This is a genomic window from Flavobacterium sp., assembly GCF_046153165.1.
In the GTDB taxonomy this organism is placed as follows: Bacteria; Bacteroidota; Bacteroidia; order Flavobacteriales; family Flavobacteriaceae; genus Flavobacterium.
The window spans coordinates 1-57671 of the sequence record NZ_JBJXEN010000051.1; the positions used below are offsets into that span (position 1 = coordinate 1).

General features: G+C 32.1%; 52 protein-coding genes, 1 tRNA gene and 1 pseudogene (1 of these 54 running past the window's edge). 20 read left to right on the top strand and 34 right to left on the bottom strand.

The window, feature by feature from the left end; translation table 11 throughout:
• Positions 1-119 precede the first annotated feature (119 nt).
• From gldM to topA, 5 genes are all read right to left on the bottom strand, one after another.
• Positions 120-1655, bottom strand: a complete 1536-nt coding sequence (gene gldM / locus ACKVOV_RS06070; protein WP_409205868.1) for a gliding motility protein GldM — start codon at positions 1653-1655, stop codon at positions 120-122.
• Positions 1656-1703: 48 nt separating this feature from the next.
• Entirely contained in the window at positions 1704-2345 is a 642-nt protein-coding gene (gldL, locus tag ACKVOV_RS06075) for a gliding motility protein GldL (RefSeq protein WP_409205869.1), read from the bottom strand.
• Between the two features lie 52 nt (positions 2346-2397).
• Positions 2398-3792, bottom strand: a complete 1395-nt coding sequence (gene gldK, locus ACKVOV_RS06080; protein ID WP_409205870.1) for a gliding motility lipoprotein GldK — start codon at positions 3790-3792, stop codon at positions 2398-2400.
• A 143-nt stretch (positions 3793-3935) separates the two neighbouring features.
• The gene (locus ACKVOV_RS06085; RefSeq protein ID WP_409205871.1) at positions 3936-5081 is read right to left on the bottom strand and encodes a formimidoylglutamase; all 1146 of its coding nucleotides are present in this window, start codon (positions 5079-5081) and stop codon (positions 3936-3938) included.
• Between the two features lie 3 nt (positions 5082-5084).
• The gene (gene topA / locus ACKVOV_RS06090; RefSeq protein WP_409205872.1) at positions 5085-7604 is read right to left on the bottom strand and encodes a type I DNA topoisomerase; all 2520 of its coding nucleotides are present in this window, start codon (positions 7602-7604) and stop codon (positions 5085-5087) included.
• Positions 7605-7857: 253 nt separating this feature from the next.
• On the opposite strand from topA, the gene miaB reads away from it, so the two are divergent.
• The 9 genes from miaB (at position 7858) to groL (ending at position 15300) form a co-directional block, all read left to right on the top strand.
• Positions 7858-9303 (top strand): tRNA (N6-isopentenyl adenosine(37)-C2)-methylthiotransferase MiaB, encoded by a 1446-nt coding sequence (gene miaB, locus ACKVOV_RS06095; protein WP_409205873.1) that lies wholly within the window; start codon positions 7858-7860, stop codon positions 9301-9303.
• Between the two features lie 12 nt (positions 9304-9315).
• The gene (locus tag ACKVOV_RS06100) at positions 9316-9819 is read left to right on the top strand and encodes a YcxB family protein (RefSeq protein ID WP_409205874.1); all 504 of its coding nucleotides are present in this window, start codon (positions 9316-9318) and stop codon (positions 9817-9819) included.
• Between the two features lies 1 nt (position 9820).
• Complete coding sequence (locus ACKVOV_RS06105) at positions 9821-9943, top strand: hypothetical protein (RefSeq protein WP_409205875.1); 123 nt, start codon at positions 9821-9823, stop codon at positions 9941-9943.
• A gap of 65 nt (positions 9944-10008) precedes the next feature.
• Entirely contained in the window at positions 10009-11265 is a 1257-nt protein-coding gene (locus ACKVOV_RS06110) for a sigma 54-interacting transcriptional regulator (protein ID WP_409205876.1), read from the top strand.
• Between the two features lie 80 nt (positions 11266-11345).
• Positions 11346-11849: an LptE family protein gene (locus ACKVOV_RS06115; RefSeq protein ID WP_409205877.1), complete on the top strand. Its 504-nt coding sequence runs from the start codon at positions 11346-11348 to the stop codon at positions 11847-11849.
• 56 nt (positions 11850-11905) lie between these two features.
• Positions 11906-12754: a tetratricopeptide repeat protein gene (locus ACKVOV_RS06120; protein WP_409205878.1), complete on the top strand. Its 849-nt coding sequence runs from the start codon at positions 11906-11908 to the stop codon at positions 12752-12754.
• 3 nt (positions 12755-12757) lie between these two features.
• On the top strand, positions 12758-13156 hold the full coding sequence (gene secG, locus ACKVOV_RS06125; protein WP_409205879.1) for a preprotein translocase subunit SecG: 399 nt from the start codon (positions 12758-12760) through the stop codon (positions 13154-13156).
• A 137-nt stretch (positions 13157-13293) separates the two neighbouring features.
• A complete protein-coding gene (gene groES, locus ACKVOV_RS06130; RefSeq protein WP_409205880.1) occupies positions 13294-13569 on the top strand; it encodes a co-chaperone GroES in 276 nt (91 codons plus the stop codon).
• A 99-nt stretch (positions 13570-13668) separates the two neighbouring features.
• Positions 13669-15300, top strand: a complete 1632-nt coding sequence (groL, locus tag ACKVOV_RS06135) for a chaperonin GroEL (protein WP_409205881.1) — start codon at positions 13669-13671, stop codon at positions 15298-15300.
• A gap of 76 nt (positions 15301-15376) precedes the next feature.
• Here the strand turns inward: groL and ACKVOV_RS06140 are convergent.
• The 10 genes and pseudogenes from ACKVOV_RS06140 to xrtF all read right to left on the bottom strand — a co-directional run.
• Positions 15377-15724, bottom strand: a pseudogene (locus tag ACKVOV_RS06140) (tail fiber domain-containing protein); the annotation flags it as partial.
• Between the two features lie 24 nt (positions 15725-15748).
• Complete coding sequence (locus ACKVOV_RS06145; RefSeq protein ID WP_409205882.1) at positions 15749-15886, bottom strand: hypothetical protein; 138 nt, start codon at positions 15884-15886, stop codon at positions 15749-15751.
• Positions 15887-15924: 38 nt separating this feature from the next.
• Positions 15925-16179, bottom strand: a complete 255-nt coding sequence (locus ACKVOV_RS06150; protein WP_409205883.1) for a hypothetical protein — start codon at positions 16177-16179, stop codon at positions 15925-15927.
• 66 nt (positions 16180-16245) lie between these two features.
• Positions 16246-16926, bottom strand: coding sequence for a DedA family protein (locus tag ACKVOV_RS06155; protein WP_409205884.1), 681 nt, complete (start codon positions 16924-16926; stop codon positions 16246-16248).
• 84 nt (positions 16927-17010) lie between these two features.
• Positions 17011-17649, bottom strand: coding sequence for a carbonate dehydratase (gene can / locus ACKVOV_RS06160; protein ID WP_409205885.1), 639 nt, complete (start codon positions 17647-17649; stop codon positions 17011-17013).
• A 69-nt stretch (positions 17650-17718) separates the two neighbouring features.
• The gene (locus tag ACKVOV_RS06165; RefSeq protein WP_409205886.1) at positions 17719-18060 is read right to left on the bottom strand and encodes a heavy-metal-associated domain-containing protein; all 342 of its coding nucleotides are present in this window, start codon (positions 18058-18060) and stop codon (positions 17719-17721) included.
• Between the two features lie 44 nt (positions 18061-18104).
• Complete coding sequence (locus ACKVOV_RS06170) at positions 18105-20111, bottom strand: TonB-dependent receptor plug domain-containing protein (protein WP_409205887.1); 2007 nt, start codon at positions 20109-20111, stop codon at positions 18105-18107.
• Positions 20112-20162: 51 nt separating this feature from the next.
• Positions 20163-20564 carry an HYC_CC_PP family protein gene (locus ACKVOV_RS06175; protein WP_409205888.1) on the bottom strand — a complete coding sequence of 134 codons (402 nt, stop codon included), beginning with the start codon at positions 20562-20564 and terminating at the stop codon, positions 20163-20165.
• A gap of 53 nt (positions 20565-20617) precedes the next feature.
• Positions 20618-21058, bottom strand: a complete 441-nt coding sequence (locus ACKVOV_RS06180; RefSeq protein WP_409205889.1) for an exosortase F system-associated membrane protein — start codon at positions 21056-21058, stop codon at positions 20618-20620.
• On the bottom strand, positions 21036-21578 hold the full coding sequence (xrtF, locus tag ACKVOV_RS06185; RefSeq protein WP_409205890.1) for an exosortase family protein XrtF: 543 nt from the start codon (positions 21576-21578) through the stop codon (positions 21036-21038). The genes ACKVOV_RS06180 and xrtF overlap by 23 nt, the downstream gene beginning before the upstream one ends.
• Positions 21579-21650: 72 nt before the next feature.
• Here xrtF and ACKVOV_RS06190 point away from each other — a divergent pair, with 72 nt between their 5' ends.
• The 9 genes from ACKVOV_RS06190 to rpe all read left to right on the top strand — a co-directional run bounded on the left by ACKVOV_RS06190 (position 21651) and on the right by rpe (position 33251).
• Positions 21651-22118 (top strand): GAF domain-containing protein, encoded by a 468-nt coding sequence (locus ACKVOV_RS06190; RefSeq protein ID WP_409205891.1) that lies wholly within the window; start codon positions 21651-21653, stop codon positions 22116-22118.
• A gap of 99 nt (positions 22119-22217) precedes the next feature.
• A complete protein-coding gene (gene rpsO, locus ACKVOV_RS06195) occupies positions 22218-22484 on the top strand; it encodes a 30S ribosomal protein S15 (protein WP_348076984.1) in 267 nt (88 codons plus the stop codon).
• 141 nt (positions 22485-22625) lie between these two features.
• Positions 22626-24761, top strand: a complete 2136-nt coding sequence (locus ACKVOV_RS06200; RefSeq protein ID WP_409205892.1) for a polyribonucleotide nucleotidyltransferase — start codon at positions 22626-22628, stop codon at positions 24759-24761.
• A gap of 142 nt (positions 24762-24903) precedes the next feature.
• On the top strand, positions 24904-25635 hold the full coding sequence (locus tag ACKVOV_RS06205) for a hypothetical protein (RefSeq protein WP_409205893.1): 732 nt from the start codon (positions 24904-24906) through the stop codon (positions 25633-25635).
• Positions 25635-28409 carry a TonB-dependent receptor domain-containing protein gene (locus ACKVOV_RS06210; protein ID WP_409205894.1) on the top strand — a complete coding sequence of 925 codons (2775 nt, stop codon included), beginning with the start codon at positions 25635-25637 and terminating at the stop codon, positions 28407-28409. Before ACKVOV_RS06205 ends, ACKVOV_RS06210 begins: the two co-directional genes overlap by 1 nt.
• A gap of 6 nt (positions 28410-28415) precedes the next feature.
• Entirely contained in the window at positions 28416-29639 is a 1224-nt protein-coding gene (locus ACKVOV_RS06215) for a DUF4249 domain-containing protein (RefSeq protein WP_409205895.1), read from the top strand.
• Complete coding sequence (locus tag ACKVOV_RS06220; RefSeq protein ID WP_409205896.1) at positions 29627-31378, top strand: hypothetical protein; 1752 nt, start codon at positions 29627-29629, stop codon at positions 31376-31378. Before ACKVOV_RS06215 ends, ACKVOV_RS06220 begins: the two co-directional genes overlap by 13 nt.
• 128 nt (positions 31379-31506) lie before the next feature.
• Positions 31507-32370, top strand: coding sequence for an RNA polymerase sigma factor RpoD/SigA (locus tag ACKVOV_RS06225; RefSeq protein WP_409205897.1), 864 nt, complete (start codon positions 31507-31509; stop codon positions 32368-32370).
• Between the two features lie 218 nt (positions 32371-32588).
• On the top strand, positions 32589-33251 hold the full coding sequence (gene rpe / locus ACKVOV_RS06230) for a ribulose-phosphate 3-epimerase (RefSeq protein ID WP_409205898.1): 663 nt from the start codon (positions 32589-32591) through the stop codon (positions 33249-33251).
• 82 nt (positions 33252-33333) lie between these two features.
• Here the strand turns inward: rpe and ACKVOV_RS06235 are convergent, their stop codons facing one another.
• From ACKVOV_RS06235 to mraZ, 18 genes are all read right to left on the bottom strand, one after another.
• A complete protein-coding gene (locus ACKVOV_RS06235; protein WP_409205899.1) occupies positions 33334-34641 on the bottom strand; it encodes a TolC family protein in 1308 nt (435 codons plus the stop codon).
• An 8-nt stretch (positions 34642-34649) separates the two neighbouring features.
• The gene (locus ACKVOV_RS06240; protein ID WP_409205900.1) at positions 34650-37736 is read right to left on the bottom strand and encodes an efflux RND transporter permease subunit; all 3087 of its coding nucleotides are present in this window, start codon (positions 37734-37736) and stop codon (positions 34650-34652) included.
• A 25-nt stretch (positions 37737-37761) separates the two neighbouring features.
• Positions 37762-38826, bottom strand: a complete 1065-nt coding sequence (locus tag ACKVOV_RS06245) for an efflux RND transporter periplasmic adaptor subunit (RefSeq protein WP_409205901.1) — start codon at positions 38824-38826, stop codon at positions 37762-37764.
• A gap of 274 nt (positions 38827-39100) precedes the next feature.
• Positions 39101-39174 (bottom strand) — tRNA-Arg (locus ACKVOV_RS06250).
• A 93-nt stretch (positions 39175-39267) separates the two neighbouring features.
• A complete protein-coding gene (locus tag ACKVOV_RS06255; protein ID WP_409205902.1) occupies positions 39268-39717 on the bottom strand; it encodes a GatB/YqeY domain-containing protein in 450 nt (149 codons plus the stop codon).
• A gap of 315 nt (positions 39718-40032) precedes the next feature.
• Entirely contained in the window at positions 40033-41988 is a 1956-nt protein-coding gene (gene ftsZ, locus ACKVOV_RS06260; RefSeq protein ID WP_409205903.1) for a cell division protein FtsZ, read from the bottom strand.
• 45 nt (positions 41989-42033) lie between these two features.
• Positions 42034-43407: a cell division protein FtsA gene (gene ftsA / locus ACKVOV_RS06265; protein WP_409205904.1), complete on the bottom strand. Its 1374-nt coding sequence runs from the start codon at positions 43405-43407 to the stop codon at positions 42034-42036.
• Positions 43408-43415: 8 nt separating this feature from the next.
• Complete coding sequence (locus ACKVOV_RS06270; protein ID WP_409205905.1) at positions 43416-44138, bottom strand: cell division protein FtsQ/DivIB; 723 nt, start codon at positions 44136-44138, stop codon at positions 43416-43418.
• On the bottom strand, positions 44128-45474 hold the full coding sequence (gene murC / locus ACKVOV_RS06275; RefSeq protein ID WP_409205906.1) for a UDP-N-acetylmuramate--L-alanine ligase: 1347 nt from the start codon (positions 45472-45474) through the stop codon (positions 44128-44130). The genes ACKVOV_RS06270 and murC overlap by 11 nt, the downstream gene beginning before the upstream one ends.
• A 54-nt stretch (positions 45475-45528) precedes the next feature.
• Positions 45529-46635, bottom strand: a complete 1107-nt coding sequence (gene murG, locus ACKVOV_RS06280; RefSeq protein WP_409205907.1) for an undecaprenyldiphospho-muramoylpentapeptide beta-N-acetylglucosaminyltransferase — start codon at positions 46633-46635, stop codon at positions 45529-45531.
• A gap of 8 nt (positions 46636-46643) precedes the next feature.
• A complete protein-coding gene (locus ACKVOV_RS06285) occupies positions 46644-47927 on the bottom strand; it encodes an FtsW/RodA/SpoVE family cell cycle protein (protein WP_409205908.1) in 1284 nt (427 codons plus the stop codon).
• Between the two features lie 50 nt (positions 47928-47977).
• Positions 47978-49309 carry a UDP-N-acetylmuramoyl-L-alanine--D-glutamate ligase gene (gene murD / locus ACKVOV_RS06290; protein ID WP_409205909.1) on the bottom strand — a complete coding sequence of 444 codons (1332 nt, stop codon included), beginning with the start codon at positions 49307-49309 and terminating at the stop codon, positions 47978-47980.
• A gap of 1 nt (position 49310) precedes the next feature.
• Positions 49311-50540: a phospho-N-acetylmuramoyl-pentapeptide-transferase gene (gene mraY, locus ACKVOV_RS06295; protein WP_409205910.1), complete on the bottom strand. Its 1230-nt coding sequence runs from the start codon at positions 50538-50540 to the stop codon at positions 49311-49313.
• Positions 50541-50544: 4 nt separating this feature from the next.
• Positions 50545-52005 carry a UDP-N-acetylmuramoyl-L-alanyl-D-glutamate--2,6-diaminopimelate ligase gene (locus ACKVOV_RS06300; RefSeq protein ID WP_409205911.1) on the bottom strand — a complete coding sequence of 487 codons (1461 nt, stop codon included), beginning with the start codon at positions 52003-52005 and terminating at the stop codon, positions 50545-50547.
• A gap of 2 nt (positions 52006-52007) precedes the next feature.
• A complete protein-coding gene (locus tag ACKVOV_RS06305) occupies positions 52008-54011 on the bottom strand; it encodes a penicillin-binding protein (protein WP_409205912.1) in 2004 nt (667 codons plus the stop codon).
• Entirely contained in the window at positions 54002-54343 is a 342-nt protein-coding gene (locus ACKVOV_RS06310; protein WP_409205913.1) for an FtsL-like putative cell division protein, read from the bottom strand. Before ACKVOV_RS06310 ends, ACKVOV_RS06305 begins: the two co-directional genes overlap by 10 nt.
• A gap of 17 nt (positions 54344-54360) precedes the next feature.
• A complete protein-coding gene (rsmH, locus tag ACKVOV_RS06315) occupies positions 54361-55269 on the bottom strand; it encodes a 16S rRNA (cytosine(1402)-N(4))-methyltransferase RsmH (RefSeq protein WP_409205914.1) in 909 nt (302 codons plus the stop codon).
• Complete coding sequence (gene mraZ / locus ACKVOV_RS06320) at positions 55244-55717, bottom strand: division/cell wall cluster transcriptional repressor MraZ (protein ID WP_409205915.1); 474 nt, start codon at positions 55715-55717, stop codon at positions 55244-55246. The genes rsmH and mraZ overlap by 26 nt, the downstream gene beginning before the upstream one ends.
• Positions 55718-55954: 237 nt before the next feature.
• On the opposite strand from mraZ, the gene ACKVOV_RS06325 reads away from it, so the two are divergent.
• Positions 55955-56719 (top strand): alpha/beta fold hydrolase, encoded by a 765-nt coding sequence (locus ACKVOV_RS06325; protein ID WP_409205916.1) that lies wholly within the window; start codon positions 55955-55957, stop codon positions 56717-56719.
• Positions 56720-56775: 56 nt separating this feature from the next.
• Positions 56776-57393, top strand: coding sequence for a ribosome biogenesis GTP-binding protein YihA/YsxC (yihA, locus tag ACKVOV_RS06330; protein WP_409205917.1), 618 nt, complete (start codon positions 56776-56778; stop codon positions 57391-57393).
• A 60-nt stretch (positions 57394-57453) separates the two neighbouring features.
• Here yihA and gldC read toward each other — a convergent pair whose 3' ends face one another.
• On the bottom strand, positions 57454-57671 hold the 3' portion of the coding sequence (gldC, locus tag ACKVOV_RS06335) for a gliding motility protein GldC (RefSeq protein ID WP_409205918.1). The gene runs 106 nt beyond the window's last position; 218 of the gene's 324 nt are visible here — the last part of the coding sequence; its start codon lies beyond the right edge, outside the window; the stop codon is at positions 57454-57456.

Here is a 57671-nt window from a genome sequence, read left to right on the forward strand (position 1 = left end):
TAGACTGTGCAAAAGAAGTTGAACTTCCTGCAATAAAAATAATAACTAATAATAAATTTCTCCAATTCATAATTTTATAATTGTAAAGTTTATAGAACTAAAACGAAATTCTTAAACTATTATTGTACTTCGTATGTACAAGTTGAAACTCTTTTTGCAACTTGGTCTATACCTGAGAAGCTAGCTTTAATTTCAGAAATAACAACCACATCTCCTCTAGTTGCTCTATCAATTGCAGATCTTGCTCTAGCATCCATTTTATTTCCAGAAACTACTATTGTAGGTTGTCCAGGTACTTTAATATTAAATTGTGTTACGTTTACAGTTACTGGGAAATCGAAATCTTCCATAACAGCAGATATTGTACAAGACCCTAAGTTTCCTTTTTGTCTTTTTGCAGCAACCTCACCACGAATTTTTCCAGTAGGAGCAGGTAACCCTTTGATACGGAATTCTTTTTTATCAGAAACTACTTTACCATCAGGTAATTTAGCTGAAACATTAATCATTACTGAAGTTCCAGTACCAGCTTTTAAAACATATTTACCGTTACCTGTTTTAGACATTCCAGGAGCAGAAGCGTTTACATTGTTATCACCAACACCAGCAAATGAGATTGACATTGGGTTAGGAACACCACGATAAACCACATTCATTTTGTCTGCAGAGATAGTAGCTGAGTTAGGACGAGGTACTACTACATAAGTACCATCGAAAGGAAGTTCTATCTTTTTACCGTCTTCAGTAAAAGTAAATTTACCACCTAATTTTTGTTCACCAACAGCACCTGCAGTTTGATTAATCATTGCTTGTCCTGTTGCCTTATCTAAAATTGCACCAGTAACACCATCTGGTTTAGTATTTTCGTCATAACGACCTAAAACTACTTTACCTTTTACAGCTTCACCTTGAAAATAAGCACTTTTTTCTAAAACTACAATTGCTTTATAGTTGCTATAAGAAGCTGCAGCAACTGCCGCTTTTCCTAAAGCAGCACTATAAATGTCAGATTCTGCTTTTTTAACATCACTTTGCCAAGCAGATAATTTTGCTAATGAAGCAACTGCAGGGAATTTATCAAAATGATATTCAAGGTATTTAATTTTAATACCTTCTTTATTAGAAACGTCAGCTAAATCAAATTTATTAGTAATTTCAGATATAATATTTGAATATTTTTTATCTGAACAAGCTGCTTTCATATCAGCTTTATACTTTTCGATAGTAGCAACAATTTCTTTTCCTTTAGGAGAATATCCTTCACCTGTAAACCAAGCGTTGTCGATATTATCACCTTTATCCATTGCTTCGTAAGGCAATTTTCCAGTTTCTTTATCTTTTTCAACACCTGTAAGAACTGTTCCTTTAAGAGTTCCTATGTAATCATAAAACTTTTTAGTAATAGCTTCTACTTTATGAGCAGTTTGTGAAGCAACTAAGAATTCACCTTTAGCCTCAGCTGCTTTTGTATCCAATGAAGTTAGCATTTGCGCATTCATTGCATCAGAAGAAGTATTTGCACCTTCAAATTTTTCATTCATTAATCCAAAAGCTGATAATACTTCTTTGGACATATTCATTGCCAACATTGCGATAAAAACCAGATACATCAGGTTAATCATCTTCTGTCTAGGGGTTAATTTTCCTCCTGCCATTTTATTTTAAATTAGTTTTGTTAGTAAATAAATTTAGTTAAAAACTAATTATCCTTTGTTACTCATTGCAGAAAGCATACCACCATAAACATTGTTCAAAGAAGCAATATTAGATGTCATAGATTGCATTTGTTCTTTAAGTTTAGAAGCGTTATCAGCAATTTCGCTATTTGCTTGAGCATTACGAGTAGCACTTTCTAATTGAACTTTATATAAGCTATTTAATGATTCCATTTGAGCAGCTGCCATAGTCATTTCTTCAGCATATTTCTTTTGAGAAGATATAGAATCTACTGTTGGAGAAATTGCTTTTGCAGCTCCTTCAAAGTTTTTGATACTATTTCCTAAACTTGACATTAATTCTCCGTCAATTTTAGCTTCTTTTAACATTGCATCTAATTTTTGAGATAACAATCCTTGAGCATCTTCTTTCACTTCTTTTTTCTTATCAGAAGCCTGACCTCCAGCTAATTCAGGATAAACTAATGACCAATCTAAATCATGCTCAACAGGTTCAAATGCTGATAATGCGAAAATAAATGCTTCTGTTAATAATCCGATTGAAAGCATTAAAGTTCCTGTTAAAGGTCCTAATTCGAAGTGAGTAATTTTGAATAACGCTCCAACAATTACAACTGCTGCTCCCATACCGTAAGCGAAATTCATCGCTTTTTTGCTTAAAATTGCCATAATAATAAAATTTAGTTAAGTTAAATATAAAAAATAAAGTTTGGTTAATTAATTATTTTCCTGCATTTCCTGTTGCATCAGTTCCCATGTAATCTTGCAATGTACGGAAACCAATATAACTTCTTGCTGAATCTGCATATTCGAAATCACGAGTACCTACTTGTAAGTAATACGCAACATCTTTCCAAGAACCGCCACGGGTTACTTTACGCATGTTTTTAAGATCATTTACATTTGGATTCATTGTAGAAACATATTCATAAGCAGATGGATCATAAGATGAATCCGTCCATTCAGCTACATTTCCAGACATATTATATAAGTTGTAATCATTTGGCTCATAAGACTGAGCTTCAACAGTATACAAAGCTTGATCTGCCGCATAATCCCCACGACATGGCTTGAAGTTAGCTAAATAACAACCTCTATCATTTCTAGCATAAGGACCACCCCAAGGATAAGTTCCTGATTCTATACCTCCACGAGCCGCATATTCCCATTCTGCTTCTGTAGGCAAACGGAAAGTATTTACTTGATTTCTTCCTCTTTGTTTTTTAACAAATGAATTTTTATATAAAGTTCTCCAAGCACAGAATGCTTTAGCTTGTTTCCAACTAACCCCTACTACAGGATATTCGCTGTAAGCTTGGTGCCAGAAATAATCATTATGCATTGGCTCATTGTAAGAGTATGCGAAATCTTTAATCCAAACTGTTGTATCTGGATAGATTTTAACTTCTTCTTTACGAATAAATTCTTTACGTTTTCCTTTTTTTGCTTTTGCTGCCGCTTGAATATCCATCCATGAGTAACGGAATTTCAATTTTTCTACATCAAGAGTTCTTAGACCATTATACGCCTCTTCTGAAGGAATATACATAGAATCCATAACCTCTGTATATTTATCATCTGGATATTGACCAGTTTGCCATTTCAAAGCAACCTTATGATTTAACTTTCTTCCCGCATACGGATCATCTCCTGAACCAACACTATAATAGTTATCATACATATACTTATCATATACGCTCATATTTGTCGTGTCAGCATCAACAAATGCATAATCCGCAATACTACCACCTTTTTTAGAAGATTTAGATTTAGGATCATTTTTTTCACCTAACTCATCTGCTAAAATAGCTAAACGCGTTCTAACAATTGAGTCTCTTACCCAGTAAACATACTGTCTGTACTCGCTATTTGTTATTTCTGTTTCATCCATGTAAAACGAACGAACAGTCACTGTTTTAGTTGGAGCATCTTGGACATTTGCTAAATCATCATCAGATTTCCCCATGATAAAAGCACCACCTGGCACTAATGTCATTCCGAAGGGCTTTTCTGTATGCCAAGCTTTACCTTTAACTCCTACAAGCTCTCCTTTGTCTCCTGAACCGCAGCTGTATAAAAATGAAACCAGTACTGCTAATAAAATGAACTTCTTCATATAAATTTGGGTTAAGTATATATTCATAACTTTTAAGGGCGTAAACCTATTTATTTATTTTCAAAAAAACAATTTTTTTATTAAAAAAACCTTAAAAAAATGAAAAATAGTTCGTTTTACGCTTATTTTGTAATATTATAAAATTAAATTATATTTTTTCTTTGAGCTTTCCACCATCTTTCGGGCACATCTCCTGAACAAGCAGCTAAATAATCTTCATGCATACATGGCAATAACGTCGTTTTTTTTAACTTATTGTTTTGTAATGACAGGAAAGGAATTTCAATCCACCATCTCTCTGTAATATTGCTCTTGTAAAAAACAAGCTCGTCTTCCAGAGTTACTATATATTTAATATAATTCTCTTTTGTTCCAAATGGGTATTCGTTAGATCGGAAATGAAATCCTTCAACAAAATACCATATTATTTGTGCTATTAAAATTGATTCTTGTCTAGTATTTTTATGATTAAAAATACCAAAAGAACTTACTTTATCACTAATTCCAGCATATCTTGATAAAGAGCAAATTTCTTTGCCTGAAAAACCATTAGGCACAAATGTAGCAAAATTCCCTGAATCTGAAGATTTCACTGATAATAAATCAACACTCACCAAATCTGCATCACGAAAAACAGGTTCTGCAATCGATGGATTACTACAAACCTCACCTAAACGATAAGCATCAAAATATAATTTCTCTATTAAATCTATTTCCTCTTGTGCGTTAAAATAAGTTTGAAAACCTATATTACTATAATTAAATAGATTGTTTGGCTCATCGACAATCATTTTTGTTAAATAAGATTCAGATTTCAAACCATTATCTCTAGAAAAATCAAATGTACTATCTATTGAAACCACATTAACCATTTGTTCTAACAAATCATAAGCTCGATACATTGCGTAAGTCAAATCTTGAGAGCCTCCTATAACAATTGGGACCACTTTATTCTTAATAAGATAAGCTACAGCAGTTTTTAGAACGTAATAAGTATCGTCTAATGATTCCCCAGCCACAATATTCCCTAAATCGACGATTTGTTTTTGCCAATTACCCTGAAATAAACTATAAAATTCCTTTCTTATGTGAGATACATCAACAATTTCGTTTGTATCGCCCAATCCTCGATTTTCTAAAACTCCAATTATTGCAATTGATGCGTTTTCAATATTTGGAAATTCAGTATTAGTATGAAATACAACTTTCTTACCCAAAGTTTGTGGTGACAATCCTTGAATAAATTCTAAAAAACTTTCGTCTAATGGTTGTAAAAAATCGAATGCCATATCTTATTTCTTTTTAGCAACTGTTTTCTTTGCTGCAGGTTTTTTAGCTGTTGCTGCTTTTTTAACTGGCGCTTTTTTTACAGGAGTTTTCTTAGCAATCATTTCTTGCACTTCTTCCAATGTTAATTTTGTAGCATCAACATCTTTGCTCAATTCGATTTTTATTTTTCCTTTGGTAATTTCAGATCTTCCCCAACGTGCTTTTTGAACCAAAATTCCTTCAGCTTCCCAATTATGAATTACCTTATCTATATTTTTTTGGATTTTATCTTCAATAATTGTTTCAATATCCTGTTGTGACAAATTATTAAAATCGTATTTTGTACTTACATTGATAAAAATACCATTCCATTTTAAGAATGGACCAAAACGACCCGTTCCTTTTTGAACACCTTCTCCTTTATAAACTGCCACTGGCGCATCAGCCAATAATTTTTCATCTATTAATTCTTGCGCACGTGCCAAATCTACATTTAAAGGTTCTTCTCCTTTTGGTAATGATACAAACGTGGTTCCGAAACGAATAAAAGGACCATAACGTCCGTTTGAAACCTCGACTTCTTCTCCTTTGTATGTACCTAAGTTTTTCGGAAGTAAAAATAAATTTAAAACCTCTTCTAAAGTTACATTGCCTATATTTTGCTCTTTCAATAAACTTGCAAATGTTTTTTCTTCGTCATCAGCGGCACCAATTTGAGCCATGGGTCCAAATTTACCCAAACGAACAGAAACTGGTTTTCCAGATTTTGGATCTATTCCAAGAATTCTTTCGCCCGATTCTCTATCGGCATTTGCTTCAACATCTTTCACCGTTGGGTGAAATTTATCATAAAAATCTTGCATCATTTTTGCCCATTGAATATTTCCTTCGGCAATTTCGTCGAAATCTTGTTCAACTTTGGCAGTGAAATTATAATCTAAAATATTATCAAAATTCTTAACTAAGAAATCGGTCACAATTGTTCCAATATCTGTAGGAACTAATTTTCCTTTATCAGACCCTGTATTTTCTTTGAGCAACTTCTCTCCTACTTTACCAGATTGAAGTGTCAATTGCGTGTAATTTCTTTCTTGACCTTCTAAATTCCCTTTTTCAACATAATTTCTATTTATAATTGTAGAAATTGTTGGCGCATAAGTAGATGGTCTACCAATACCTAATTCTTCTAGTTTTTTTACCAAAGAAGCTTCGGTATATCTTGCTGCAGCACGAGAATATCTTTCGGTAGCTGTAATATAATTATTAATTAATTTTTCATTTACTTTCATCGAAGGCAACATACCTTCTTGCTCTTCTTCGTCATCATCATGACCTTCTAAATATACTTTTAGAAATCCTTCAAATTTGATAACTTCTCCAGAAGCAGTAAAAATTTCTGAATGATTATTAGCTTCAATCTTAACATTTGTTCTTTCCAACTCCGCATCACTCATTTGGGAAGCCAATGTTCTTTTCCAAATCAAATCATACAAACGCGCTTGATCACGATCTATATTTACGGTGTGACGAGACATATCGGTTGGACGAATTGCTTCGTGTGCTTCTTGCGCTCCTTTGCTTTTATTTACAAAAGTTCGGGGTTTAGCATATTCTTTTCCGTACGATTTGATGATTTCCGCTTGCGCTGCTTCCATCGCATCTTTAGATAAATTTACACTATCCGTTCTCATGTATGTAATTAATCCAGCTTCGTACAAACGTTGTGCTAATTGCATGGTAATTCCAACTGGCAAATACAATTTACGAGCCGCTTCTTGTTGCAGAGTCGAAGTAGTAAATGGCCCTGCAGGTGTTTTTTTGGTAGGTTTTGTTTCTAAATCCCCTACCTTATATATAGAACCTATATTTTTATTTAAAAAATCTTCGGCTTCTTTTTTTGTATTAAAATTCTTAGGCAGTTTTGCTTTGAATGATTTTCCAGCTTCGTTAACAAATTCGGCTTGAACAGAATAAGTAGCAACAGGTTTAAAATTGATGATTTCTCTTTCTCTTTCTACTATTAATCGAACCGAAACCGATTGTACCCGACCAGCTGACAATCCTCCTTTTATTTTTCTCCACAATACCGGCGATAATTCGTAACCTACTAATCTGTCTAAAACACGACGTGCTTGTTGTGCATTAACTAAATTATAATCTATTTCACGTGGATTTTCGATTGCTTTAAGAATGGCGTTTTTTGTAATTTCATGAAAAACAATACGCTTTGTTTTTTTAGGATCCAGCTTTAACTCTTCAGCAAGATGCCAAGAAATTGCTTCTCCCTCGCGATCCTCATCGGAAGCTAACCAAACCATATCGGCATTTTTAGCTAAAGTCTTTAGTTTAGAAACCAATGCTTTTTTATCGGCAGAAACTTCATATTTGGGTTTAAAACCATTTAACACATCGACACCAATTTCTTTAGAAGGCAAGTCGGCAATATGGCCATAACTTGATTCTACTTGAAAATCTGCTCCAAGAAATTTTTCGATTGTTTTTGCCTTTGCAGGTGATTCGACTATTACTAAATTCTTTGCCATTGCTTTTTTATTTCTTCGGCAAAAGTAGAAGTTTTTTTTATATAATGTCTTTTTGGGTTCGTTTTTAGAAAAATTTTCTTTTTGGACTGGATATTTTAGCCCCGACAGTAGTGGCATCCTTTTGCTTTTTTCTTTAAAAAGCAAAAGATATAGCGAATGGCGGGAATAGCTCCTAATAAAAAAAATGTTAAATAAAAACTGCCATCTTGTCAGATTTTTTGTTTTGCACTATCTTTGCTCAAGAATTTGACTTATGGAAAAGATTATCGAAGAAAGCAAACAAGGCGAAAATCTTGTTTTAGAAAATAAACCCGAGAATACTAAAAAGCTTTTTATAGAAAGTTATGGTTGTGCCATGAATTTTTCGGACTCGGAAATTGTAGCGTCTATCCTTTCTGGAAATGGCTATAATACTACAAATGTTTTGGAAGAAGCCGATTTGGTTTTAGTAAACACTTGTTCGATTCGGGATAAAGCAGAGCAAACTATTCGTAAGCGTTTGGAAAAATATAATGCAGTAAAACGTATTAATCCGAAGATGAAAGTGGGAGTTTTAGGCTGTATGGCGGAGCGTTTGAAAGACAAATTTCTAGAAGAAGAGAAAATTGTTGATCTTGTTGTAGGTCCTGATGCTTATAAAGATTTACCTAATTTATTGAACGAAGTAGAAGAAGGTCGTGATGCTATAAATGTGATTTTAAGCAAAGATGAAACCTACGGAGACATTTCTCCCGTTCGACTAATGAGTAACGGAATTACGGCACTAGTTTCCATTACCCGTGGTTGCGATAATATGTGTACGTTTTGTGTAGTTCCTTTTACTCGAGGGCGTGAGCGTAGCCGTGAACCGCAAAGCATTATGGCTGAAATTCAAGATTTGTGGGATAAAGGTTTTAAGGAAATTACGCTTTTAGGACAGAATGTAGATAGTTACCTCTGGTATGGTGGTGGATTGAAAAAAGATTTCACCAATGCGACTGAAATGCAAAAAGCAACTGCTGTCGATTTTGATCAATTATTAGAAATGGTTGCCGTTGGCTTTCCGAAGATGAGAATTCGATTTTCGACATCCAATCCTCAGGATATGCATGAAAGTGTTTTGCATGTAATTGCTAAACACTCTAATATATGTAAGCATATTCATTTGCCTGTTCAATCCGGCAGTAATCGTATATTAAAGGAAATGAATCGTTTGCATACGCGTGAAGAATATATGATTTTGATTGATAAAATTAGAGCAATTATTCCAAATGCTTCGATTTCGCAAGATATGATTGCTGGTTTCCCTACCGAAACCGAAGAAGATCATCAAGACACTATGAGTTTGATGGAATATGTAAAGTATAATTTTGGTTATATGTACAGTTATTCAGAACGTCCAGGAACATTGGCTGGAAGAAAAATGGAAGATGACGTTACTGAAGAAACAAAAGCCAGAAGATTGCAAGAAATTGTCGATTTGCAACAAAAACACGCTTGGTTGCGTAGTGAAGAATTCATAGGTCAAACAGTAGAGGTTTTGGTTGAAAAAATGTCGAAAAAATCGACAGAAGAATTTTCAGGAAGAAACTCACAAAGTATTACGGTGGTTTTCCCTAAAGAGAATTATAAAATTGGTCATTTTGTAAATGTAAAAATTGAAAGTTGCACAAGTGGAACTTTGAAAGGAATTGCAGTTGGTTTGAGTGGAATGAATTAATTTAAATATAAAATGGACAAAGAAACAATAATTATAAAACAGTCATTTCCAATCAAAGAATATTTTATTGCAACGTTTAATATACTGACCAATAAAATAGTAATATGGTTTTTTGGGGTTATTTATTTTTTTATTTTACTCGTTTTTATATTGTTTCTAATAGCCGAAACGAATAAAACTGAAATATTGTCTTCCTCATATGTCACTTTCCTCTACCCTTTTTTCTTACTATTTGCATTATATATTGGCGTTAGAATGCAACTAAACAATCCAAAATTAAAAGAGAATATTCTTCAAATTATTTCCAAAGAAAACTATTGCCAAAAAGGGGAAACGTTTGAAATTAAATATTTCTGGAACGATTTTATAAAAATAGAGGAAATCAAGAATTCATTTTTGCTTTATATCTCAAAAAAGAAAGCCATAATCATTTTGAAGAAAGACCTAAAAGACAATCAATACAACGAATTAAAAGAACTTATTAATTCATTAAATATAAAAAAAAGCTTAAAATAAGATGTCTAAAAAAAACATAATCATGGCAATAATTGCATTTGTAGTAGGATTTTCTATTACATTTTATGTCGTTAGAACTTATTTTCCAAAACACAAAATTGAGGAAACAACCAATCTAAAATAGATTGTTGCTATAATGAATAATTTACTCAATTTAAACTTGTGTAATTATTGATAAAAGAAAAAACTATGGAATCAGTACAGTCAATAAAACAGCGATTCGAGATTATAGGAAATGATCCCAAATTGAATCGTGCTATAGAAAAAGCTATTCAGGTTGCACCTACAGATATTTCGGTATTGGTAGCTGGTGAAAGTGGTGTGGGAAAAGAAAATATTCCAAGAATAATTCATTCGCTTTCGCACAGAAAACACGGGAAATACATTGCTGTAAACTGTGGTGCTATTCCCGAAGGAACCATAGATAGTGAACTTTTTGGACATGAAAAAGGCGCTTTTACGGGAGCAACAGGAACTCGTGAAGGTTATTTTGAAGTAGCTGATGGTGGAACTATTTTCCTAGATGAAGTAGGTGAATTACCTCTAACAACACAAGTTCGTTTGCTTCGTGTTTTAGAAAATGGCGAGTTTATAAAAGTAGGTTCATCGCAAGTACAAAAAACCAATGTTCGAATTGTGGCTGCAACCAATGTTAATTTATTTGATGCTATCGAAAAAGGAAAATTTCGTGAAGATTTATATTACCGATTAAGTACCGTAGACATATTATTACCACCTTTACGAGACAGAAAGGATGATATTCATTTATTATTCAGAAAATTTGCTGCTGATTTTGCCCATAAATACAAAATGCCTCCTTTAAGATTAGATGACAATGCCGTTTCCGTTTTACAAAAATTTCGTTGGTCAGGAAACATTCGTCAACTACGTAATATGGCCGAACAAATTTCAGTTTTAGAAACTAATCGTGACATTTCAGGTAACACTTTATTATCTTATTTACCGCAAGAAGGAAGCAATTTACCTTCAGTTATTAAGAATAAAAAGTCGGAAAGCGACTTTTCAACCGAAAGAGATATTTTATACAAAGTCCTTTTCGATATGAAAAGTGATTTGCACGATTTAAAGAAACTAACATTAGAATTGATGAAAAATGGTTCGGCAAAAGTGCAAGAGATTAACACCAATTTAATTCAAAAAATATACGGTTCTAAGGAAACTGACAGCGAAATTTCGTTTGAAGAAGAACCAAGAAATACAGCCTTCAATAACCATAATGAAGAAAATGACTTTGAAGAAAGTGAAGATAATTATTTATTTGCTGAAACTATCGAAGAGGAAGAGGTATTAAAGCTTGAACAAAGAGAAATTGAAATGATTAAAAAATCATTAGAAAAAAACAAAGGAAAACGCAAAGCTGCTGCAGATGAATTAGGTATTTCCGAAAGAACTTTATACCGAAAAATAAAACAGTTTGATCTTTAGTTGATAATAAATAATTGATAATTATTTTAATATCTTTGACCCGATCGTTAGCGAACTGGCGAAGTAATTTTTTAATAAAAATGAATAAAATAAAATACATAATTTTAATTTCCTCCTTTTTTTTACTTCAATCCTGTTCAGTTTATAACTTTACTGGAACTGGAAAAATTGATGCAAAAACTTTTCAAGTAGGTTATTTCCAAAATGTTTCAGAATTAATAGAACCAGGCATAGACAGGGATTTTACACGTCGTTTACAAGATTTAATTCAAAATCAGACCAACTTAAATTTAACATCAACTGATGGAGATTTAGTTTACGAAGGCGAGATTGTAGATTACCGAATTAGCCCAATGACTGCCACAGCAGATTTAACTGCAGCCCAAAGTAGATTGTCTATAACTGTAAACTTAAGATTTTCAAATAAAAAGAAACCCGAAGAAGATTTCGAAAAACGATTTACTTTTTATGATGATTATGATGGCAATAATTTACCAACAGGAGCACAATTAAAGAAGTCGTTAGACATTATTTTCGAACGTATATCTCAAGATATGTTTAACGCTACATTAGCAAAATGGTAACAAAATATTGATTTATTTATTTGGTTAACCGATTAAATAAATAACCTATAAACTAGATGAACGTAACAGAATACACTTATTTAATAAACAACCCTAATGCCGTCAATGACAGGCAAATCATTGCTTTGGAAAAAATTCTGCATGATTTTCCTTATTTTCAAAGCGCTAGAAGTTTACATTTAAAAGGTTTATACAAACAAGGTAGTTTCAAATATAATTCGGAATTAAAAAAAACAGCGGCTTTTACGACCGATAGGACTATTCTATTTGATTTAATTACTTCCGAAAATTTTGAAGGCATTCAAAAAGGTTATTTTGAAGAAAAAGAAGCAAAAATTCATGATATAAAAGTTATTGACAGTAAAATTATAGATGTTATTACGGTAGAAAAACCAGAAGTGAGCAAACTCGAAAAATCGATAATCTCATCAATAACCGAAGCCAATCAAGATATTAAAGAAGAAAGTACTCCTAAAGAAATTGAAAAATTAACCGTTGAAGAAAATTTAGAAATAGGAAAACCTCTTATATTTAATAATTCCGAAACACATTCGTTTCAAGAATGGTTGCAATTAGCTAAAATAAAACCAATTACTAGGGAAGAAAGTGTTCTTGTGGAAAATAATTTATCTTCAAAACTAGATATTATAGACAAATTTATAGAAGCTAATCCTAAAATTCCGCCTATAAAAAAAGAAGCTTCAACACCAGTTATTCCTATAAAAACAGAAGACAACTCTTATCTAATGACCGAAACTTTAGCTAAGGTTTATTTAGAACAAAAAAAATATAGTAAAGCAATTCAAGCTTATGAGATATTAATTTTGAAATATCCAGAAAAATTTACTTTCTTTGCAGACCGAATTTCGGATATAAAAACGTTACAACAAAATAATAATAGTTAAACAATGAGCACATTTACAATTTTTTTAGTCTTAATAACAATAGTTTGTTTCTTACTTATCGTAGTCATTATGGTTCAAAACCCTAAAGGAGGCGGATTATCTTCTTCTATAAGTGGATCGACTCAAATGGGTGGTGTACAAAAAACAACAGACTTTTTAGATAAAAGTACTTGGTATCTTGGAGCTGCATTAATTGTATTAATTTTAATGTCTAGTTTAAGCTTTAATGGAGGAAACAGCGATACTGGTTCAAAAATAATTGATGATAGCGCCGTTACAGCGCCAGCAATTCCAACTGCTCCACAAGCAACTCCAGCAGCCGCAAAAACCGAAACAAAACCAACTGAAACACCTGCTACTACGGAAGCTGCAAAACCAGCAACAGAAGAAGCTAAAAAATAGTTTTTTACAAAATACAAATTAAAATGCCAGCCTGTCAATGCTGGCATTTTTTATAAGAAAAATTGTCAGTTCTAGTTATATGGCATAATTTCTGAAAAGAAAATAACATCATTAAAATAACACAAACATATATTATTATGGCATTAAATATCAAACCACTTTCAGACAGAGTTCTTATCGAGCCAGTAGCTGCAGAAACGAAAACAGCTTCAGGAATTTTTATTCCAGATACAGCAAAAGAGAAACCACAAAAAGGAGCAGTTGTAGCAGTTGGAAACGGTAAAAAGGACGAACCACTTACTGTAAAAGTAGGAGATACTGTTTTATATGGCAAATACGCTGGTACAGAATTAAAACTTGAAGGAAAAGATTATTTGATTATGCGTGAAGAAGACATTCTTGCGATAATTTAATCCCACTTTCCATAAATTATTAAATCCTAAAAAGGAAGTAAAATATACACATTACAAAACTTGAAAAATTAAACTTTCAAAAATTAACAAAAATTAGAAATGGCAAAAAATATAAAATTTGATATAGAAGCACGTGACGGATTAAAACGTGGTGTTGATGCATTAGCAAACGCAGTAAAAGTAACTCTTGGACCAAAAGGACGTAATGTAATTATTGGCAAGTCATTCGGTGGGCCAACCGTTACAAAAGACGGAGTTACCGTTGCAAAAGAAATAGAGCTGCAAGATCCTTTAGAAAATATGGGAGCACAAATGGTTAAAGAAGTAGCTTCGAAAACAAATGATTTGGCAGGAGACGGAACTACAACAGCAACAGTTTTGGCACAAGCAATTGTAAAAGAAGGTTTAAAAAATGTGGCTGCTGGAGCAAATCCAATGGACTTGAAAAGAGGAATTGACAAAGCAGTTGAAGCAATTGTTGCCGATTTGACCAAACAAGCAAAAGTAGTTGGAAGTGATTCCGATAAAATAAAACAAATTGCTTCTATTTCTGCAAATAACGATGATGTTATTGGAGAATTAATCGCTAATGCTTTTGCAAAAGTAGGAAAAGAAGGAGTTATCACGGTTGAAGAAGCTAAAGGAACAGATACTTATGTAGACGTTGTGGAAGGAATGCAGTTTGACAGAGGATATTTATCTCCTTATTTTGTTACCAATCCAGAAAAAATGGAAGCAGAATTAGAGAGCCCTTACATTCTTTTATACGACAAAAAAGTTTCTTCTTTAAAAGAATTATTGCCAGTTTTAGAGCCTGTAGCACAATCTGGAAAACCATTATTAATTATTGCTGAAGATGTAGATGGTGAAGCCTTATCTACATTGGTGGTAAATAAATTACGTGGTGCCTTAAAAATTGCTGCTGTAAAAGCACCAGGTTTTGGAGACAGAAGAAAAGCTATGCTAGAAGATATTGCAATCTTAACTGGCGGAACTGTAATCTCTGAAGAAAGAGGGTTTACTTTAGAAAATACTACTCTCGAAATGTTAGGAACTGCAAAAAGAGTGACTATCGATAAAGATAACACAACAATTGTAAGTGGCGCTGGAGAGGCTGATATGATTAAAAATCGTGTTAATCAAATAAAAGGTCAAATGGAAGCTTCAACTTCTGAATATGACAAAGAAAAATTGCAAGAACGTTTGGCTAAATTAGCTGGTGGAGTTGCGGTTCTTTATGTTGGTGCTGCTTCTGAAGTAGAAATGAAAGAGAAAAAAGACAGAGTTGACGATGCTTTACATGCAACTCGTGCAGCAGTTGAAGAAGGAATTGTTGCTGGTGGTGGTGTTGCATTATTGAGAGCTAAAAATGTATTAAAAAACATTAAAGCGGATAATGCTGACGAAGCTAAAGGAATTCAAATTGTATCTCGAGCTGTAGAAGCTCCATTAAGAACCATTGTAGAAAATGCAGGTCTTGAAGGTTCTGTAGTGGTTGCAAAAGTAGCTGAAGGAAAAGGTGATTTTGGTTACAATGCTAAAACTGATGAATATGTAGATATGCTAAAAGCAGGAATTATCGACCCGAAAAAAGTAACTCGTGTAGCATTAGAAAATGCAGCTTCTGTTGCAGGAATGATTCTTACTACCGAATGTGCTTTAGTAGAAATAAAAGAAGAAAACGCTGTTGGTGGCGGACAAATGGGTGGCGGTATGCCAGGCATGATGTAATATTAGTCAAAGTGATAAATATAAAAAATCCGTCTCCAATGAGACGGATTTTTTTATTCTATTTTTATTATAAAAACTATTTTTCTAATTTATGAGTAGAATTAGTCAATAATACTTTAATTGCATCTACTTCAGCTTTCAACAAATTATATTCTGTTTTTATCTTTTTTAATTCAGCTAATTCTTTTTGAAGATCCACTATTTGAACCTGTTGCTCTTTAATGGCATTCAGATATGAAATAAGAATAGCATGTATATTAAGATTTAAGTAACCATCTTCATCTGTGCCAACTGCTTCAGGGAATATTTTTTGAACTTCTTGTGCAGAAAACCCAATTTGTTGTGTGTTCAAAACCTGTTCTTTAAAAATACGGTTACCTACATTTTTGTAATGATAAACAATAGGGTTCAATTGTAATAATTCTTTTAATCCTTTATTATATGACCCCTAAATGTTTTTTAGTCGCTCATCGGAAACAATTGTCCATGTATTAGTACCAGGTTTACGACCTTGATCTAGGCTTAGTTCGAAAATACCAAGAGGATTAGTAGTACCAATTCCTAAACGATTATTTTTAATTCTCATAACTTCACCAAAACCATTTACACCAAAACCAATTATCCCTACCGAAGGGTGAAAAAACCTGTTTGATCACCGTTGTACCAAGTATAATCAGGATTTGTAGCGGTAGAAAAAATATCATTCCCTCGAATATAAGCTGCTGAAGTAGACCCGCTAAAAGTAGTTGTTGTAGCAGAAAACACAGCATTGCCCACTAAATGCAAATTAGCAAAAGGAGTTGTGGTACCAATCCCAACCTGAGACTGCATAATAGTGAACCAAAATAAACAGGCTATTAGTAAACAATTCTTTTTCATAATAGTTTTTTCGCAAAGAAAATGAAATAAAATAAACTTTGCTCAAAATTATTTTTTATTAAAAAACTATTCTCCTATATGTACTCTTTTCTTAAGCAATTTTATTAAAACAGGGAAAGTAGTTAATGCAATAATTCCAATTACTATGTATTCGATATAATGTTTTAAATCTATATGAAATTTTTCTAAAAACAATTGATACAAATAATGTCCCGAAAAAATCATAGCAAACGCCCACAAAATAGATCCTAAAATATTAAAAAACATAAAGCTCTTTTTATTCATACCCACAATACATGCAATAATAGGCGTAAACGTTCTTACTATTGGTATAAAACGCGCAAAAATAATGGCTTTGTTTCCGTATTTATCAAAGAAATCTTTTGCATCAAGCAAGTATTTCTTTTTAAATAAAAAATTATCTTTTCGATTGTATAAATATGTTCCACTTTTTGAACCAAACCAATAACCAAACATGTTACCTGTGATTCCCATAAGAGCTACTAATAATGCCAACATAGAAACGTTTAGAAAATCATTTCCAAATGATATTTGTTGCATTAATGTTTCGCTATAAATACCCGCCAAAAACAACAAGCTATCTCCTGGCAGAAAAAAACCTGCCAACAATCCTGTTTCAGCAAAAATTATAAACAGTACTACAATTAAGCCAATTTTAATCCCATTAAATTCTAATAAAATATAAAATTCTGGGTTAAAAAGCTGTTTCCAATCAAAGTTATTCATGTAGTAAATATAAATGTTTTATTTTAAAAAAGCGAATGTACCACAATTAGCACATTCGCCCAATTTAAATATATTAATGTTGTATTAAATGTTAAGCTGATATACATCGTCTAAATCATCATTCGAACTGTAATTTACACCCAAATCTGTAACAAAACCAGAATTTAATCCATAAACCCAACCGTGTAAATACAATTCTTGACCATTTTGCCATGCGGCTTGAACAATTGATGTTTTTGCTAAATCAGATACTTGTTCTTTTACATTCAGTTCAACAAAACGATTAAATCGTTCATTTTCATTCTCAATATCGTCTAATTCACCTTTATGATGACGGTATACATCTTTTATATGACGAATCCAATTGTCGATAATCCCAATAGAATCATTACTCATAGCTGCTTTTACGCCACCACAACCATAATGTCCGCAAACTAAGACATGTTTTACTTTTAACACATTTACCGCATAATCTAATACACTCAACATATTCATATCACTATGAACAACCATATTTGCAATATTTCTATGTACAAAAACATCACCTGGTTTTGCACCTATAATTTCATTTGCAGGCACACGACTGTCCGAACAACCTATCCAAAGTAATGGTGGCGTTTGTGTTTGGGATAAATCTTTGAAATAATTGACATCAATTTTTAACTGAGTTTCAACCCATTTTTTATTGTTGTCTAATATCTTTTCGTAAAAATCGTTACTCATAACTTTATGTTTTTCCTTGCGAATTTACATAAAAAAACTCCTTGAAGTGAATCAAGGAGTTTAATTTTTTTATCGTTCATATTTACAACAAGTATGCAAATTATCATAGTCCTTATCTGTTGCTTTTACAGCATCTGTATCATGACCTGCTTTTGCAATAGTTTTTTCTACATCAAGCACAGTACTTTTCTCTTCGTTCAAAATAAGATTTAGCTTATGCGTTTCTATACTCCAAACAGCAGATTTTACTCCTGGGACACTTAAGGCCGCTTTTTGAATTCGTTTCTGACATTGTTCGCAATTACCATTTACCTCAATGGTATATTTGGCATTTTTATTCTTTTTTACTTCTTGTGCATTTAAAGTAAAACCTAGAAAGGTTACTAATAAAACTAAAATTATATTTTTCATTTTTTTTATATTTTTATTGATTTAGACAAGTTGTCTGATATTAATTATTTAACCTTAAATCGCAAACCTGCATAATACATTTGTCCAAAAACTGGAGCATATACAATACTACTATCAAAACTTGTTCCAAAAGGATTATCTGCTCCTAAAATAGCTTTTTCCTGTTTGTAATTACCGATATTTTCGCCACCAGCATACATTTCAAATCTCGAAGAAAAAGTTCTTGTAATTTGCGCATTCATCAACGAATAAGATTTAGAAAAATCTGTCAATCTATCCTTGATAGGATTTGTTGTTGTGTTTGGCAATTGTTGTTTCCCAATCCAGTTAAAAGTGTAATCAAATTTCCATTGTTGCCCTTTTTCTTTAATATGTGTTTCAAATTCTAAGTTTCCAAAAAAGCGTTGTTGTGCTTGTAAAGGTCGTTGAAAATTACCCGAATTATAATCGGTTTTATTATCATAAAATTTATAGGATGTTCTCAAATTTAAATGTTTTATAATTTCTAAATTAAATTCGAATTGCAAACTATTAGCAAATGATTTCCCTTTCAAATTATAAAAATCAACTTGTTGTGCACTTTGAAATAAATCGACAACGACTTGATTCTGAAAATCAGTTCTATAAAAATCTACCGAAACATCGGCACTTTTATTAAAAATGTGAAATTTTTGTAAAAACCCAGTACCATAATTCCATGCTATTTCAGGATTCAATCCATAAATTTTTCCTGAATTATCTAGAATGTTAAAACTTCTTGAACTTCCGAAAAGTTGCTGATTCTCGGCAAAAATATTTGCTGAACGTTTTCCTCTCCCTGCTGAAAATCTTAAAACACCGTCTTTCCAAGGATTATATCTCGCATGAAGTCGTGGTGTTGCAAAAAATCCGAGTCGATTCTGATAATCTAATCTTCCACCCAAAATAATGCTGAAATTATCGGTATTATCATACGTATATTCGAAAAAAGCACCGAGAGAATTGTCTTTTCGGCTGTAATCATTGGTGTTTACAAATTCCTTGTATTCATCGGAAGTAAAATTTAAACCCGTAGAGAATTTATTCAGAGTGTTGCTAATTATCGAATTGAAAATTAGGTTCGAATAAAAACTATTTTGTTTAATATCGTATTGTGTCAAACCAAAGTAAGACTCTTGATTATGCGAATTATAAGCATTCTGAAAACCGATGCTTTGAAAAGGCATTTCAGGCCAAACATATCCAATTTTCGACGAAAAATCGAAACGCTGCGTATTTATTTCCGAACCCCAATGATTTGTTGTTAATTTATCTGTATTTGGATTAAAATCGACCTGACCGGTTTGCTTTTCGTCATTCATATATCTAAAATTTAAAAAGCTAACCCAACCTTTTTCGGCATCGGTATATTGCCAACGATTTAGAATATTTATTTGATTTCCTAACGGATTGTCTAGAAAACCATCATTATTCATGTCGTTTTTAGACAGTCGATTATTTCCGTGAACGAATAAACTCGTTGCCCATTTGTCAGACAACTTTTTATTCAAATGAGTATTAATTTCCATTCTAGAGTCGGAAGAACCATATACATTCAGAAAAAACGGAATGTCCTTTATTGGCTTAAGTAATTCGGTATTTATTTGTCCTGAAATACTTTCGTATCCATTAATTACGCTTCCTGCACCTTTTGTAATTTGGATACTTTCTACCCAAGTTCCAGGTGTAAATGACAATCCGTAAGCTTGAGATGCACCACGAACAGAAGGAATGTTTTCTTCGGTAATTAATAAATATGGACTTGTAAGTCCAAGCATTTTTATTTGCTTGGTTCCTGTTAAAGCATCGGAAAAATTAACATCGATTGATGGATTTGTCTCGAAGCTTTCGGCCAAATTACAACAGGCTGCTTTTAGCAATTCGTGGCTAGATAAAACCGTTGTATTGGTTGTTTTAAGTAATGATTTTTGAAGTTTTTTTCGTTGCGCTTCTATTTTTACAGCTTGTAAAGTATCTTGTGCAAAAACGGGAAACGAGAACAAAACAACAAAAAACAAAATTATATTTTTCATTGTAATTTATTTAATGTTTAAAATTCGATGAGTTCGATTAAAACATTAAAATTAGGCGTAAAAAATGAGTTGGCAATTCCGCTTAAAAATAGGTGGCGCATTTGCATTGCAGGTATAAGAAACTATTCTGCGATTTTCGAAAACAGGTTTTTCACCAAAAACAATAGGCTTCCATTCTTGAAAAACAAATGGAGTATCAATTTGAAATGAGACTAATTTTACAATTGAATTGTCTGATTTTTTATCAAATTTTAATACTTTATCATTGCAACAATTTGATTTTTTTTCGACAACTCCGCAACAACTATCTTCAGTATTTTGGTTAAAAAACGGATTCTTTAAAGATACAGAAGCAATTTCGCCTCCACAATAATGCACATTAAAAGCCAATCCAACATTGGAAACCAATAGTAGCACTGCTAATAAAATACTTATGTGTTTTCTGATTCTCACTTCGCAAAGTTAAGTAATTAATTGATCGTCAAAAGCCAATGATTTGTTATTTTTTATTCTGATTTTTTCTGAAAATAAAATGCGGGAATAAAAAGCAAAATAAAAATAGGCTGAATAATAAATCTTCTGATATAAAAAAGTGTCATTTTATGACTTTCGTCTAAAAAATTTAAAACGATATAAAAACCAATTATCAATAGAACGAAAAACAATAGATATAAAACAGAGACGAATTTAATCAAATTCAAATCTTTAAAAATAACATACAAAATAGCCAACGAGATTATTGTGTTAAGAAAATATCTAAATAATAAACTCAAACATAACTTTTTATATTCTGTTTCAGGATAAATAGATGCGTTTTCATTTTTAAAAAAATCCAGAAATGGATCATAAAACAACTCATTTTCGAAAATACGAACTAGTGCTAATAATCCAATTAGAAAAATCAATTGAGTGATTTTGAATTTATTATTTAGTAGCTTTTGTAGCATATTTCGAAAATTTATTAATCCAAATTATCCACAAAATAAATACTGCTCCATAAATTATCAGCGGAAAAATCACACCATGCAAAATATGTTCTTGCGCTGGATAATAATACATTAAAACACTTAAAATTATAATTCGTAATATATTTAGAAAGTAAATAAATAAACTTCCACCTAAAATAAAAACCAATGTTTGTTTCAGCTTTCCCGAAAAGGCAATTATAAAAGAAATGAATAAAATAATGACGCTGATAGCATTACAACCTTCAATAATTTTAGCGGTGATCTTATTATTATAAACAATATTATAATCCATATAATTTCTAACAACTGACAACTTTACGCCTATTAAATTTGACAATTTCTCTGTTAATACTGAAACGTTTTCAGTTATTCCATCTATACAATCATCACAAGAAGTTCCTATATAAATTCTATAAACAAAGGTAAATGTAAAATACGCCAAGAAAAATTTCCCTAGAAAAAGCAAAAAAGGTTTGTATTGAGTGAAATATTTTTTCAAAATGAAATTTTTAACAAATTTATATAAAAATTAAAACTAGCTTTTAAATACTTTTGCAGAAAATTAAAAACCATGACTTTCGAAGCATTAAAACCAAAAGTAATTGAAATTACAATAAATACATCTCTTTCTAGAGATGAAAAATTATTAAAAGTTTGTGAACTGTTAGAGAAAAACATAGCTTACTACACTTGGGTTGGTTTTTACTTTGCTAATCACGAAACAAAAACCTTACATCTTGGCCCATATGTTGGTGCGGCTACAGATCATACGGTAATTCCTTTTGGGAAAGGAATTTGCGGACAAGTAGCGGTTTCTAACGAAAACTTTGTTGTGCCAGATGTTGCGGCACAGGATAATTATATTGCTTGTAGCTTTACTGTAAAATCGGAAATTGTTGTACCACTATTTGTTGATGGAAAAAATATCGGGCAAATAGATATCGATTCTAATGTATTAGATCCTTTTACTGAAGCTGATGAAAAATTTTTAGAGTTTGTAAATCAGGAAATTGCGAAACTATTTAGTACAAAAAAATAATTTTGCAATTCATGATTCATAATTCATAATTATTTTTTACTTTTGCACTCGAATACGATATACGTATTTATACATCCTAATCATTTAAAAGATATTAAAATGTACTTAACTAAAGAAGTTAAAGAAGAAATCTTCGCTAAACACGGAGAAAAAACAAACACAGGTAAATCTGAAGCTCAAATCGCTTTATTTACATTTAGAATCAGCCACTTAACTGAGCACTTGAAAAAAAATCGTCACGATTATAATACAGAACGTTCATTAGTTCTTTTAGTAGGTAAAAGAAGATCTTTACTAGATTACTTAAAGAAAACTGAGATTAACAGATACCGTGAGATTATCAAAGAATTGAATATCAGAAAATAATCAATAATAAAGAGGTGCGAAAGTGCCTCTTTTTGTTTTTACGCATATATAGAAAAAGTTTAGTTTTTCATTGGGTTTTAGGCAATAACTACACAACAACAACACAACTAAAACCCATGTTTAACTGAAAAGGAAAAATTTATGATTCCACAATTATTTGTAGAAAAAATCGATTTAGGTGATGGAAGAAGCATCACAATCGAGACAGGTCGTTTAGCCAAACAAGCTGACGGATCTGTAGTAGTAAGAATTGGGAAAACTGTTATTTTAGGTACAGTTGTTTCCGCAAGAAAAGCAAGTCCAGGTATCGATTTCTTACCACTTACGGTAGATTATCGTGAAAAATTTGCAGCAGCAGGTCGTTTTCCTGGTGGTTTCTTTAAAAGAGAAGCGCGTCCAAGCGACAATGAAGTATTAACAATGAGATTAGTTGACCGTGTTTTACGTCCACTTTTCCCAAGTGATTATCACGCAGAAACTCAGGTAATGATTCAACTTATGTCTCATGATGATGATGTTATGCCAGATGCACTTGCAGGATTAGCAGCTTCAGCAGCACTTGCTTTATCTGACATTCCTTTCGAAACTTTAATTTCTGAAGCTAGAGTTGGAAGAGTTGATGGAAAATTCATCATCAACCCATCTCGTGCTCAATTAGAATTGTCTGACATAGACATGATGATTGGAGCTTCAACCGATTCTATCGCAATGGTAGAAGGAGAAATGAAAGAAATTTCGGAAGCAGAAATGGTTGAGGCTATTAAATTTGCTCACGAACACATTAAAGTACAAATTGCTGCACAAGAAAGATTAGCAGCTGCTTTTGGTAAAAAAGCAGTTCGTACTTACGAAAACGAAAAATCTGACGAGGCTATTTACGCAAAAGTAAAGGCAGCAGCTTATGATAAAATTTACAATATTGCAAAAGTAGGTTCTGCTAAACACGAACGTTCTGCTGCATTTGATGTTGTAAAAGAAGAAGTAAAAGCTTTATTTACAGAAGAAGAATTAGCAGAAAATGGTGATCTAGTAGGGAAATACTTCTACAAAGTTAACAAAGAAGCTGTTCGTAATGTAACTTTAGATTTAGGAACTCGTCTTGATGGAAGAAAAACTACAGAAATTAGACCTATCTGGTGTGAAGTAGATTATTTACCATCGGTTCACGGTTCAGCATTATTTACTCGTGGAGAAACTCAAGCATTGGCAACAGCAACTTTAGGAACTTCTAGAGAAGCTAACCAAATTGATTCGCCATCTGAACAAGGAGAAGAAAAATTCTATTTACACTATAATTTTCCACCATTTTCTACAGGAGAAGCTCGCCCGTTAAGAGGAACTTCAAGAAGAGAAGTTGGTCACGGAAACTTGGCACAAAGAGCATTAAAAAACATGATTCCTGCTGATTGTCCTTATACAATTCGTGTGGTTTCTGAAGTATTAGAATCTAATGGTTCATCTTCGATGGCTACTGTTTGCGCTGGTACATTATCATTAATGGATGCGGGTATTCAAATGATTCGCCCAGTTTCTGGAATTGCAATGGGATTGATTACTGATGGTGATCGTTTTGCGGTTTTATCTGATATTCTTGGTGATGAAGATCATTTAGGAGATATGGATTTCAAGGTAACTGGAACTTCTGAAGGAATTACAGCTTGTCAAATGGATATTAAAATCGACGGATTGAAATATGAAATCATGGAGCAAGCTTTAGCTCAAGCTCGTGATGGTCGTTTACATATCTTAGGGAAACTAACAGAAGTATTGGCAACTCCAAAAACTGATGTTAAGGTTTATGCTCCAAAAATTATCATGAGAACTATTCCTGGTAACTTTATTGGTGCTTTAATTGGACCTGGTGGAAAAGTAATTCAAGAATTACAAAAAGCTACTGGAACAACGATTGTTATTAACGAAGTTGACGAACAAGGTGTTGTAGAAATCTTAGGAACTGATCCAGATGGAATTGCAGCTGTTTTAGCTAAAATTGACTCAATCATCTTCAAACCTACAGTAGGTGAAGCTTATGAAGTAAAAGTGATTAAAATGTTAGATTTTGGAGCGGTTGTAGAATATACAGCAGCGCCAGGAAATGAAGTTTTATTACACGTTTCTGAATTAGCTTGGGAACGTACTGAAAATGTTGCTGATGTTGTAAACATGGGTGATGTATTTATGGTTAAATATCTAGGTTTAGATCCTAAAACTCGTAAAGAAAAAGTTTCTAGAAAAGCCTTGATGCCAAGACCTCCACGTGAGGAGAAAAAAGAGTAATCAGATCTTATAGTTTACTAAAGGTTTATTTATAGAAAATCCCGTTTCATTAATTTGAAACGGGATTTTTGTTTTTATTCCTTTTTTTGTAAGTATTTTTTGTATTTTTGAAAAATACTTAACATTTATAAAAAATTAATTCATGGTATCTAGTAAAATATCTATCCGAACATTATTAATAATCTTATGTTTTTTTAGTAGTATAGATATCCTATTTGCCCAAAAAAACAATAACGAAGCGCTGTATAATTGGTTTGATAGCGTAATTAGCAAAGAAAATTTAGCTATAAACAATGGCCCTTTACATATGAATTACGACAGAACACTAAATGGTCAAAATCGTTATCTGACTTCAAATAATTTCACAGTTGGCAGTTTAAATTATGACAATCAAGATTATTTTAATGTAAATATAAAATATGACATCTACCAAGATGAGTTAATTTTAAAACCATCAGATGAGTCTGACTATATAAGTATAAACTTGATTAAAGAAAATATAAAAAAATTTAAAATACATGACAAAAACTTTGTAAATCTTGATAATATATTACCTACTAAATTTTTAGAGGGATATTATGAAGAAAATTTAGTAGGCAAGTCATTTATTTTTTACATTAAGCATTATAAAGAAAATAAAGAATTACTTAAAGATAATGGTGTATTTATAGAATATTTTTATAAAAATAAATATATTATCTTTCATAAAAATAAATTTAATACGATAAATAATAAAAGTGAAATCGTTAAACAATTTCCTGATCAAAAAAGCAAGATAAATGATTTTTATGATCTAAATAAAGATTTAAAAAAAGAAAATGAACTAAGATTTATGGAGACTTTAATGAAATATATTAACAATTTGATACAATAATGAGAAAACTTACAATAGCATTTTTCTTCTTAATTATTAATCAATTAATCTATTCACAAGATAAAACTGAATTGATTACCATTGAGTACTCCAATATTAATAGGACTGAAATCATCAATAAAATCGAAGCTGTCTCTGCTTACAAGTTTTATTTTCAACAAGACTGGCTTGAAAATAATGTTTTAATATCTGGAATTTATAAAGACAAAACAATAAAAGAAATCTTAACAGAAATATTTGAAGATACAAATATTAATTTTTTTATTGATAAAAATAGAATTATTCTAACACAAAACAGTCTCATTTATGATAAACTACCTGATAACTATTTTGGAATAAAAACACTAAATTCAAACAATCAAACAAAATTGGCAAAACCAATTTTCTTTCAACAATATGATTCAATAAACAATTCTACTTTAGAAAATACTAAAGCTATGACTTTGGTTGGAAAAGAGTCTATAGAGCCCGAATCAAATTTATATACCCTCTCTGGATATATAAAAAATAGTAAAAACGGAGAGTTTTTATCAGATGTTATAATTACCGTTAAAAACACAAAAATCAGCGTAAGCACTAACAAAGACGGATATTACATTTTAAAACTTCCTGCAGGAATCAATATTATTGAAACTGAATCACTAAACCATAAAAAAGCAATCCGAAAACTTATGGTGTATAGTAATGGAAAACTAAATATAGAGATTTCCGAGAAAATAAATCAACTTAATGAAATAACTATAAAAGGAAAAAGAAAACAAAACATAAGAGCTGCCATTACTGGAGTAACAACGATTGATGCAGAAGGAATAAAAAACATACCGCTAGTTTTAGGTGAAAGAGATGTGCTAAAAGTAGCTTTAACAATTCCTGGGATAAAAACTGCTGGTGAGGGTTCAGCGGGTTTTAATGTTAGAGGCGGAAAAGAAGATCAGAATTTAATTCTTTTAGATAATGCTACAATATACAACCCTTCGCACTTTTTTGGTTTTTTCTCAGCAATAAATCCTTATACTGTAAACAAAGTGGATATTTATAAGGGTGGAATTCCATCTGAATTTGGAGGAAGATTATCTTCAGTTTTTGATATAACATCAAAAAACGGAAATCTTGATAAATTTTCGGGAGAAGGAGGAATAGGCCCAGTCACTAGCAATCTTACAGCTTCAATTCCTATAATAAAAACGAAATCTAGTCTCTTTATAGGGGGAAGAGCAACTTACTCTGGATGGATTTTAAGAAGCTTAAAAGATGAAAAATTAAAGAATAGTGAAGCTTCATTTTATGACTTATTTGCAAAATACAATCATAAAATAAATAAGAACAACTCAATAGAAACCACTTTATATTATAGTAAAGATGCGTATAGTATTACCTCTGATTCTTTATACAAATATAGCAATAGACTTGTATCTTTAAAATGGAAACATAATTTCAATGAAAGAAATAAAAGCGAGTTAAACATTACAAATAGTGAATACAAATTTGACATCGATTATGACTCAAATAATTTGAATGCATTTAATTTTGGCTATAAATTAAGTGAATCTCAAGCCATTTTAAAATTTAATTATCTTCCTAATAATAGCAAACATAAATTTACTTATGGAGTTTCAAGCAAATTATACAATATTGAGCCTGGTAATTTAACCCCTAAAAAGCAAGAATCATTGTTGATACCTGTAAATATAGACAAAGAAAAGGGGCTAGAATCTGCAGGATTTATATCAGACAATTATAAATTAACAAAGAAATTATTATTAGATTTAGGCGTTCGATATTCTGTATTTATGGCTTTGGGGAGATCGACACAAAAAATTTATAAAGAAGATTTTCCATTAAACGAAGCTACTGTTATTGAAGAGAAACAGTTTAACAATAACCAAATTATAAATACTTCAAGTGGATTTGAACCAAGAGTAGCATTGAGATATATGTTTAATGATGATTTCTCTATTAAAGCCGGTTATGATAAAACTTTTCAATACATACATTTATTATCAAGTAACACAACACAGTCACCAACGGATACTTGGAAACTATCCGATTTGAATGTAAAACCACAAAGCGGACAACAATTTTCGTTAGGGTTATTTAAAAATATTGAATATGAGGATTTAGAATTAAGTGCAGAAGGATATTATAAGAAGTCTAAAAATATCTTAGATTATAAAGTAGGTGCAAATCTACTTCTTAATGAAAATCTAGAAACCGAATTATTACAAGGAGAAGGAAAATCATATGGAATAGAGCTTCTAGTCAAAAAATCAGAAGGCCGATTAAATGGATGGCTAGGATATACATATTCTAGAGCATTTATAAAATTAGACAGTCAATTTAATGAAGAAAAGGTAAACAATGGGGAGTATTTTGCGACAAATTTTGACAAACCACATGATTTTAGTGCCGTTTTAAATTATAAATTTACTCAACGTTATAGTTTTTCTGCTAATTTTATATATCAAACTGGAAGACCTATAACCTATCCTATTGGAAAATATGTGTTTGGAAATGCCGAATACACATTATATAGTGACCGAAATAAGTTCAGAATCCCAGATTATTACAGATTAGATATTGGAATAAATATAGAAGGGAACCATAAAATAAAAAAACTAGCACATAGCTTCTGGAATATTTCTGTTTATAATCTTTTAGGAAGAAATAACCCATACTCTATATATTTTATAACGAAAGATGGTCAAGTAAAAGCTTATAAAACATCAATTTTTGGAATTCCAGTACCAACAATAACTTATAATTTTAAATTTTAATTAGTTATGAAAAAAACATTTTTAACCCAGCTCATTTTAGCGACAATAATTGTGTGTATCGTTGGTTGTACAGAGCCTTACGCTCTTCAAACAAATAGCTTTGAAGATGCAATTGTTGTAGAAGCAACCATAACTAACGAATTCAAAAAACAGGAAATAAAACTTTCTAGAACTTATCGTTTTGAAGAAAACGGCCCAAAGTTTGAAACATCAGCAATTGTTTATGTCATGGATAATTTAGGAAACAGGTATGATTTTGAAGAAAATAACGGTAAATATATTTCTACTTCAGAATTTCAAGCAATAGCTAACAGAAATTACCAATTACACATAACAACTAGTAATGGAAAATCATACAGTTCTCCTAACGAAAAACTAACAACTGTTAATGAAATACAAAATCTAACAACATCAGTTACAACAAAAGAAGGCATTCGTGGTGTTGAAATAAAGGTTAACAGTTTTGACCCTACAAACACATCAAAATATTATAGATATGAATACGATGAAACGTATAAAGTAATTGCCCCTCAATGGATAAACACAAAAGCTATCTCTCATTATTTTCCTTCTGGAACAACCCCTCCTGGAGAGGTCTTATTTGAAACAAGAACAACTGAAGCAAGGGTTTGTTTTTCAACTGAAAAATCAAACGATATCATTTTAACAAATACAAATAATTTATATGAAGATAGGGTAAATTATCCTGTGAGATTCATCAGTAGTAATAATCATATTTTAATGAATAGATATAGTATTTTAGTAAAACAATACGTTCAAGATCTTGAAGCTTATACTTTTTATGAAATATTAAAAAAAACATCTGGTTCAGGAAGTATTCTGTCACAAAATCAACCTGGCTATTTTTTAGGCAATGTGAAATCTGAAGACAACCCAAATGAAAAAGTTATTGGTTATTTTAACGTGTCATCTTATTCAGAAAAAAGAATCTTCTTTAATTATAATGATATTTTTCCAGGAGAACAACTACCCAAATACCCTTACAATTGTCCTGACATAACTGAAGATAATAAAGTAGAATATACTTTCGGTTTTTGTTTTGCTTATATTAATCCACATTGTTATGGAAACGAAATATTATCATGGATTTACAGTAGGAATAAAGTATATGCTGGATTTTACGGAGACGACTATGTCCTTTATCCTATACAATGTGGAGACTGCACATCATTTTCTAACAATATAAGACCTTCATTTTGGATAGACTAAAATACATAATAATAATAACTTTCTTATTAGGCCATCAAGAAGTAACTTTTGGACAAAACAAGAATTCTATTTCTGAATTAAATACCATTGATAAAAAAATTAATGAATCAATTTTCATTAATACAAATACCAATGTTTTTTTAACAGGCGAGACTTTGTTATACAAGCTATTCTGTTTGAACAATAATACCAACTCTGTTTCAATTTTTAGTAAAATTGCCTATGTTGAACTTGTAGACAGTAATAAGAAAAAAATATTCACGCAAAAACTATTTTTAGAAAAAGGAATAGGTTATGGAGATTTTTTTATCCCTACAACTTTAGAAACTGGAAACTACAAATTGATTGGCTATACTAATTGGATGTTAAATAAATCTAGTTTTGAATATTTCAATATTGACATATTTATTGTAAATCCTTATCAAATTAGTAATAATAATTTAGATAATAATATCCCAGAAAAAAACATTTACGAAACCCAAAAACAGACAGAAGAAACAACTAATAATATTTCTATTACCTCAAACAAAACAACATATTCAAATAGAGAAATTGTTAACTTAGAGATTAAATCAGATGTAATAGAAGAATCATTAAAAGGAAGCTACTCAATATCTGTAAGGAAAATTGATTCTTTTTCATTAAAAAAGAAAATAAATGTAATAGGTTTTATCAAATCGAAAATAAACACAAATACTGACAGTAATTTTAATAATGAAAATTTAATAATTCCTGAATTTAGAGGAGAAATTATTTCAGGCAAAATCACATCCAAATCAGGCAAAAGTAGTCTCGAAAATAAAAACATATCACTTTCAATACCTGGAAAAAATTATGCATTTAAAATTACCAAAACAAAAAAAAATGGCGAATTTATATTTAATTTAGAAAAGCCTTATCCTAGTAGCAATATTATTATTCAAATTATTGATTCTGATAATGAAAATTACAAAATTGAAATTAACAAAACCAGCCCTCCTGATTATTCTTCACTGATGTTTAGTGAATTACATTTAAAGCCTGGATTTAAAGACCTTATTGAAGAAAAAGCAATTGCAAGTCAGATTGAAAATGCTTATTACAACAGTAAAAAAGATAGTATAATAAATATTACGGAAACAAAAAAAATATATGATCCTTTATCAAAAGAATATATCCTTGATAATTACACAAGATTTCCTACACTTAAAGAAACGGTTGTAGAAATTGTTGATGGAATGTATTTCAAAAAAAGCAATAATAACTATACTTTACATCTATATGATTATGATGTGAATAGTGAATTACAAATACCCGCATTAGTAATAGTTGACGGGTTAATAATTCAAGATGTAAATGAACTTTTTCAACATAAAGCAGAGAATATTTACAAAATAAATATTGTAAAAGGTGGTTATTATTTCGGTTCAAAATTATTTAACGGACTCGTCGCATTCACAACAAAAAACTATGATTACGATAGTAAACTAAATGGCGATTTTATAATAAAACCTGAAATACTGAGACCTCTTGGTAAAAAAGAATATTTTCAACCAAATTATTCTATCAATAATAACTTAATTAGGACACCTGATTATAGACACCAATTACTATGGATACCAGAAGTAAAATTAGAAAATAAAGAACAAAACATCTCTTTTTTTACATCTGATATTATTGGCAAATTTGAAATAACACTTGAAGGATTTTCTGATGCAGGTATTCCTGTTTATACATCTACAATTATTGAAGTAAAATAAAAATTCCGTTTCATTAATTTGAAACGGGATTTTTGTTTAATTTTATTTTTTTATTCTTTTTTTGTAACTTTTTACAAACTCATTACGTATAACTACCGTACACTTATAAATTTTAAGGAGAAACAACAATGAGACAACTAAAAATTACCAAGCAGGTAACCAATCGTGAAACTGCATCGTTAGACAAATATTTACAAGAAATTGGAAAAGTAGATTTGATTACTGCCGATGAAGAGGTAGAATTGGCTCAAAGAATAAAAGCGGGAGATCAGCGTGCATTAGAAAAACTAACAAAAGCCAATCTACGTTTCGTAGTTTCGGTAGCAAAACAATACCAAAATCAAGGATTAACTCTTCCCGATTTAATTAATGAAGGAAATTTAGGTTTAATAAAAGCAGCGCAACGTTTTGACGAAACTCGTGGTTTCAAGTTTATCTCATACGCTGTATGGTGGATTCGTCAATCGATTCTTCAAGCACTAGCAGAGCAATCTCGTATTGTACGTTTGCCATTAAATAAAATTGGTTCTATCAACAAAATCAACAAGATGTACGCCTTATTAGAGCAATCTAACGAGCGTCCACCTTCTGCTGAAGAAATTGCTAAAGAACTTGACATGACTGTAAATGACGTAAAAGAGAGCATGAAAAACTCTGGACGTCACTTATCTATGGATGCTCCTTTAGTAGAAGGAGAAGATTCTAACCTTTACGACGTTTTACGTTCAGGAGAATCACCAAATCCTGACCGAGAATTAATTATCGAATCTTTACGCACAGAAATTGAGCGTTCTCTAGAAACACTAACGCCTCGTGAGGCCGATGTGGTTCGTTTGTATTTTGGTCTTGGAGATCAACACCCAATGACATTAGAAGAAATTGGAGAAACATTCGATCTTACTCGTGAGCGTGTACGTCAAATTAAAGAAAAAGCAATCCGCAGATTAAAACATACTTCAAGAAGCAAAATCTTGAAAACGTATTTAGGGTAATCCTAAAACCGATGACTAACAGTTTGATTAACTGTTCGTTTTTTGATTGATGATTGAAACTCCGGCTGATTACCGGAGTTTTGTTTTTTGCATTGCAAACAAAACTCCAGTCAGTTCGAGCTTTGCTCTCGGGTTCCAGAGTTTTATTTTTTATATTACCTTTGCATACACGAGGTTATAAGACCGAACTGACGAAGTAAACAATACAACTACATAAAATGAAAAACACACTTATCGCACCATCAGTACTAGCTGCCGATTTTGCTAACTTACAACGCGACATCGAAATGATTAATAATTCTGAAGCCGACTGGTTTCATATTGATATCATGGACGGTGTTTTTGTGCCTAATATTTCTTTTGGAATGCCAGTTCTAGAGGCTATTAACAAACATGCAAAAAAAACAATCGATGTTCACTTGATGATTGTAGATCCTGACCGATATATTAAAACTTTCAAGGATTTAGGAACCGATATTTTAACGGTGCATTATGAAGCTTGCACTCATTTACACAGAACTTTACAAGCCATTAAAGGAGAAGGAATGAAAGCTGGAGTTGCCCTAAATCCTCATACTAGCGTTACACTTTTAGAAGATGTTATTAATGACATTGATTTAGTTTGTATCATGAGCGTAAATCCAGGATTTGGCGGGCAATCATTTATCGAAAATACGTATAAGAAAATAAAACAACTCAAAGAAATCATCAACCGAAATGGAGCTTCAACCATTATTGAGATTGACGGAGGTGTAACCAATAAAAATGCCCGACAATTAGTAGAAGCTGGGGCTGATGTTTTGGTCGCTGGGAGCTATGTTTTTAAAGCAGAAAACCCAACACAAACTATTGCCGATTTGAAAAAAATCACAACAATATAACATATTTTCTTAAATGAACTTCAATGCCTTATATGGTTTAAAATTTCAAACCATATAAGGCATATAAGAAAATATAAGGTTTTTAAAACTTAATATTTCCCGTAATTTCTTTCAAAGCAACTTCTGAAATTTTAGCTTGAAACTTAGCGCTACTATTTCGTGCAATCGCATTTACGTAATTTTGTTGAGCACTTCGGAATTCTAATGTAGAAATAGTTCCTATTTTAAATTTATCTAACGTAATTTCTAAATTCTTTTTGGCTATTGCTTCATTATTCTCCTCTAATTTAGATAATTCAATATTTGTTAAATAAGTTTGAAAAGCCGTCGCTAATTGCGCACTCAGTATTTGCGATTGTTTTTCGATAACAATACTGGAATTTTCAATCTGAAGCTTGGCTATTTTTTCATTACGGGTCTGTTGAAATCCGTTAAATATATTTAATGATGCAGAAACTCCATAATTAAATCCTCGACTTGATGATTGCGAAGTAAATCCTAAACTCGATTCGGTTTCGTTAAACATATAACCAGTACTAATTTTAATTGTTGGATAGCGATTAGCTCGAACTTGTTTTAAATCTAATTCTGCAACTCTTTTATCAATTAAGGCCAATTGTAGTTGTGGATTTTGTTTTGTTGCTAATGAATTTAAATCAGAAAGAACTAATTTATCATCAACATCAACAGTTTCAATAACAGTAAAATTAGTAGAAACATCCCTAGCTAAAATTTGATTTAGCTGAATTTTTGTGTTTTCATACATTTCCTTTTGTCTTAAAAAATTTGTAGTATCTGTATTCATATCAACCTGAGCATTCAATACTTCTAACTTTGATGCTTTCCCAATTGTAAATCTATTCTCTGCTGTTTTTAGCCTTTGTTTAGATATGACGATAGTTGTATCCAATGCTTTTAATAATTGTTGTTGTTGTACCAAATCATAATATGCGGTCATAACATCGCCAACTTTAGTCAGAATTGTCATTTTTAGTGTTGTTTCTCCTTGTTTTTGCAATTCTTTCAATTGATCATAACGTGCAAACATTTTGAATCCATCAAAAACAGTCCAACCCAAAGTCACACCATAATTTAAATTATTATTTTTAGCATTATTTAATTCTTGAATTTCGCCAGTAGATCTTGTTTGTTTTGAATATTGAATGTTATTATTTTGAGTTAAAGTAGCGTCCAATTTTGGCAGCATTCCAGCATTTGCAATATTTACTCCAATCGAATCGACCTTTACTTCATTTGAAGCAATCCTAATATCATAATTATTCTTTAGTGCAATACCTACTGCATCTTCAATTTTTAAAACATCTTGGGCATAGATTGTTGAGGAGATGGTCACCAAAATTAGCGCCTGAAAAAATATTTTATAGTTCATATCCTTATTTATTTTTCATACTCATTAATATGGTCAAATTCTGGTCGGTGTTTTCGCTCTTTTGACCACATAAAATAAATAGATGGAATTACAAATAGCGTTAACATTAATGAAAATAATGTTCCTCCAACAATGACAACTCCCATTCCAATTCTACTAGTTGAAGCGGCTCCTAACGAAAGTGCAATTGGCAATGCTCCTAACGCAATGGCTAAACTGGTCATTAAAATTGGTCTTAAACGAGATTCTGAAGCTTCAATAATCGCTTCAAATTTAGGTCTTCCTTGTTCTCGCAACTGATTGGCAAATTCAACAATCAGAATACCATTTTTGGTTACTAAACCAATTAACATAATAGTTCCAATTTGGCTAAAAATATTCCAAGTCTGTCCAAACAACCATAAAGAGAATAATGCTCCAGCAACTGCCATTGGTACCGTTAAAATAATAATAAACGGGTCGATAAAGCTTTCGAATTGTGCTGCCAGAATTAAATAAATTAGCAATAAAGCTAAGCCAAAGGCAAAGGATGTATTTGAGCTACTTTCTACAAAATCACGTGATTCTCCGCTTAAATCGGTTGTAAAAGTATCGTCAAGTACTTTTGTTTTTATACGTTCCATAGCCTCGATTCCGTCACTAATACTTTTCCCTGGAGCTAAACCTGCAGAAACAGTAGCAGCCATATATCTATTGTTATGATACAATTGTGGAGGGCTACTTTGTTCTTCAATAGTCACTAAGTTATCCAACTGAATTAATTGCCCTTCTTTATTTTTTACAAAAATAGAAGTCAAATCCATAGGTGCATTTCGATCTTTTTTATCAAATTGCCCCATAACCTGATACTGCTTTCCATTTCTCATGAAATAACCAAAACGCTGTCCGCTTAATGAAAGCTGCAATGTTTGCGCTACATCAATTACCGAAACGCCTAAACTCTGTGCTTTCTCTCTGTCGATAGTAACATAAATCTCAGGTTTATTAAATTTTAGATTTACATCTGTGTTTGAAAATGTGGGATCTTGAGAAGCTTCATCCATAAATTGGGGTATTTTCTCTTGTAATTTTTTGAAGTTCGGTGCTTGTATAATATATTGAATTGGCATTCCTCCCCTTCTATTTACAGCAATCGTAGGCGATTCTGAAACCGAAACTTTAGCATCCGCATATTGTTTTGTCCATTTGGTTAATTTTTCAGCAATCTCTTTCTGTGATTTTTCTCTTTCTCCAGGTTGTAATAGTGAAATCCTAGCTCTTCCGCTATTTACTGATGATGAGCCAAATCCTGGCGAAGTTATAATTAAACTTACTTTTTTTTCTGGAATAGAATCATTTACTAATTGGGTTAATTCGTTCATGAATCGATCCATGTAATCGTAAGAAGCGCCTTCGGGAGCAGTTACATTGACACCAATAAAACTTCTATCATCGTAAGGAGCTGTTTCTTTTTGTATGATACCAAAAAATAAATATATTAATCCAAAACAGGCAATTAAAATTGGAAAACTCAACCATTTTTTTTTCATAAAACCCGTTAATGCTTCCGCATAGGTTGAATTCATTTTTTTAAAAAATGGCTCTGTTAAATTATAAAATTTTGATTTTTTTTGCTCTCCACCTTTCATCAAATATGCATTTAACATAGGTGTTAATGTTAGTGAGACAAAGGCTGATATTAAAACTGCTGCTCCAATAACGACCCCAAATTCACGGAATAATCTTCCAACGAAACCTTCTAGGAAAATCACAGGTAAAAATACGGCAGCTAACGTAATAGAAATTGAAATAACCGCAAAGAAAATTTCGTTAGATCCTTTGATAGCCGCTTCAATAGGTGACATCCCTTCTTCTACTTTCTTAAAAATATTTTCAGTAACCACAATTCCATCGTCTACCACCAATCCAGTAGCCAAAACAATGGCTAAAAGTGTCAATACATTTACCGAAAATCCGCATAAATACATGATGAAAAAAGTAGCAATCAAGGAAACAGGAATATCTATTAACGGTCGGAAAGCAATTGCCCAATCTCTAAAGAAAAGGTAGATAATTAAAACCACCAAAATAATAGACAGTAATAAAGTTTCTGCCACTTCAGTAACCGCTCTTTCTACAAAAACAGTATTATCAATGGCAATATTTAATTTAAAATCTTTAGGCAAGTCTTTCTTTAACTGGTCATATTGTTTGTAGAAAGCTTTTGCAATATCTAAGTAGTTTGTTCCAGGTTGCGGAATAATTGCTAAGCCTACCATGGGTTGTCCTGAATCAGAAAGTTTAGTTTCCAGATTTTCTGCTTCTAAAGTTGCTTTTCCAATATCGCTTAATCGAATAATTTTATCCCCTTCGGCACGAATAATAATGTTATTAAACTCTTCCTCTGTAGAAAGATTTCCGATAGTTTTAACGGTCAACTCTGTATTGGCTCCTGTTAATTTCCCAGAAGGTAACTCTACATTTTGTTTATTTAATGCTTCTCGAACTTCGGCTACAGTACAAGCATAAGAAGCTAATTTAACAGGATCTATCCACAAACGCATAGCATATTTTCGTTGCCCCCAAATTTGCACACTACTCACTCCTGGAATGGTTTGCAAACGTTGTGCGATAACATTATCTGCATAGTCCGAGAGCTCTAAGACATTCTTATTATCGCTCTGAACGGTCATGGTAATAATGGGTTCAGAATCCGCATCAGCTTTTGAGACTACTGGTGGCGCATCAATATCTTGTGGCAAAGTTCGAACGGCTTGTGATACTTTATCACGAACGTCATTTGCCGCTTCTTCTAAGTTTTTATCTAAATTAAATTCAATAGTAATATTACTACTTCCTTGATTGCTCGAAGAAGAAATATTTCTGATTCCATCGATAGAATTAATTGCTTTTTCTAGTGGCTCAGTAATCTGAGATTCGATAATATCAGCATTGGCACCAGAATAACTCGTTCTAACCGAAATTTGAGCCGGATCGATAGAAGGAAACTCTCGAACTCCTAAATAGGTATAACCTATTATTCCGAAGAGTATCAACATAAGGTTGAGTACAATCGTTAAAACAGGTCTTTTAATACTTAATGTGGATAAACTCATGGTTTTTTGATATTTTAGGTTTATCTTATTTTAAAGTCACTTTTACAGGTGAGTCATCTTTTAATGTCATCACGCCATTTGTTAAAACAGTATCTCCAGCTTTTAATCCTGAAATTACCAACACATTTTTATCTGTTCTAGCACCAGTTTCCACAATAACTTCTTTTGCTTTTCCATTTACAGCAATAAATACTTTCTTACCATTTTGAATTGGGATTAAAGCTTCTGTTGGAACCAGTAAAGCATCATTTATTTTTTCTAAAGGCAGTGCAATATTGGCAAATGTCCCAGGAATTAGTTTGCCTTCTGAATTTTGAGCAACTGCTCTCATTTTCAAGGTCCTTGTTGCTACTTCTATCTCAGGTTCGATAGCGTAAATTTTTGCAGTATAAATTTCTTTTGACCCAGAAACAGTAAATGACAGAGGCGAATTGACTTTCATTTTTGTTGCATATTTTTCTGGTATAGAAAATGTAATTTTGACTTGATTGGTATTAACTAATTTTGCAATAATTGTGGTTGGCGTAACGTAAGTTCCTTTAGAAATGGAACGCAATCCTATTTTTCCTGAAAAAGGTGCTCGAACAGTTGTTTTAGCAATTTGCGCCTGAATTAGTTGAGTTTGTGCTTGGGCAGAACGAAAATCGGCACTAGCAATGTCATATTCTTCTTGACTAATGGCCTCTTTTTGAAGTAAAAGCCTGGCTCTTCGCTCATTTTCTGAAGCTAATGTTTGCCTAGTTTTTGCTTGCGAAAGTTGTGCTCTCAATTCGATATCATTAATTTTGAAAAGCATTTGCCCTTTACTGACAAGTGTTCCTTCATCAAAATTAATACTTTCCACAACACCCGAAACTTCACTACGAACTTCAATTTGCTCATTAGCATCTATAGAACCAGAAAGCGAAAGATTATCTGAAAATACTTGAGGTTTTAAGACAATTCCAGTTACTTTTGCTGGTTTTTTATCTCCACCTCCTTTTCCTTTTCCTCCTTCGTCTTCTTTTGATTTATTTTCTGAAATGCGGTAAAAAATCATTCCACCTAATATTATTGCTAATAATAGGAATACAATATTCTTTAATTTCATAATGGATTGTTTGTAATGTTATTGCAACTTGTAAGATATAACAAAAATAATTTTTAATATTCATTTCTCTAAATGATTACAGTTTATTTAACAATAATTTCAGAAATAGATTCTTTATAATGTTACTTGTTATTTTTTTGTTGAATATAAAATATTTAATCTGGGTGATTCATTAATTTTGTTAAGATTGTTTCCTAAAAGGAATTAAATTTAAAAAAGAAATAGTTCAAAAAATCAAGCAATTTGACTTTTTTGAACTATTTCTTTTTCTATGTGACCACGAAGGGATTCGAACCCCCAACCCTCAGAGCCGAAATCTGATATTCTATCCAGTTGAACTACGCAGCCAATGTTTTTAGATTGTTATGCTCATTAGAAAATTAAACTTATTAGATGATTAAAATTCTAAAAGGTCTAATTTTCTAATAAGTCTAAGTAGTCCTAAACCAATAGTTTCTTTACAATACTAGAAATTATTTTTCCTTCCGCTTGACCTCCAATTTGTGCCGATGCTAATCCCATAACTTTTCCCATTGCTGCTATTCCCGAAGCATTTGTTTCTGCAATAATTTTAGTAATGATAGCTTCTACTTCTTCTTCTGATAGTTGTGCTGGTAAGAATTTTTCGATTACTGCTATTTGTGCTAATTCTGGCTCAGCAAGGTCTGGACGATTTTGTTCTGTGAAAATTGCCGCACTGTCTTTACGCATTTTTACTAATTTTTGTAAAATCTTAATTTCGTCTGCTTCAGTGATTTCTTCTTTGCTTCCTGATGCTGTTTGTGCTAATAATATTTCCGATTTGATGGCGCGAAGTGCTTCTAGTGCAATAGTATCTTTTGCTCTCATTGCCGTTTTCATTTCGTCCATTATGTGTACAGATAAACTCATTTTTTGTATGTTTTTATGTTATTTTTATTTTCGATTAGTCTCGAAAGTTTGTTTTGCCCCTGATGGAAATGGTAAGCCTTTTTGAGAAAAAATGTATTTTTTCTTGAAGCAGAAAAGCGACCAAAGGAAGCTCTTTCTGGTTTGTAGAAAAAAATATTTTGCAAAAAAAGCTTACAATGTACAGCAGGATTAGGCACTGCAAATTTAGTGAAAATAAACTCAATATTCAAGCGATTGCTTCGTTCCCGCAATGACAAAAAAATAACCCGAAAAATCGCAAGAAATTTCGGGTTACAAGGGTTTGGTTTGAGTTAGTTAATCGACGTTATCGTGAAGGAACGAATTATTAGATCGCAACTGAATATCATCGTTACTATCTGTTCCTAAAGACATACGCGATCTACTGTTGTCTATAGAATTGTTCGAAATGTCGATTCCCATACGTTTGTATGCTGGTTCTTTCTCGAACTCATCTACTTTTGATGCGTTATTATGAAATTTATAATTAAACTCTTTCATCTTGCGACGACGCTCTTCTGCTCTAAATTTCAAAGAATCTTCGATAGACATTTCTAACGGAGAAATTTCATTTGGTTGATTTTGAGTTGTGTTTTGTGGTATTTCCACTTGCGTCATCGTAATATTTAATTCGGTTGGAATAGTCTCTATTATAATATTATCAGCTTTTTTTGCTTCAAATAATTGGTTCTCTATTTCCATATATTCTTCGAGCGAATGCTTAATAACTCCGTTTTGAGTTACTTCTGTCACTGGCACAAATTCTACCGCTTCGTTTACTTTGATGTCTTTTATTTCGTTTGTTAAATCGAATATTAATCTATCTGTATTTACAGTTTCATGGGCTTTTTGTATTGGCAAGTCGAATGTAAATGTGATTTGTTCTTGTTCTTTTACTACAAATTGCGGGTCGATTACTTCGATTTCTTTTACTTCTGATGAAGTAAAATAGAAATCATTGACATCGATTGTTTTAGATGAAACTACTTCGAAAGTAACGTCTAAATTCTTGATTAATTCTGTTGTTGGAACTAAATCCATTGTAAAATAGGTCTCAACAGGATTTTTAGTTTCTGTTTCTAAAGAAAATACTATTTTTTCTTCTGCAACAGGAGTTTGAATAATTTTTGCTTCTTCTGAAATTGCATTTGACGAAAAATCAAACCCTTGTGATTGGTATTTTTGTGTTAAATCACGAACAATTTTTTGATCATCTTCTAATGCATGAATTATTTTTTTAGGTTCTGTATTTACAATTTCATTTTGCTGTTCTACACAAAATCCTGTAGCAATAATAGTTACTGCAATTTTATCTCCAAGCTCTTCTTCTTCACCAACACCCATAATAATATTAGCATTGTGTCCAGCTTCAGCTTGAATATAATCATTTATTTCTCCTATCTCATCGATAGTAATTTCATTAGTTCCAGAAACGATAAGCAACAATACATTTTTGGCTCCAGCTATTTTATTATCATTTAATAATGGTGAATCTAATGCAGAAACAATAGCTTCTTTGGCTCTATTTTCACCTTCGGCAGTAGCAGAACCCATAATAGCTGTTCCTGAATTTGACAATACAGTTTTAGCGTCTTTTAAATCGATATTTTGAGTATAGTGATGCGTAATTACTTCGGCTATTCCGCGAGATGCAGTTGCTAAAACTTCATCAGCTTTAGAAAATCCAGCTTTGAAACCGAGATTACCATATACTTCTCTCAATTTATTATTATTGATAACAATAAGAGAATCTACTTGTTTTCTTAGTTTTTCGACACCCAAAAGCGCTTGTTCGATACGCACTTTTCCTTCAAATTGAAAAGGAATAGTTACAATACCAACAGTAAGAATATCTCTTTCTCTTGCCAATTGTGCAATTACTGGTGCAGCACCAGTTCCAGTTCCGCCACCCATACCAGCTGTGATAAAAATCATTTTGGTATTTCCGTCTAACATTTTCTCGATGTCCTCGATACTTTCAAGCGCAGATTGCTGACCTACATCAGGATTTGCTCCAGCTCCCATACCTTCAGTTAGGTTTACACCTAATTGAATTTTGTTAGGCACTGGACTGTTATCCAAGGCTTGTGAGTCGGTATTACAAACGATAAAATCAACACCTTTTATCCCTTGTTTAAACATGTGATTAATTGCATTGCTTCCGCCTCCACCTACACCTATTACTTTAATAACATTTGATTGGTTTTTTGGTAAATCAAATGAAATACTTCCAAATTCTGAGTTGCTTTCCATACTATTGGTTTTTATTTATGCTTTATATTATATTGACAATTTCGATTACTCGGCATTATCTAAAAAATCTTTAATTTTATCTATATACTTGTCGAAAAATGATTTACGAATCATTTTTTCAGTCGATTTTGAATCTGCTTTTGTTTCTTCAAAAACTTTCTCAGCTTCTTGTTGTATTTCAACTTGTTCTGCAATAGTTGGTTTCTGTATCAGAACTGGCTCAGGAATGAAATTATCCTGTGGCACAGCACTTATCGTATTATTACGAATACTGTTCATAACCAATCCAACGGCAGTTGCATACAAGGGACTTGATATCTCTTCGCTAGAATTTCCTGCTAAATGCTCGTTTGGATATCCTATTCGAGTATCCATCCCTGTAATATATTCTACCAGTTGTTTGATATGATTCAATTGTGAACCGCCACCAGTTAATACAATTCCTGCAATTAATTTTTTGCGTGGATCCTCATGTCCATATATTTTAATCTCAGCGTACACTTGTTCAATAATTTCTACAACACGTGCATGGATTATTTTTGACAAGTTTTTTAATGATATTTCTTTTGGGTCCCTACCTCTTAATCCCGGAATTGAAACAATTTCGTTGTCTTTATTTTCTCCAGGCCAGGCAGAACCAAATTTTGTTTTTAATAATTCAGCTTGTTTTTCAATAATAGAACAACCTTCTTTAATATCCTCAGTTATTACATTTCCTCCAAAAGGCACTACTGCTGTGTGGCGAATAATTCCGTCTTTGAAAATAGCTAAATCTGTTGTTCCTCCACCTATATCAATTAAAGCTACACCTGCTTCTTTTTCTTCTTGACTTAAAACAGCATCTGCCGAGGCTAACGGTTCTAATGTTAATCCAGATAAATCTAAACCTGAACTTTTTATACAGCGACCTACATTTCTGATAGACGATGCTTGCCCAACAACTACATGAAAACTACTTTCTAGTCTTCCGCCGTACATTCCAATAGGCTCTTTTATTTCAGATTGTCCGTCAATTTTAAATTCTTGTGGCAATACATGAATAATTTCCTCACCAGGCAACATCGCCAGTTTTTGAACCTGATTAATTAAAACATCAATATCGTGTTCACTAATTACTTCTTCTGGATTACTTCTTGAAATATAATCGCTATGCTGAATACTACGAATATGTTGACCTGCTATTCCTACTACAACATCTTTTATTTTATAACCAGAATCTGCGTCTGCTAAACTGATAGCTTCTTGTATAGATTGTATGGTTTGTGTGATGTTATTTACGACACCGCGAGCCACACCGAGACTTTTAGATTTTCCAACACCTAAAATTTCTAGCTTTCCGTACTCATTTTTCTTGCCTATCATAGCTACAATCTTTGTTGTACCTATATCCAGTCCTACTGCTATATTCTCTCTTTCCATACTCATAATTATTTAGTACAAACTACTTGTTTTGTAAACTTCAGATTAATCTTCTTATAAGAATTTATCAAAGTATCTTGTACTGCTTTTTGAAAAAATGCTTTATAATTATTAAATTTTCTTTCCATATAAATGGTTCTTCCGAAAACTATATCGTAATTATAATCTCTATTTTTCATTACAATGCTACCATCGGACGAAATTTTCATTCCGATAATGTTTTTTTTCAAAAAATCATCGTTATAAATTTCTTGTAATAGCTCAACAAAATTCTTGCTATAACGATTGTTAAAATCGCCATAAACAAGCGGAACTCTTGCCGTAAAATTACTCGAAAGAGGCATCTTACCTCCTTTATAATCAATATAAAAGGAAGTATTCCCGTTAAAAACTCTAGCGATTGGGGTCTTTTGTTTTATAACAGCTTTTAGCTTTCCATCGACACTCAAAAAGACCTCAGACTTTTCGATTAAGTCGTGTTTATTGATGGTTTGCTCAATATTTTTCAAATTTACCCTATCTTTTTGGATACTGAAAGTACCCCCAAAATTATCTATCAACAAGTTATTAACCATTTCATGGGTTACAAACGGGCTTTCTGAATTTAAAAATTCGATTGTTGGTTTCGAAATTTTTCTGTGTTCATTTCTTTTTGAAGTAAATGAATACAAAAAAACCACCAAAGCAAGAATAGCAATTAATTGAATATTTAAAATTAAATTATTTCGCATCTAATTCTTTTTTAATATTTGAAATCATTTCTCCAATATCTCCCGCTCCAATAGTAACGATTACTGATGCATCTGATTTTTTTAATAACGAAATTAATTCTGTTTTTTGTACTAATTTTTTATTTTTATTTTCAATTTTACCTAACAACCATTCTGAAGTAATTCCCTCCATTGGTAATTCTCTCGCTGGATAAATATCTAGCAACAAAATTTCATCAAATTGCGATAAACTTTTAGCAAAATCATCGGCAAAATCTTTGGTTCTACTAAACAAATGTGGCTGAAAAACAGCTAAAACTTTTTGATTAGAATACAACTCCCGAACAGCTTGATGCACAGCATTTATTTCTGTTGGATGATGTGCATAATCATCTATATAAACGAACTCTGGCTTTCTGATTTGGAAAGAAAAACGACGTTTAACTCCTTTGAATGTTGCTAATGCTTTAGCAATAGATTCGGTTGGGGTTCCGAAAGTTCGAGCCATTGCCAAAGCAAGCAACGCGTTTGTAAGATTATGTTTTCCAGGTAATCCGAATTTCAAATCTTTTATATTTTCAGTTGGTGTTTTTACATCAAAAACATACCAACCATTTTCAATTCTTATATTGTGGGCTACGAATTTAGAATCATCGTTTACACCAACAGTTATCCCTTCTAAAGGCAAACCATTTATCACAAAAAGATTGTCTTTATCTTCTACTTTATCCGCAAACTCCTTAAAAGAAGCTTTTATTGCAGCATCATCTCCATAAATATCTAAATGATCTGCATCCATCGATGTTACACAGGCAATATTTGGATGCAAATGCAAGAACGAACGATCAAACTCATCAGCTTCGACTACTGTTACAGTTTTTCCAGAACCTATAAGATTTGAATTGTAATTTTCTACAATTCCTCCAATAAATGCCGTAACATCTGCACCGCTTTCGAATAAAATATGTCCTAAAATACTTGAAGTCGTTGTTTTACCGTGAGTTCCAGCAACTGCTAAACAAAAAGTGTCTTTAGTAATTATTCCTAAAACTTCGGCACGTTTTTTTACATGATAATTTCTTTCTAGAAAATAATTCCATTCCGAATGATGTGTAGGTACGGCTGGAGTTATGATTACTAAGGTATTTTCTACAAAATAGTCTTTTGGAATCAAATCGATACTATCTTCAAAATGAATGGCAATACCACTTTCTATTAACTCTGCCGTTAAGGTTGATGGAGTTTTGTCATAACCAGATACGTTTTTACCAATAAATTTGAAATAGCGAGCAAGCGCACTCATTCCGATGCCTCCGATTCCGATGAAATAGACGTTATTTATTTGGTTTAAATTCATTTTTTATTTTAGTCTTAATGGTCATAAAGTTGCAAGTCGTAAAGTCGTTTGACCTTAAGAATTTTGGCTTTCGACTAATTTTATAATTTCGTCAACTATATCTTTTGTTGCATTTGGCAAAGCCAACTGCTTTATATTTTTACTCAAATCTTCTTGTTTCCCTTTGTCTTTTAACAACGCTTCGAAAATGATTTTAAATTCAGAATCTAATTCTGCTTCTTTTAGTAAAATTGCTCCATGCTTATCAACAATCGCTTGTGCATTCTTGGTTTGATGATCTTCAGAAACATTAGGTGATGGAATAAAAATTACTGGCTTCCCTACAATTGCTAATTCTGATACCGATGATGCTCCTGAACGAGAAATTACTACATCTGCTGCAGCATAAACCAAATCCATTCTATCTATAAATGATAAAACCTGCACATTTTCTTTGTCTGAAAAATGTTTGTATTCATCAAAATACAATTTGCCACATTGCCAAATAATTTGAATATTTAGTGACAATAACCAATCGATTTCTTTTGCAATTAACTGGTTAATTCTTCTTGCTCCAAGGCTTCCACCAAGTATTAATATTGTTTTTTTATTTGTATCTAATTTAAAATAATCAATCGCTTCATTTCTTTTACTATCAACCGAAATTAAATCTTGGCGAACAGGATTTCCTGTAAGAATCATGTTCTCTTTTGGGAAAAATCGTTCTAAATTCTCATACGCGACACAAATCCTATTTGCCTTTTTGCTTAATAATTTATTAGTAATTCCAGGATAAGAATTTTGCTCCTGAATCACTGTTGCTATTCCCAACATAGAAGCTACTTTAAGTACTGCTCCACTTGCAAAACCTCCTGTTCCTATTACAACATCAGGTTTAAATTGCTTTACGATTGCAAATGACTTGACCAAACTTGACAACAATTTAAATGGAAACATAGCGTTTTGCAAGGTGAGTTTTCTTTGTATTCCTGCAATCCATAATCCTTTTATATCATAACCCGCTTGCGGTACTTTTTGCATTTCCATTTTGTCTTGCGCTCCTACAAAAAGAATTTTACAATCAGGAAAACGAGATTTTAACTCATTCGCAATTGCTATTGCAGGATAGATATGACCTCCTGTTCCACCACCACTTAATATGAATTTTAGATTTGTTTTCATTATTTAACTTATTTATTCAAAACTGCATTCATTGGATTATTCGTGTTATCTTCAATAGAATAATTCTCTTCTTGAGAATCTTCGACTAATTGTTTGTCTATTAGTTTTTGCAAAGCTTCCTCCCTTTGTTGTTTTTCGATATTTTCTTCTGTAATTTCTTCTTCTTTTTTGGTCACATTTATTATAATTCCAAGCGCTGCACAAGTCATCCAGATCGATGTTCCTCCACTACTTATAAGTGGCAATGTTTGCCCAGTGGTTGGCAACAATTCGACTGCGACACCCATATTTATAAAAGCTTGAAAAATTATAGGAAAACCAAGACCTGCAACTAATAATTTACCAAATAATGTTGGTGCTTTATATGATGCAATTATAAATCGAATGAATAACATAATGTATAAAAACATGATAGCGAATCCTCCTAAAAGACCAAATTCTTCGATAATGATAGCAAAAATAAAATCGGAAGAGGATTGTGGTAAAAAGTTTTTCTGAATACTTTTTCCTGGACCTAATCCGTAAACACCTCCAGTTGCAATAGCTGTTTTTGCTTTTTCGATTTGATAATCATCTTCTCCAGGTTTGTCTGATGTGAAATTCTCTATACGACTCATCCAAGTGTCTACACGATTAGGAAAAGCATTGGGAAAAGCTTTGACAACTAATATAAAAAATGCAAATGATAAGATTCCAAATCCAATAATAATTCCAATATTTTTTATTGGATATTTTCCAATAAAAGTTAGCATTAAAACCATTGAAAATATTAAAGCTGCTGTCGAGAAATTAGCTGGTAAAATTAGCATCAATGTAAAGAAAACTGGCGCCCATAACTCTAACAAAGACTTCTGAAAAGTCATGTCTTCGACTGCTGTTTTAGATAAATATCTGGCAACAAATATTAACAATGACATTGATGCAAAAGCTGATGGCTGAAAGGTAATTCCTAAAAACGGAACTTGTATCCATCGGCTGGCATTAGCTCCTTCAATCATTGTTCCTTTAAACAGTGTATAAACTAACAACAACCATGCAAAAGGCAATAATAATCTCGATAGACTTCTAAAATAATGATAAGGTACTTTTTGCACTTGATACATAATAACAAAACCCATTATTAAATGTATTAAATGTTTAAGTAAATACACGAATGTATTTCCTGTACCATGATGCAAATAGGCTAAATTACTACTTGCGCTATATACAGGTATAAATGAAAACAATGCCAAAAGTGCCACGAATGACCAGATGACTTTATCTCCTTTTAAGTTATGTAATAGCGTTTTCATATTTTATTTTTATGCGGTTATGCTTTAATTTGGTTATTCGAAAAACCTTGTTACAAATTTTGTACCGCTTGTTTAAATTGTCTTCCTCTATCTTCATAATTTTCGAATAAATCGAAACTGGCACAAGCTGGCGATAGTAAAACAGTATCACCTTTTTCTGCCATTTTGTATGCTTGACGAACAGCATCAGTCATTGAAGTTACTTCGATTAATTCATCAACAATATCACCAAATGCATCAATTATTTTCTTGTTATCGACACCTAGACAAATAATAGATTTTACATTTTTATTTACTAACTCTATCAATTCTGAATAATCATTCCCTTTATCTACACCACCTACAATCCAAATTGTTGGCGAAGTCATACTATCTAAAGCATAAAAAGTAGCATTTACATTTGTTGCCTTAGAATCATTGATATATTGCACATTTTGAATTTTAAGCACTTTCTCTAAACGGTGCTCTACACCCTGAAAATCAGCTAGACTCTCACGTATAGTAGCTTTTCTGATTTTTAATAATTGTGCTACAGAGGTAGCTGCCAAAGCGTTCTTTACGTTGTGTTTTCCTTCTAGTGATAATTGAGATGTCTGCATAACAAATGGGTCGTTATTGATATTTATATTTATATTATTTTCTGCTTCATAAGCGCCAAATTCAAATTGTTTTGTTAATGAAAATGGAACCAATTTCGCTCTTACTTTGTTGTTTTTTAGCCAGTTATTTATAGCTTCATCATCGGCATCATAAATCAAATAATCTTCTTCCGTTTGATTCATTGTAATTCTGAATTTCGATTCTATATATTTTTCATATTTATAATCATATCTATCTAAATGATCTGGACTAATATTTGTGATTATAGCAATATGTGGTTTGTAATTTTTTATTCCGTCAAGCTGAAAACTACTTAGTTCTAAAACATAAACATCATAATTATCTTCGGAAACTTGCCAAGCAAAACTTTTGCCTATATTTCCTGCCAAACCAACATTTAGACCGCCTTGTTTTAACAAATGGTACACCAACATTGTTGTTGTTGTTTTACCATTACTTCCCGTGATTCCTATTGTTGTTGCATTAGTAAACTGTGCTGTAAACTCAATTTCAGAAATAACTGGAATATTTTTTTCTTTCAACTTCTTAATAATGGGCGATTTGTCAGGGATTCCAGGACTCTTCATCACTACATCGGCATTGAGAATTAAATCTTCTGTATGCTGTTCATCTTCAAACTTAATTTTATTAAGAATTAAGACTTCCTTGTAATTGTTTTTTATTTTTCCAAAATCAGAAACAAATACATCATATCCTTTCTTTTTACCAAGAATTGCCGTTCCGACACCGCTTTCTCCTCCACCAAGAATTACTAATCTCATATTATCGTAATTTTAAAGTTACTATTGACACTATCGCCAATAAAATTCCGACAATCCAAAAACGAGTTACAATTTTGCTCTCGTGGTATCCTTTCTTTTGATAATGATGATGTAAAGGTGACATAAGAAAGATTCTTCGCCCTTCGCCAAAACGTTTTTTAGTATATTTAAAATAAGCGACCTGTAAAACCACTGATAAATTCTCAGCTAGAAAAATTCCGCAAATAACTGGAATTAGCATTTCTTTTCGAACTGCAATAGCTAAAACAGCTATGATTCCTCCAATGGTTAAACTCCCTGTATCTCCCATAAAAACTGCAGCTGGATAACTATTGTACCATAAAAATCCAACTAATGCTCCTACGAATGCGGCAATAAAAACCGTCATTTCTCCCGAATTTGGGATAAACATAATATTTAGATAATTAGAGAATATAATATTTCCTGAAACAAATGTGAAAACCCCCAAAGCAATCACTGAAATTGCGGAAGTTCCGGCCGCCAAACCATCGATTCCATCGGTAAGATTGGCTCCGTTTGAAACTGCTGTAATGATGAAAATAACCATTGGTATAAAAATTAGCCACGCATAATTCTCATAACCATCGCCTGTCCAAGCCAATAATTCGGCATAATCGAATTCATTATTTTTAAAAAACGGAATGGTTGTTGCTGTCGATTTTTCGTCTAACGAGACTGTATTTACTATATTTTGAGTAGAATTAATTTCAATTTTATTTTTAGCGAGATCCTTACGAATGGTTACATCTGGATGAAAATATAAAGTTGCTCCTACAATAATTCCTAACCCAACTTGACCTATTACTTTAAAAATTCCCTTCAATCCCGCTTTATCTTTTTTGAAAATTTTGATATAATCATCAAGAAATCCAATAGCTCCCATCCAAAGTGTGGTTACAATTAGAAGTATGATATAAATATTATTCAATTTTGCCAATAAAAGAACAGGAAGCAAAGTTGAAAATATAATAATTAATCCTCCCATTGTTGGTGTTCCAGCTTTTTGAGTTTGTCCTTCAAGACCCAATTCTCTTACTGTTTCCCCTACTTGCAAACGGCTTAAATAACTAATGACTCTTTTTCCGAAAATAGTCGAAATAAGCAATGACATGATAATCGCTAATGCTGATCTAAATGTGATATATTGAAAAACTCCAGCGCCTGGAAAATCAAAATATTTGTCTAAATATTGAAATAAATAGTATAACATATCTTTATTTATTTAGTTGTTCTAAAATTTCTTTTACAATTTGCATATCATCAAAATCATGACGAACGCCATTTATTTCTTGATATGTTTCATGTCCTTTTCCTGCAATGAGAATAATATCGTTAGGTTGTGCTAACTGACAAGCAGTTTTTATTGCTTGTTTTCTATCTGTAATAGACATGTATTTTTTATAATTAACAGGAGTAATTCCAGTTTCCATTTCGGCAATAATAGTTTCAGGATTTTCTGTTCTTGGATTGTCTGATGTTAAAATAGCTTTATCACTCATTTCGGAAGCGATATTTGCCATTATTGGACGCTTGGTTTTGTCACGATCACCTCCGCAGCCTACAATTGTTATAAGTTGTTCGTTGCGAGTACGAATGTCATTTATTGTACTCAGCACATTTTCTAAAGCATCAGGAGTATGTGCATAATCAACAATTGCAGTGATATTTTGTTTTGATACAATAAACTGAAAACGGCCTGAAACGCTTTCTAATTCTGATAAGAGCCTTAAAACTTCTAACTTTTCGATACCTAATTCGATGGCTACTCCATAAATTGCCAATAAATTATATGCATTAAAAGTTCCTATCAAACGAACCCAAACTTCTTGCTCATTTATTTTTAACAGCAAACCGCTTAACTGATTTTCAATAATAATTGCTTTGTAATCAGCATACGTTTTTAATGCATAAGACAATTTTCTTGCCTTAGTATTTTGCATCATTACGGCTCCATTTTTATCATCTATATTAGACAGCGCAAATGCATTTTTAGGTAAATTATCGAAAAATGATTTCTTCACATCTCGATACTCCGCAAATGTTGGATGATAATCTAAATGATCATGAGATAGATTTGTAAAAACACCTCCTACGAATTGTAAACCTTCGGTACGTTTTTGATGAATTCCGTGTGAACTTACCTCCATAAAGCAATATTCACAACCAGCTTCAACCATTTTATCTAGATAATAATTAATTGTTAATGAATCTGGCGTGGTATGAGTTGCTTTATATTCTATTTCATCAACTAAGATTTTTACAGTAGAAAGCAATCCAACTTTGAAACCTGCTTTTTTGAATAATTGATATAATAATGAGGCAATCGTTGTTTTACCGTTTGTTCCTGTTACACCAACTAATTGTAATTTTTGTGATGGATTATCATAAAAATTTGTTGCTAGATATGCCAAAGCTGCATTCGTGTCTTTTACTTTTACATAAGTAATTTGTGGCAATAAATCTGTTGGTAATGTATCGCAAATAATCACAGAAGCTCCGAGAGAAATAGCTTTGTCTATAAACTCATGTCCATTTGAAACTGAACCACGAATTGCTACAAAAACATCATTAGATTCTATTTTTCGAGAATCAAAATGAATATTATGCACAGCAACATCGGTTGAACCGTGAACAACTTCGAGAGCGACTTTGTATAAAATTTCTTTTAAAACCATTTTTATGACAATTCTAAAATTATTGTGTTATTTTTTAATATTGGCTGGCCTGCTTGTATTGATTGTTTTTTTACTTTTCCAACACCAATAGCTTTTACTTTCATTCCTAAATTTTCGAGTAGTGCTACTGCATCCATTCCAGACATACCATGTAAATTAGGTATTGATGTCGGTTTTTTATTTACCTTATCATTGTAAGTCAAATAATTTTTGTCCTGAGCCGGATTATTCTTTTTTAGGTTTTTTACTACATTAGTTGATGGCACATCGGTAAAAACTTTTTGCGCAATACGCTTGAAAACTGGTCCAGCAACATCCGCTCCGTAATAATTATTCATAGAAGTATTAGGCTTGTGAACCACCACAATACAAGAATATTTAGGATTTTCTGCTGGAAAATAACCAACAAAAGATGAAATATAATGTTTATCATTTCCACCATTAGTTCCATAATTGGCTTGCGCAGTTCCTGTTTTCCCAGCCATTGAAAAATCTTTAGAATAGAGTTTAGATCCTGTTCCCTTCTTTACAACATTAGCCAAAACTGCTTTTACTTTTTTTAAAGTTTCATCAGAGCATATTTTTGGATTAATGACTTGTTTGTCGAACTTTTTGATGATTTTATTCCATTCCTTAACTTCTTGAACAAAAATTGGTTTAACCATTTCACCATTATTAGCAATGGCATTATATAAGGTTAATGTTTGTAATGGCGTTACAGAAACTCCGTACCCGAATGCCATCCACGGAAGTGAAATCGCACTCCAATTTTTATCTGATGGTTGCGGAATAACCGGAATCCCTTCCCCTTTGAAAGGCAATCCGAGTGGTTTGTTTAAACCTAAATTTACAATCCTGTCTGTAAATTGTTTTGGATTATTTTTATAATTTTCATAAACCGCCTGTACCATAATCGTGTTAGAAGACACTTCGAATCCTCTAGCTAATGATACTTTTCCGTAACCACCTTCATGTGAGTCTCTAACTTTGCGACCACGATATGTGATTTCGCCACCGTTACTATCATATACTTTGCTAGTATCAATTTTATTGTCATCGATAAGAGCAATTAAGTCAACTAATTTGAATGTAGAACCTGGCTCATGGGATTCTCCAACAGCATAATTTATGGTTTCATAATATGATCCGTCCTTGTCTTTTCCTAAATTAGAAATAGCTTTTACAGCTCCTGTTTTAGTTTCCATTACGACAACACAGCCGTGATCAGCATCATATTCCATTAATTGCTTTAGCAAAGCGTGATGTGCAATATCCTGTATATAAACATCTATTGTAGAAACAATGTCATAACCATCTTGTGGTTCTACTTCATTATTATCACGAATAGGTTTCCATTGACCTTGTGCAATTTTTTGTTTTAAAACTTTTCCGTCTTTACCATTTAGGTATTTCCCATATGCACCTTCTATTCCTACTGGCAACAATTTACCACTATCATCATAACGCTCATAACCAATTGTTCTTGCTGCAATTTTCCCAATAGGATGCTCGCGCACCGTTCTCTGCTCTGTAATCATACCTCCTTTATTGGGACCAAGATTAAACAACGGAAAGTTTTTAACCGCAGCATATTGTGTATAACTCAAATCTTTAGCTAAAAGAAAATACCTATTTTTATTAGCTCTAGCCTTTCTGAAATCATTCAAATAACTACTAGCAGATTTTTTTAATAAAACCGAAAGTGAATCCGATAAATCTTTAATATAAGTATCAAAATTCTCTTTACTTGGCGCTAAAGCATCAAAACGAATTGTATATTTTGGAATTGAGGTTGCAAGCAAACTTCCATCGGAAGAATATACATTACCACGATTAGCAGGAATTATAAAGTTTTTGACAGAACGTTCTTTGGCTAATTTTCGATAATAGTCGCCTTCAACCCACTGTATATTAGTGAGCTTTACGCCTATTGCTGTTACCATAATTATAACAACTAAAGCAATTACGTAGATACGTTTTAAAATATTTCTATCTTCTATTGCCATAATTTATACCAAGCTGTTTTCTCTTTTATTACTTTTATTTTTTTTGGTGGTACTGATGAAGGTAAAATCCCTTTATCTACCATTTCTTCAGCCACAGTCGATTCCATTTTTATTTTCATTAATTCTGAACGCCTGTCTACAAACTCCGAACGCAATTCTTTTACATCATTTGTTAAATCGGCAATTTTGAAAATTTTTTTTTCGTAACTATGCGTGTTTGCAATCATTATTATAGCCAACAAAAGCAGAAATACAATGAAACGCCAATTTTTTGTAGCATCTTCATTGACAAGAAATCTTGCTTTTAATATATTATAAATCTTGCCTTTCATTAATTTATCTTAATCTATTATTTCTTCTCTGCTATTCTTAATTTTGCACTTCGAGCCCGATTGTTTATTTTAATTTCTTCGTTTGACGGAATGATTAGCTTCCCTATCAACTTGAAAGGAACTTCAAATCGTCCGAAGAAATCTTTTTCAGGTTCGCCTTCAAACAATCCGTTTTTCATAAACCTTTTTACTAATCTATCTTCTAGTGAATGATAGGAAATAACACTTAACCTTCCTCCTTCTCCTAAAATCTCTAATGATTGTTCTAAAAATTCTTTTAAAACGTCCATTTCTTGATTTACCTCAATACGGATAGATTGATATATTTGAGCCAAAATTTTATGCGCCTTGTTATTAGGTAAAAATCTAGCTAAAATATTTTTTAACTGTTCGGTATTTCTAATTTCCTCATTTTCACGAGCTTCAATAATCACTTTTGCAATTGCCAAAGCATTACCTAACTCACCATAATCAGAAAAAATACGTCGCAGGTTTGTTTCGTCATATTCATTAACAATTTTAAAAGCTGTTAAATCATTTTTCTTACTCATTCTCATATCTAACTCGGCATCAAAACGAGTAGAAAAGCCTCTTTCAGGAACATCAAACTGATGAGAAGAAACTCCTAAGTCCGCAAGGATTCCATCTACTTTTTTAATTCCATTAAAGCGTAAGAATCTTTTTATATATCTAAAATTTTCTTGTATCAATGTAAACCTTTCGTCTGGCAAAGCATTTTCCCAAGCATCTTCATCTTGATCGAAACCAAATAATTTTCCTTCAGGACCAAGTCTTGATAAAATTTCTTTCGAATGTCCGCCACCACCAAAAGTTACATCTACATACACTCCGTCTGGCTTAATATTTAAACCATCGACCGTTTCTTTTAGCAAAACTGGATTATGATATTCCATTGTCATCGTCATTTACGTTACCCATTACCTCTTCTGCCAAATCTGCAAAATCTCCAACCGAATCATCAATTGCTTTTTCATATAAATCCTTATCCCAGATTTCAATAATATTTACTGCCGATGACAATACAATATCTTTTGAAACTGAAGCAAAAACCGCTAAACCTTTCGGGATTAGCAATCGCCCAGTTGCATCAATTTCAATTACACGAACACCTGCTGTAAAACGACGAATAAAATCATTGTTTTTCTTTACGAAACGATTCAGTTTATTAATTTTTTGCATCATCACATTCCACTCTTGCATAGGATACAATTCCAAACATTGCTGAAAAACCGAACGCTTCAAAACAAAGCCTTCTTGCAAAGACGTGTTCAGCTGCTTCTTCAAAGGGTTAGGCATCATGAGCCTCCCTTTAGAATCGACCTTACATTCATATGTTCCAACAATGGTATTCAAGTAGTTATGATTTTATATGATAGTTAGCAAATATAAATAATTATTTACCACCTTTTACCACAAAATACCACTTTGTTGATAAGTTTTAACTTTTTTGACATTAAACAATTGCAAAATCGGGAAGAATCAATATTTACGACTTATTAACAAAAAAATGATGTTATAAAAAAAGACAAGATTTATATTTCGTATTTTAGTCCTATATTTGCACCTATCTAAAGACAAAACGATTACAAGGTGAATAACTTAAAAAAAGAAGGCAGGTACGAATATTTTGAAGCTGGGGAAGGAACTCCCATTATTATTTTACACGGATTAATGGGTGGCTTAAGTAATTTTGATGGTGTTGCCAATTATTTTCCTGCGAAAGGTTATAAAGTTGTTATCCCTCAATTGCCATTATATACACAAAACATATTAAAAACTAACGTAAAAGCTTTCTCTAAATATGTTAAAGATTTTATCACCTATAAAGGTTTTGACAGAGTAATTCTTGTTGGAAATTCATTAGGTGGACACATTGCTTTGTACTTTACAAAAATGTACCCGGAACGCGTTTCTGGACTTGTAATTACAGGAAGTTCTGGTCTTTACGAAAGTGCTATGGGCGATAGTTATCCAAGAAGAGGTGATTATGATTACATTCAAAAGAAAGCCGAAGATGTGTTTTATGATCCAAAAGTTGCAACCAAAGAAATTGTGGATGAAGTTTATGCTGTGGCAAACGACCGAATCAAACTAATAAAAACATTAACTATTGCTAAAAGTGCCATTCGTCACAATATGGCAAAAGATTTACCAAAAATGCACGTTCCTATAGGAATTATTTGGGGTAGAAACGACAAAGTAACACCACCAGATGTTGCTGAAGAATTTCATAAATTATTACCCAATTCGACCTTATATTGGATTGAGAAATGTGGCCATGCAGCGATGATGGAACATCCAGACGAATTTAATCGTTTACTTGACGAATGGCTTACTACAAAAGCTGAGCATTAAAAAACCGGCTTAGCATTAAAAAAATCATACTGCTATTTTAGCGTAAAATATATTAAATGAAAATTAATACCGCCGAATTTATCATAAGCAATTCAATTGTGAGTTTGTGTCCGCAAGAACGCTTACCAGAATACGCTTTTATTGGACGATCTAACGTTGGGAAATCATCGTTAATAAATATGTTGACCAATCACAAAAGTTTGGCTAAAACTTCTGGCAGACCAGGAAAAACACAATTAATAAATCATTTTAAGATAAATAACAACTGGTTTCTTGTAGATTTACCAGGTTATGGTTATGCTAAGGTTTCTAAGAAAACAAAAGAAGTATTTCAGCAATTTATTACCGATTATTTCGAAAAAAGAGAACAGCTAGTTTGCGCCTTTGTACTTATTGACATTCGCCATGAGGCACAAAAAATAGATTTAGAGTTTATTACTTATCTCGGTGAAATCGAAATGCCATTTTGTATTGTTTTTACAAAAGCAGACAAGATTAGTAAAGGAAAAGTTGCCCAACACGTCGCCGCTTACAGAACAGCACTTCTAAAAAATAATTGGGAAGAAATGCCACATCACTTTGTAACTTCTGCAACGGAGCATACCGGAAAAGAGGCTCTTTTAAGCTATATAGATGAAGTAAATCAGGAGATTTTTAAAGATAATGGATTTTAAAAAATAAATTCTGTATAATTTAAATAAAAAAGGTTAGCTGTGATGGCTAACCTTTTTTATTTACTTTTTCAACTCCAACTTTTCTGCAAAATATTCACAAAAATCTTTCATAGTATCGGTCATTTTTTCGTCGCCCGTAGCACGGTGAAAAGTATCCGCCATTGCAACTAATGTTTGATGAAAAAATATTTTCATCTCATCGACAGGCATATCTTTTGTCCATAAATCGATACGCATCGTTTCTTGTGCTTTGTTATCCCAAACAGAAAGCATAATTG

Excerpts from the sequence above, each read along its gene's own strand:
- gldM (WP_409205868.1), bottom strand. The coding sequence starts at position 1,655 with ATGGCAGGAGGAAAATTAACCCCTAGACAGAAGATGATTAACCTGATG.
- gldL (WP_409205869.1), bottom strand. The coding sequence starts at position 2,345 with ATGGCAATTTTAAGCAAAAAAGCGATGAATTTCGCTTACGGTATGGGA.
- gldK (WP_409205870.1), bottom strand. The coding sequence starts at position 3,792 with ATGAAGAAGTTCATTTTATTAGCAGTACTGGTTTCATTTTTATACAGC.
- ACKVOV_RS06085 (WP_409205871.1), bottom strand. The coding sequence starts at position 5,081 with ATGGCATTCGATTTTTTACAACCATTAGACGAAAGTTTTTTAGAATTT.
- topA (WP_409205872.1), bottom strand. The coding sequence starts at position 7,604 with ATGGCAAAGAATTTAGTAATAGTCGAATCACCTGCAAAGGCAAAAACA.
- miaB (WP_409205873.1), top strand. The coding sequence starts at position 7,858 with ATGGAAAAGATTATCGAAGAAAGCAAACAAGGCGAAAATCTTGTTTTA.
- ACKVOV_RS06100 (WP_409205874.1), top strand. The coding sequence starts at position 9,316 with ATGGACAAAGAAACAATAATTATAAAACAGTCATTTCCAATCAAAGAA.
- ACKVOV_RS06105 (WP_409205875.1), top strand. The coding sequence starts at position 9,821 with ATGTCTAAAAAAAACATAATCATGGCAATAATTGCATTTGTAGTAGGA.
- ACKVOV_RS06110 (WP_409205876.1), top strand. The coding sequence starts at position 10,009 with ATGGAATCAGTACAGTCAATAAAACAGCGATTCGAGATTATAGGAAAT.
- ACKVOV_RS06115 (WP_409205877.1), top strand. The coding sequence starts at position 11,346 with ATGAATAAAATAAAATACATAATTTTAATTTCCTCCTTTTTTTTACTT.
- ACKVOV_RS06120 (WP_409205878.1), top strand. The coding sequence starts at position 11,906 with ATGAACGTAACAGAATACACTTATTTAATAAACAACCCTAATGCCGTC.
- secG (WP_409205879.1), top strand. The coding sequence starts at position 12,758 with ATGAGCACATTTACAATTTTTTTAGTCTTAATAACAATAGTTTGTTTC.
- groES (WP_409205880.1), top strand. The coding sequence starts at position 13,294 with ATGGCATTAAATATCAAACCACTTTCAGACAGAGTTCTTATCGAGCCA.
- groL (WP_409205881.1), top strand. The coding sequence starts at position 13,669 with ATGGCAAAAAATATAAAATTTGATATAGAAGCACGTGACGGATTAAAA.
- ACKVOV_RS06145 (WP_409205882.1), bottom strand. The coding sequence starts at position 15,886 with ATGAGAATTAAAAATAATCGTTTAGGAATTGGTACTACTAATCCTCTT.
- ACKVOV_RS06150 (WP_409205883.1), bottom strand. The coding sequence starts at position 16,179 with ATGAAAAAGAATTGTTTACTAATAGCCTGTTTATTTTGGTTCACTATT.
- ACKVOV_RS06155 (WP_409205884.1), bottom strand. The coding sequence starts at position 16,926 with ATGAATAACTTTGATTGGAAACAGCTTTTTAACCCAGAATTTTATATT.
- can (WP_409205885.1), bottom strand. The coding sequence starts at position 17,649 with ATGAGTAACGATTTTTACGAAAAGATATTAGACAACAATAAAAAATGG.
- ACKVOV_RS06165 (WP_409205886.1), bottom strand. The coding sequence starts at position 18,060 with ATGAAAAATATAATTTTAGTTTTATTAGTAACCTTTCTAGGTTTTACT.
- ACKVOV_RS06170 (WP_409205887.1), bottom strand. The coding sequence starts at position 20,111 with ATGAAAAATATAATTTTGTTTTTTGTTGTTTTGTTCTCGTTTCCCGTT.
- ACKVOV_RS06180 (WP_409205889.1), bottom strand. The coding sequence starts at position 21,058 with ATGCTACAAAAGCTACTAAATAATAAATTCAAAATCACTCAATTGATT.
- ACKVOV_RS06190 (WP_409205891.1), top strand. The coding sequence starts at position 21,651 with ATGACTTTCGAAGCATTAAAACCAAAAGTAATTGAAATTACAATAAAT.
- rpsO (WP_348076984.1), top strand. The coding sequence starts at position 22,218 with ATGTACTTAACTAAAGAAGTTAAAGAAGAAATCTTCGCTAAACACGGA.
- ACKVOV_RS06200 (WP_409205892.1), top strand. The coding sequence starts at position 22,626 with ATGATTCCACAATTATTTGTAGAAAAAATCGATTTAGGTGATGGAAGA.
- ACKVOV_RS06205 (WP_409205893.1), top strand. The coding sequence starts at position 24,904 with ATGGTATCTAGTAAAATATCTATCCGAACATTATTAATAATCTTATGT.
- ACKVOV_RS06210 (WP_409205894.1), top strand. The coding sequence starts at position 25,635 with ATGAGAAAACTTACAATAGCATTTTTCTTCTTAATTATTAATCAATTA.
- ACKVOV_RS06215 (WP_409205895.1), top strand. The coding sequence starts at position 28,416 with ATGAAAAAAACATTTTTAACCCAGCTCATTTTAGCGACAATAATTGTG.
- ACKVOV_RS06225 (WP_409205897.1), top strand. The coding sequence starts at position 31,507 with ATGAGACAACTAAAAATTACCAAGCAGGTAACCAATCGTGAAACTGCA.
- rpe (WP_409205898.1), top strand. The coding sequence starts at position 32,589 with ATGAAAAACACACTTATCGCACCATCAGTACTAGCTGCCGATTTTGCT.
- ACKVOV_RS06235 (WP_409205899.1), bottom strand. The coding sequence starts at position 34,641 with ATGAACTATAAAATATTTTTTCAGGCGCTAATTTTGGTGACCATCTCC.
- ACKVOV_RS06240 (WP_409205900.1), bottom strand. The coding sequence starts at position 37,736 with ATGAGTTTATCCACATTAAGTATTAAAAGACCTGTTTTAACGATTGTA.
- ACKVOV_RS06245 (WP_409205901.1), bottom strand. The coding sequence starts at position 38,826 with ATGAAATTAAAGAATATTGTATTCCTATTATTAGCAATAATATTAGGT.
- ACKVOV_RS06255 (WP_409205902.1), bottom strand. The coding sequence starts at position 39,717 with ATGAGTTTATCTGTACACATAATGGACGAAATGAAAACGGCAATGAGA.
- ftsZ (WP_409205903.1), bottom strand. The coding sequence starts at position 41,988 with ATGGAAAGCAACTCAGAATTTGGAAGTATTTCATTTGATTTACCAAAA.
- ftsA (WP_409205904.1), bottom strand. The coding sequence starts at position 43,407 with ATGGAAAGAGAGAATATAGCAGTAGGACTGGATATAGGTACAACAAAG.
- ACKVOV_RS06270 (WP_409205905.1), bottom strand. The coding sequence starts at position 44,138 with ATGCGAAATAATTTAATTTTAAATATTCAATTAATTGCTATTCTTGCT.
- murC (WP_409205906.1), bottom strand. The coding sequence starts at position 45,474 with ATGAATTTAAACCAAATAAATAACGTCTATTTCATCGGAATCGGAGGC.
- murG (WP_409205907.1), bottom strand. The coding sequence starts at position 46,635 with ATGAAAACAAATCTAAAATTCATATTAAGTGGTGGTGGAACAGGAGGT.
- ACKVOV_RS06285 (WP_409205908.1), bottom strand. The coding sequence starts at position 47,927 with ATGAAAACGCTATTACATAACTTAAAAGGAGATAAAGTCATCTGGTCA.
- murD (WP_409205909.1), bottom strand. The coding sequence starts at position 49,309 with ATGAGATTAGTAATTCTTGGTGGAGGAGAAAGCGGTGTCGGAACGGCA.
- mraY (WP_409205910.1), bottom strand. The coding sequence starts at position 50,540 with ATGTTATACTATTTATTTCAATATTTAGACAAATATTTTGATTTTCCA.
- ACKVOV_RS06300 (WP_409205911.1), bottom strand. The coding sequence starts at position 52,005 with ATGGTTTTAAAAGAAATTTTATACAAAGTCGCTCTCGAAGTTGTTCAC.
- ACKVOV_RS06305 (WP_409205912.1), bottom strand. The coding sequence starts at position 54,011 with ATGGCAATAGAAGATAGAAATATTTTAAAACGTATCTACGTAATTGCT.
- ACKVOV_RS06310 (WP_409205913.1), bottom strand. The coding sequence starts at position 54,343 with ATGAAAGGCAAGATTTATAATATATTAAAAGCAAGATTTCTTGTCAAT.
- rsmH (WP_409205914.1), bottom strand. The coding sequence starts at position 55,269 with ATGACGATGACAATGGAATATCATAATCCAGTTTTGCTAAAAGAAACG.
- yihA (WP_409205917.1), top strand. The coding sequence starts at position 56,776 with ATGAAAATTAATACCGCCGAATTTATCATAAGCAATTCAATTGTGAGT.